Origin of the sequence: Streptomyces melanogenes (assembly GCF_014649795.1) — a bacterium.
Lineage (GTDB): Bacteria > Actinomycetota > Actinomycetes > Streptomycetales > Streptomycetaceae > Streptomyces > Streptomyces noboritoensis.
On the sequence record NZ_BMTS01000008.1, the window covers coordinates 227,771 to 285,170 of the forward strand.

Annotated in this window: 50 protein-coding genes and 2 pseudogenes (2 of these 52 cut by a window edge); 22 read left to right on the top strand and 30 right to left on the bottom strand. The window is 72.1% G+C overall.

Features of this window, described 5'->3' with window-relative positions; translation table 11 throughout:
• From ccrA to pssA, 7 genes are all read left to right on the top strand, one after another.
• On the top strand, positions 1–562 hold the 3' portion of the coding sequence (ccrA, locus tag IE252_RS19460; RefSeq protein WP_190090714.1) for a crotonyl-CoA carboxylase/reductase. It extends 776 nt beyond the left edge of the window; only the last 562 of its 1,338 coding nucleotides appear in the window; its start codon lies off the left edge, out of view; its stop codon occupies positions 560–562.
• A gap of 14 nt (positions 563–576) precedes the next feature.
• Positions 577–2,589: an ethylmalonyl-CoA mutase gene (locus tag IE252_RS19465; protein ID WP_190090715.1), complete on the top strand. Its 2,013-nt coding sequence runs from the start codon at positions 577–579 to the stop codon at positions 2,587–2,589.
• Positions 2,586–3,551, top strand: coding sequence for an HpcH/HpaI aldolase/citrate lyase family protein (locus IE252_RS19470; protein WP_190090716.1), 966 nt, complete (start codon positions 2,586–2,588; stop codon positions 3,549–3,551). Before IE252_RS19465 ends, IE252_RS19470 begins: the two co-directional genes overlap by 4 nt.
• Positions 3,552–3,555: 4 nt before the next feature.
• On the top strand, positions 3,556–4,068 hold the full coding sequence (locus IE252_RS19475; RefSeq protein ID WP_190090717.1) for a MaoC family dehydratase: 513 nt from the start codon (positions 3,556–3,558) through the stop codon (positions 4,066–4,068).
• A 2-nt stretch (positions 4,069–4,070) separates the two neighbouring features.
• Complete coding sequence (locus tag IE252_RS19480) at positions 4,071–5,276, top strand: acyl-CoA dehydrogenase family protein (protein ID WP_188272373.1); 1,206 nt, start codon at positions 4,071–4,073, stop codon at positions 5,274–5,276.
• Positions 5,277–5,461: 185 nt separating this feature from the next.
• A complete protein-coding gene (locus tag IE252_RS19485) occupies positions 5,462–6,118 on the top strand; it encodes a phosphatidylserine decarboxylase (protein WP_067166206.1) in 657 nt (218 codons plus the stop codon).
• Positions 6,105–6,959: a CDP-diacylglycerol--serine O-phosphatidyltransferase gene (gene pssA, locus IE252_RS19490; protein WP_190090718.1), complete on the top strand. Its 855-nt coding sequence runs from the start codon at positions 6,105–6,107 to the stop codon at positions 6,957–6,959. The genes IE252_RS19485 and pssA overlap by 14 nt, the downstream gene beginning before the upstream one ends.
• A gap of 243 nt (positions 6,960–7,202) precedes the next feature.
• Here the strand turns inward: pssA and IE252_RS19495 are convergent, their stop codons facing one another.
• Positions 7,203–8,357 carry a glycerate kinase gene (locus tag IE252_RS19495; RefSeq protein ID WP_190090719.1) on the bottom strand — a complete coding sequence of 385 codons (1,155 nt, stop codon included), beginning with the start codon at positions 8,355–8,357 and terminating at the stop codon, positions 7,203–7,205.
• Between the two features lie 143 nt (positions 8,358–8,500).
• Here IE252_RS19495 and IE252_RS19500 point away from each other — a divergent pair, with 143 nt between their 5' ends.
• The 7 genes and pseudogenes from IE252_RS19500 (at position 8,501) to IE252_RS19530 (ending at position 18,654) form a co-directional block, all read left to right on the top strand.
• A complete protein-coding gene (locus IE252_RS19500; protein ID WP_190090720.1) occupies positions 8,501–10,210 on the top strand; it encodes a BCCT family transporter in 1,710 nt (569 codons plus the stop codon).
• Positions 10,207–10,911 (top strand): annotated as a pseudogene (locus tag IE252_RS19505) (ADP-ribosylglycohydrolase family protein); the annotation flags it as partial. The gene IE252_RS19500 and the pseudogene IE252_RS19505, both read left to right, overlap by 4 nt.
• Positions 10,912–11,100: 189 nt before the next feature.
• A complete protein-coding gene (locus IE252_RS19510) occupies positions 11,101–11,592 on the top strand; it encodes an NUDIX domain-containing protein (RefSeq protein ID WP_190090721.1) in 492 nt (163 codons plus the stop codon).
• Positions 11,593–11,666: 74 nt separating this feature from the next.
• Positions 11,667–12,068 (top strand): CU044_2847 family protein, encoded by a 402-nt coding sequence (locus IE252_RS19515; protein WP_229848583.1) that lies wholly within the window; start codon positions 11,667–11,669, stop codon positions 12,066–12,068.
• A gap of 3 nt (positions 12,069–12,071) precedes the next feature.
• Positions 12,072–14,309, top strand: a complete 2,238-nt coding sequence (locus IE252_RS19520) for a VMAP-C domain-containing protein (protein ID WP_190090722.1) — start codon at positions 12,072–12,074, stop codon at positions 14,307–14,309.
• The gene (locus IE252_RS19525; RefSeq protein WP_190090723.1) at positions 14,306–15,259 is read left to right on the top strand and encodes an AAA family ATPase; all 954 of its coding nucleotides are present in this window, start codon (positions 14,306–14,308) and stop codon (positions 15,257–15,259) included. The genes IE252_RS19520 and IE252_RS19525 overlap by 4 nt, the downstream gene beginning before the upstream one ends.
• Before the next feature lie 2 nt (positions 15,260–15,261).
• Entirely contained in the window at positions 15,262–18,654 is a 3,393-nt protein-coding gene (locus tag IE252_RS19530) for an SAV_2336 N-terminal domain-related protein (RefSeq protein ID WP_190090724.1), read from the top strand.
• 50 nt (positions 18,655–18,704) lie between these two features.
• Here IE252_RS19530 and IE252_RS19535 read toward each other — a convergent pair whose 3' ends face one another.
• The 6 genes from IE252_RS19535 to IE252_RS19560 all read right to left on the bottom strand — a co-directional run bounded on the left by IE252_RS19535 (position 18,705) and on the right by IE252_RS19560 (position 26,025).
• Entirely contained in the window at positions 18,705–19,202 is a 498-nt protein-coding gene (locus IE252_RS19535; protein ID WP_190090725.1) for a methylated-DNA--[protein]-cysteine S-methyltransferase, read from the bottom strand.
• Positions 19,203–19,213: 11 nt separating this feature from the next.
• Positions 19,214–20,683 carry an AlkA N-terminal domain-containing protein gene (locus IE252_RS19540; protein WP_190090843.1) on the bottom strand — a complete coding sequence of 490 codons (1,470 nt, stop codon included), beginning with the start codon at positions 20,681–20,683 and terminating at the stop codon, positions 19,214–19,216.
• A 469-nt stretch (positions 20,684–21,152) separates the two neighbouring features.
• A complete protein-coding gene (locus IE252_RS19545) occupies positions 21,153–21,695 on the bottom strand; it encodes an O-acetyl-ADP-ribose deacetylase (protein WP_190090726.1) in 543 nt (180 codons plus the stop codon).
• The gene (locus IE252_RS19550; protein WP_373298575.1) at positions 21,692–23,107 is read right to left on the bottom strand and encodes a phytoene desaturase family protein; all 1,416 of its coding nucleotides are present in this window, start codon (positions 23,105–23,107) and stop codon (positions 21,692–21,694) included. Before IE252_RS19550 ends, IE252_RS19545 begins: the two co-directional genes overlap by 4 nt.
• A gap of 148 nt (positions 23,108–23,255) precedes the next feature.
• On the bottom strand, positions 23,256–24,080 hold the full coding sequence (locus IE252_RS19555; RefSeq protein ID WP_373298576.1) for an inositol monophosphatase family protein: 825 nt from the start codon (positions 24,078–24,080) through the stop codon (positions 23,256–23,258).
• A gap of 100 nt (positions 24,081–24,180) precedes the next feature.
• Positions 24,181–26,025 carry a gamma-glutamyltransferase family protein gene (locus IE252_RS19560; protein WP_190090729.1) on the bottom strand — a complete coding sequence of 615 codons (1,845 nt, stop codon included), beginning with the start codon at positions 26,023–26,025 and terminating at the stop codon, positions 24,181–24,183.
• An 84-nt stretch (positions 26,026–26,109) separates the two neighbouring features.
• Between IE252_RS19560 and lplAB the strand changes: the two genes are divergently transcribed.
• A complete protein-coding gene (gene lplAB, locus IE252_RS19565) occupies positions 26,110–27,165 on the top strand; it encodes a lipoate-protein ligase LplAB (RefSeq protein ID WP_190090730.1) in 1,056 nt (351 codons plus the stop codon).
• 128 nt (positions 27,166–27,293) lie between these two features.
• Here the strand turns inward: lplAB and IE252_RS19570 are convergent, their stop codons facing one another.
• The 8 genes from IE252_RS19570 to IE252_RS19605 form a co-directional block, all read right to left on the bottom strand.
• Entirely contained in the window at positions 27,294–28,793 is a 1,500-nt protein-coding gene (locus IE252_RS19570; RefSeq protein ID WP_190090731.1) for an NCS1 family nucleobase:cation symporter-1, read from the bottom strand.
• 105 nt (positions 28,794–28,898) lie between these two features.
• Complete coding sequence (locus IE252_RS19575) at positions 28,899–29,897, bottom strand: TIGR03842 family LLM class F420-dependent oxidoreductase (RefSeq protein ID WP_190090732.1); 999 nt, start codon at positions 29,895–29,897, stop codon at positions 28,899–28,901.
• Between the two features lie 16 nt (positions 29,898–29,913).
• A complete protein-coding gene (gene hydA / locus IE252_RS19580; protein ID WP_190090733.1) occupies positions 29,914–31,320 on the bottom strand; it encodes a dihydropyrimidinase in 1,407 nt (468 codons plus the stop codon).
• Between the two features lie 50 nt (positions 31,321–31,370).
• On the bottom strand, positions 31,371–32,651 hold the full coding sequence (locus IE252_RS19585; protein WP_190090734.1) for an aspartate aminotransferase family protein: 1,281 nt from the start codon (positions 32,649–32,651) through the stop codon (positions 31,371–31,373).
• On the bottom strand, positions 32,648–33,490 hold the full coding sequence (locus tag IE252_RS19590; protein ID WP_190090735.1) for a nitrilase-related carbon-nitrogen hydrolase: 843 nt from the start codon (positions 33,488–33,490) through the stop codon (positions 32,648–32,650). The genes IE252_RS19585 and IE252_RS19590 overlap by 4 nt, the downstream gene beginning before the upstream one ends.
• A gap of 119 nt (positions 33,491–33,609) precedes the next feature.
• Positions 33,610–34,131 carry an HAD family hydrolase gene (locus IE252_RS19595; protein ID WP_190090736.1) on the bottom strand — a complete coding sequence of 174 codons (522 nt, stop codon included), beginning with the start codon at positions 34,129–34,131 and terminating at the stop codon, positions 33,610–33,612.
• A gap of 46 nt (positions 34,132–34,177) precedes the next feature.
• The gene (locus IE252_RS19600) at positions 34,178–35,560 is read right to left on the bottom strand and encodes a hypothetical protein (protein WP_190090737.1); all 1,383 of its coding nucleotides are present in this window, start codon (positions 35,558–35,560) and stop codon (positions 34,178–34,180) included.
• Positions 35,561–35,745: 185 nt separating this feature from the next.
• A complete protein-coding gene (locus IE252_RS19605; protein WP_190090738.1) occupies positions 35,746–36,969 on the bottom strand; it encodes an alginate lyase family protein in 1,224 nt (407 codons plus the stop codon).
• A gap of 170 nt (positions 36,970–37,139) precedes the next feature.
• Between IE252_RS19605 and IE252_RS19610 the strand changes: the two genes are divergently transcribed.
• On the top strand, positions 37,140–37,391 hold the full coding sequence (locus tag IE252_RS19610) for a helix-turn-helix domain-containing protein (protein WP_101390849.1): 252 nt from the start codon (positions 37,140–37,142) through the stop codon (positions 37,389–37,391).
• 137 nt (positions 37,392–37,528) lie between these two features.
• On the opposite strand, the gene IE252_RS19615 is transcribed toward IE252_RS19610, so the two are convergent.
• Entirely contained in the window at positions 37,529–37,996 is a 468-nt protein-coding gene (locus IE252_RS19615) for a winged helix-turn-helix transcriptional regulator (RefSeq protein ID WP_190090739.1), read from the bottom strand.
• 127 nt (positions 37,997–38,123) lie between these two features.
• On the opposite strand from IE252_RS19615, the gene IE252_RS19620 reads away from it, so the two are divergent.
• From IE252_RS19620 to IE252_RS19630, 3 genes are all read left to right on the top strand, one after another.
• Positions 38,124–39,293 carry a thiolase family protein gene (locus IE252_RS19620; RefSeq protein ID WP_190090740.1) on the top strand — a complete coding sequence of 390 codons (1,170 nt, stop codon included), beginning with the start codon at positions 38,124–38,126 and terminating at the stop codon, positions 39,291–39,293.
• 71 nt (positions 39,294–39,364) lie between these two features.
• Complete coding sequence (gene map, locus IE252_RS19625; protein ID WP_190090741.1) at positions 39,365–40,132, top strand: type I methionyl aminopeptidase; 768 nt, start codon at positions 39,365–39,367, stop codon at positions 40,130–40,132.
• A gap of 210 nt (positions 40,133–40,342) precedes the next feature.
• Positions 40,343–41,002, top strand: coding sequence for a DUF4360 domain-containing protein (locus IE252_RS19630; RefSeq protein WP_190090742.1), 660 nt, complete (start codon positions 40,343–40,345; stop codon positions 41,000–41,002).
• A 45-nt stretch (positions 41,003–41,047) separates the two neighbouring features.
• Here the strand turns inward: IE252_RS19630 and IE252_RS19635 are convergent, their stop codons facing one another.
• Positions 41,048–41,713 carry a glycoside hydrolase family 75 protein gene (locus IE252_RS19635; RefSeq protein ID WP_190090743.1) on the bottom strand — a complete coding sequence of 222 codons (666 nt, stop codon included), beginning with the start codon at positions 41,711–41,713 and terminating at the stop codon, positions 41,048–41,050.
• A 161-nt stretch (positions 41,714–41,874) separates the two neighbouring features.
• Positions 41,875–43,671, bottom strand: a complete 1,797-nt coding sequence (gene ggt / locus IE252_RS19640; RefSeq protein ID WP_190090744.1) for a gamma-glutamyltransferase — start codon at positions 43,669–43,671, stop codon at positions 41,875–41,877.
• Between the two features lie 116 nt (positions 43,672–43,787).
• On the opposite strand from ggt, the gene IE252_RS19645 reads away from it, so the two are divergent.
• Entirely contained in the window at positions 43,788–44,522 is a 735-nt protein-coding gene (locus tag IE252_RS19645) for a hypothetical protein (protein WP_190090745.1), read from the top strand.
• Here the strand turns inward: IE252_RS19645 and IE252_RS19650 are convergent.
• From IE252_RS19650 to IE252_RS19675, 6 genes are all read right to left on the bottom strand, one after another.
• The gene (locus IE252_RS19650; protein WP_190090746.1) at positions 44,470–45,726 is read right to left on the bottom strand and encodes a cytochrome P450; all 1,257 of its coding nucleotides are present in this window, start codon (positions 45,724–45,726) and stop codon (positions 44,470–44,472) included. The genes IE252_RS19645 and IE252_RS19650 overlap by 53 nt on opposite strands.
• A gap of 51 nt (positions 45,727–45,777) precedes the next feature.
• Positions 45,778–46,269, bottom strand: a complete 492-nt coding sequence (locus IE252_RS19655; RefSeq protein WP_190090747.1) for a hypothetical protein — start codon at positions 46,267–46,269, stop codon at positions 45,778–45,780.
• Positions 46,266–47,765, bottom strand: coding sequence for an ATP-binding protein (locus IE252_RS19660; RefSeq protein WP_229848585.1), 1,500 nt, complete (start codon positions 47,763–47,765; stop codon positions 46,266–46,268). Before IE252_RS19660 ends, IE252_RS19655 begins: the two co-directional genes overlap by 4 nt.
• Positions 47,762–48,445, bottom strand: coding sequence for a response regulator (locus IE252_RS19665; protein WP_190090748.1), 684 nt, complete (start codon positions 48,443–48,445; stop codon positions 47,762–47,764). The genes IE252_RS19660 and IE252_RS19665 overlap by 4 nt, the downstream gene beginning before the upstream one ends.
• Before the next feature lie 89 nt (positions 48,446–48,534).
• Positions 48,535–50,172, bottom strand: a complete 1,638-nt coding sequence (gene murJ, locus IE252_RS19670) for a murein biosynthesis integral membrane protein MurJ (RefSeq protein ID WP_229848586.1) — start codon at positions 50,170–50,172, stop codon at positions 48,535–48,537.
• Positions 50,169–51,326 carry a lipid II:glycine glycyltransferase FemX gene (locus IE252_RS19675; RefSeq protein ID WP_190090749.1) on the bottom strand — a complete coding sequence of 386 codons (1,158 nt, stop codon included), beginning with the start codon at positions 51,324–51,326 and terminating at the stop codon, positions 50,169–50,171. The genes murJ and IE252_RS19675 overlap by 4 nt, the downstream gene beginning before the upstream one ends.
• A gap of 224 nt (positions 51,327–51,550) precedes the next feature.
• Between IE252_RS19675 and IE252_RS19680 the strand changes: the two genes are divergently transcribed.
• Entirely contained in the window at positions 51,551–52,780 is a 1,230-nt protein-coding gene (locus tag IE252_RS19680) for a L,D-transpeptidase (protein ID WP_190090750.1), read from the top strand.
• A 12-nt stretch (positions 52,781–52,792) separates the two neighbouring features.
• Positions 52,793–53,009 (top strand): annotated as a pseudogene (locus tag IE252_RS19685) (acyl esterase); the annotation flags it as partial.
• Between the two features lie 34 nt (positions 53,010–53,043).
• Here the strand turns inward: IE252_RS19685 and IE252_RS19690 are convergent.
• The 6 genes from IE252_RS19690 to IE252_RS19715 all read right to left on the bottom strand — a co-directional run.
• Positions 53,044–53,916, bottom strand: a complete 873-nt coding sequence (locus IE252_RS19690; protein ID WP_190090751.1) for an amino acid ABC transporter permease — start codon at positions 53,914–53,916, stop codon at positions 53,044–53,046.
• Positions 53,913–54,557, bottom strand: coding sequence for an amino acid ABC transporter permease (locus IE252_RS19695; RefSeq protein WP_190090752.1), 645 nt, complete (start codon positions 54,555–54,557; stop codon positions 53,913–53,915). Before IE252_RS19695 ends, IE252_RS19690 begins: the two co-directional genes overlap by 4 nt.
• Before the next feature lie 8 nt (positions 54,558–54,565).
• Positions 54,566–55,471 carry a glutamate ABC transporter substrate-binding protein gene (locus tag IE252_RS19700; RefSeq protein WP_190090753.1) on the bottom strand — a complete coding sequence of 302 codons (906 nt, stop codon included), beginning with the start codon at positions 55,469–55,471 and terminating at the stop codon, positions 54,566–54,568.
• 19 nt (positions 55,472–55,490) lie between these two features.
• Entirely contained in the window at positions 55,491–56,234 is a 744-nt protein-coding gene (locus tag IE252_RS19705; protein WP_190090754.1) for an amino acid ABC transporter ATP-binding protein, read from the bottom strand.
• A 126-nt stretch (positions 56,235–56,360) separates the two neighbouring features.
• Complete coding sequence (locus IE252_RS19710) at positions 56,361–56,795, bottom strand: DUF6278 family protein (protein WP_101390832.1); 435 nt, start codon at positions 56,793–56,795, stop codon at positions 56,361–56,363.
• Positions 56,796–56,854: 59 nt separating this feature from the next.
• Positions 56,855–57,400, bottom strand: partial view of an exodeoxyribonuclease III gene (locus IE252_RS19715; protein WP_101392686.1) — the 3' portion only. 234 nt of this gene lie beyond the right edge of the window; the window shows 546 of its 780 coding nt (coding positions 235–780); its start codon lies off the right edge, out of view — the gene reads right to left on this strand; the stop codon is at positions 56,855–56,857.

Here is a 57,400-nt window from a genome sequence, read left to right on the forward strand (position 1 = left end):
GGAGAAGGCGGACATCTGCCGCGCGATGGGCGCCGAGGCGGTCATCGACCGCAACGCCGAGGGGTACAGGTTCTGGAAGGACGAGCAGACCCAGGACCCGAAGGAGTGGAAGCGCTTCGGCAAGCGCATCCGCGAGCTGACCGGCGGCGAGGACATCGACATCGTCTTCGAGCACCCCGGCCGCGAGACCTTCGGCGCCAGTGTCTACGTCACCCGCAAGGGCGGCACCATCACCACCTGCGCGTCCACCTCGGGCTACATGCACGAGTACGACAACCGCTACCTGTGGATGTCCCTGAAGCGCATCATCGGCTCGCACTTCGCCAACTACCGCGAGGCGTGGGAGGCCAACCGCCTCATCGCCAAGGGCAAGATCCACCCCACCCTCTCCAAGGTCTACAGCCTCGAAGAGACCGGACAGGCCGCCTACGACGTGCACCGCAACCTCCACCAGGGCAAGGTCGGCGTCCTCGCCCTCGCCCCGCGCGAAGGCCTCGGCGTCCGCGACCACGAACTCCGCGCCCAGCACCTCGACGCCATCAACCGCTTCCGCAACATCTGAGCACGGAGCGACATATGACTGAGCGTCACAAGGACCGGCCCTGGCTCATGCGGACGTACGCCGGTCACTCGACCGCCGAGGCGTCCAACGAGCTCTACCGGCGCAACCTCGCCAAGGGTCAGACCGGCCTGTCGGTCGCCTTCGACCTGCCCACGCAGACCGGCTACGACCCGGACCACATCCTCGCCCGCGGCGAGGTGGGCCGGGTCGGGGTCCCGGTGTCCCATCTCGGTGACATGCGGCGGCTGTTCCAGGACATCCCCCTGGAGCAGATGAACACCTCGATGACCATCAACGCCACCGCGATGTGGCTGCTGGCCATGTACCAGGTGGTCGCCGAGGAGCAGGGCGCCGACATCACCCGGCTGCAGGGCACGACGCAGAACGACATCGTCAAGGAGTACCTGTCGCGCGGGACGCACGTCTTCCCGCCCGGTCCGTCGCTGCGGCTGACCACCGACATGATCACGTACACGGTCAACCACATCCCCAAGTGGAACCCGATCAACATCTGCAGCTACCACCTCCAGGAGGCCGGGGCCACCCCGGTCCAGGAGATCTCGTACGCGATGTCCACCGCGATCGCCGTGCTCGACGCGGTGTTCGCGTCCGGGCAGGTGCCCGAGGAGCGCAAGGGCGAGGTGGTCGCGCGGATCTCCTTCTTCGTGAACGCGGGTGTCCGGTTCATCGAGGAGATGTGCAAGATGCGGGCGTTCGGCCGCATCTGGGACAAGGTGACGCGCGAGCGGTACGGCATCGAGGAAGCCAAGCAGCGTCGCTTCCGCTACGGCGTCCAGGTCAACTCGCTGGGTCTGACCGAGGCGCAGCCGGAGAACAACGTCCAGCGGATCGTCCTGGAGATGCTGGCCGTGACGCTGTCGAAGGACGCCCGCGCGCGGGCCGTCCAGCTGCCCGCCTGGAACGAGGCGCTCGGCCTGCCGCGCCCCTGGGACCAGCAGTGGTCGCTGCGCATCCAGCAGGTCCTCGCGCACGAGAGCGACCTGCTCGAGTACGAGGACATCTTCGCCGGGTCGCACGTCATCGAGGCCAAGGTGGACTCGCTGGTCGAGGAGTGCCTGGCCGAGATCGAGCGGATCCAGCAGATGGGCGGCGCGATGGCGGCCGTCGAGTCCGGCTACCTCAAGTCGCAGCTGGTCTCCTCGCACGCCGAGCGCCGGGCCCGTATCGAGGGCGGCGAGGAGAAGATCGTCGGCGTCAACTGCTACGAGTCGACCGAGCCCAACCCGCTCACCTCCGACCTGGACACCGCGATCATGACGGTGGACCCGGCGAACGAGGCGCGGGTGGTGGCCAAGCTGCACGAGTGGCGGGACAACCGGGACGAGACCCGGGCCTCGGAGGCGCTGGCCGCGCTGAAGAAGGCGGCCGCCGGGTCGGAGAACCTGATGGCCGCGACCCTGGAGTGCGTCCGCGCGGGCGTCACCACCGGCGAGTGGTCCTGGGCACTGCGCGACGTCTTCGGCGAGTTCCGGGCGCCGACCGGGGTCTCCTCGGCTCCGGTCGCGGTCCCGGCCGAGGCGGGCACACCGCTGGCGCTGGTCCGCGAGAAGGTGGTCCGCACGGCCGACGAGCTCGGCGCGGGCCGGCTGCGCCTCCTGGTGGGCAAGCCGGGCCTGGACGGGCACTCCAACGGCGCCGAGCAGATCGCCGTACGCGCGCGTGACGCCGGTTTCGAGGTGGTCTACCAGGGGATCCGGCTCACCCCCGAGCAGATCGTCAACGCCGCCCTGGCGGAGGATGTGCACTGCGTGGGCCTCTCGATCCTGTCCGGCTCGCACGCCGAGCTGGTCCCGGACGTGCTGGCGCGGCTGCGCGAGGCCGGCGCTCCCGACATCCCGGTGATCGTCGGGGGGATCATCCCGCCGGCCGACGCCGAGGAGCTGTGCAAGGCGGGTGTGGCCGCCGTATTCACCCCGAAGGACTTCGGTATCACGGAGATCATCGGCCGTATCGTCGACGAGATCCGGAAAGCGAACAAGCTCGACCCTCTGGAGGTCCCCGCATGACCAGCTCTGTCAACCGTCTCCGGCCGCGCCGTTCGTGCCTGGCCGTCCCGGGCTCGAACCCGCGCTTCCTGGAGAAGGCGCAGGGCCTCCCCGCCGACCAGGTCTTCCTGGACCTGGAGGACGCCTGTGCGCCGCTCGCCAAGCCGGAGGCCCGGCACACCATCGTCAAGTTCCTGAACGAGGGCGACTGGACCGGCAAGACCCGGGTCGTCCGGGTCAACGACTGGACGACCGAGTGGACGTACCGCGATGTCGTGACGGTCGTCGAGGGCGCGGGGCACAACCTCGACTGCATCATGCTGCCGAAGGTCCAGACCGCCCAGCAGATCGTGGCGCTCGACCTCCTGCTGACCCAGATCGAGAAGACGATGGGCTTCGAGGTCGGCAAGATCGGCATCGAGGCGCAGATCGAGAACGCCCAGGGCCTGAACAACGTCAACGAGATCGCCACGGCCTCCCAGCGCGTCGAGACGATCATCTTCGGCCCGGCCGACTTCATGGCGTCGATCAACATGAAGTCGCTGGTCGTGGGCGAGCAGCCGCCCGGCTACCCGGCGGACGCCTACCACTACATCCTGATGAAGATCCTGATGGCCGCCCGCGCCAACAACCTCCAGGCGATCGACGGCCCCTACCTCCAGATCAAGAACATCGACGGCTACAGGGCGGTCGCCCAGCGCGCCGCCGCCCTCGGCTTCGACGGCAAGTGGGTGCTGCACCCCGGCCAGGTCGAGGCGTCCAACGAGGTCTTCTCGCCCTCGCAGGAGGACTACGACCACGCCGAGCTCATCCTCGACGCGTACGACTACTTCACCTCCGAGGCCGGCGGCAAGAAGGGCTCGGCGATGCTCGGCGACGAGATGATCGACGAGGCCAGCCGCAAGATGGCGCTGGTCATCTCGGGCAAGGGCCGGGCGGCCGGTATGCAACGCACGTCGAAGTTCGAGATCCCGGAGGCGTAACACCATGCAGTTCGGCCGCACCTACGAAGAGTTCACCGTCGGCGACGTGTACAAGCACTGGCCCGGGAAGACGGTGACGGAGTACGACGACCACCTGTTCTGTCTGCTCACCATGAACCACCACCCGCTCCACATGGACAGCAACTACGCGGAGAAGACGACCGACTTCGGCAAGAACGTCGTCGTGGGCAACTACATCTACTCGCTGCTGCTCGGCATGAGCGTGCCGGACGTGTCCGGCAAGGCGATCGCCAACCTGGAGGTGGAGTCGCTCAAGCACGTGGCGCCGACCTTCCACGGCGACACCATCTACGGCGAGACGACGGTCCTGGACAAGACGCCCTCGAAGTCCAAGAACGACCGCGGGATCGTCTACGTAGAGACCAAGGGGTACAAGCAGGACGGCACCCTGGTGTGCGTGTTCCGCCGCAAGGTGATGGTCCCCACCGAGACGTACATCAAGGAGCGCGGCGGCGAGCAGCCCGGCCGCCCCGAGCTCAAGTCGCAGGAGAAGTAGCCATGGCCCGTCTCGCGCAGACCGCCGGTCTGACCGACGTCCAGCAGGAAATCCTGGCCACCGTCCGGGACTTCGTCGACAAGGAGATCATCCCGGTCGCGACCCAGCTGGAGCACAAGGACGAGTACCCGACGCAGATCGTCGAAGGCCTCAAGGAGCTCGGCCTGTTCGGGCTGATGATCCCCGAGGAGTACGGCGGTCTGGGCGAGTCGCTCCTGACGTACGCGCTCTGCGTCGAGGAGATCGCGCGCGGCTGGATGTCGGTCTCCGGCATCATCAACACGCACTTCATCGTGGCGTACATGCTCAAGCAGCACGGCACCCAGGAGCAGAAGGACACCTTCCTGCCCCGGATGGCGCTGGGCGAGGTGCGCGGCGCGTTCTCGATGTCGGAGCCCGCGCTCGGCTCGGATGTGTCGGCGATCACGTCCAAGGGCGTCCGGGACGGCGACGAGTACGTCCTGAACGGTCAGAAGATGTGGCTGACCAATGGCGGAACGTCATCGCTCGTGGCCGTTCTGTGCCGGAGTGACGAAGGACACCCCGAGGGCACCGCCCCCCACAAGTCGATGACGACCTTCCTGGTGGAGAAGGAGCCCGGCTTCGGCGAGGTCCGGCCCGGTCTGACCATCCCCGGCAAGATCGACAAGATGGGTTACAAGGGCGTCGACACGACCGAACTCATCATGGACGGACTGCGCATTCCGGCCAATCGGGTCCTCGGCGGGGTCACCGGCCGAGGGTTTTACCAAATGATGGACGGAGTCGAGGTCGGCCGCGTCAACGTCGCGGCACGTGGTTGCGGCGTCGCTCAGCGTGCATTTGAGCTGGGTGTCTCGTATGCCCAGCAACGTCACACTTTCGGCAAGGCGATCGCCCAGCACCAGGCGATTCAGTTCAAGCTGGCCGAGATGGCTACCAAGGTCGAGGCTGCTCATGCCATGATGGTCAACGCAGCACGCAAAAAGGACTCCGGGGAACGAAACGACCTTGAAGCAGGGATGGCGAAGTACCTCGCCTCCGAATACTGCAAGGAAGTCGTGGAGGACGCCTTCCGTATCCACGGTGGCTACGGCTTCTCGAAGGAGTACGAGATCGAGCGCCTGTACCGCGAGGCGCCGATGCTGCTCATCGGTGAAGGTACCGCCGAGATCCAAAAAATGATCATTGGGCGTCGGCTTCTCGAAGAGTACCGATTCCAGGGTTGATTGCCGCTTTTAGGTCGGTTCGGCCGCGAAGAACATCACACCCTGTAGGCGATTTCTGAGGGCTTCCGGCCGACCGACTCGGCTTCTGGCTTTCCCAGTTGCGGCTCGCAACCGATAGCATCGCTGGTAAACCAGCCGCCGTCCCCCACTTGCCAGCGCGGCATCATCCGCTACGAAGGTCACACATGCCCCACAGCCAAACCTCTGCATCTCGCGACGGTTTCCTCCAGGGACGTCTTGCTCGCGGAGCATCGCCGTGGCTTCTGCCGACCGTCGCCACCGCAGCCCTCAGCCTCGCCCGCGCGCGCCGCTCCGGCGCCGCCAAGGCCGTGGCCGTGCCCGCCACCGCGCTCGCGGCGGGCATGCTGTGGTTCTTCCGCGACCCCGAGCGCGAGATCGCTACCGGGCGGGTCATCTCCCCCGCCGACGGCGTGGTGCAGAGCATCATGCCGTGGAAGGACGGACGCACCCGCGTCGCGATCTTCATGAGCCCGCTGAACGTCCACGTCAACCGCGCGCCCCTGGCCGGCACGGTGACGTCCGTCGAGCACGTGCCCGGCGGGTTCGTTCCGGCGTTCAACAAGGAGAGCGAGAACAACGAGCGCGTTGTCTGGCACTTCGACACCGAGCTCGGCGACATCGAGATGGTGCAGATCGCGGGTGCGGTGGCGCGGCGGATCGTCCCCTACATCCCCCAGGGCACCAAGGTGGAGCAGGGCGAGCGGATCGGTCTCATCCGGTTCGGCTCCCGCGTCGACATCTATCTTCCGGAGGGGGTCGAGGTCGCTGTCGAGGTCGGGCAGAAGACCACTGCGGGGGTGACTCGAATTGACCGTGATTGATCCGGACACCCAGACCGACTGGGTGCCGGGCGCGGACGCCGACGACGACGCCGAGGAGATGCCCCTCTCCCTGCGGCTGTCCATAGCGGACACCCTCACGCTCGGCAACGCGACCTGCGGGTTCATGGCGGTGTACTTCACCACCACCGGAATCCTCATCCCGCACCTGTCGGGCAGTGCCGAGACCGGCATGGCGCGGCACTCCGCCGCGACCGCCGTGATCCTGATGCTGCTCGCGGCGATCTTCGACCTCTGCGACGGCCTGGTCGCGCGGAAGCTGCGGAGCTCGCCGATGGGGGCCGAGCTGGACAACCTCTCGGACCTGATCAGCTTCGGGCTCGCCCCGGCGTACTTCGTGCTCGTGTACGGCATGGTCGCGGACGACGCCCATCAGCGGGTGGCGGCCGTGGCGGCGATCACGGTGCTGCTCGCCGTGGTGCTGCGGCTGGCGAGATTCTCGTGCGTGACGATGAAGGACGGCATGTTCCAGGGCATGCCGAGCCCCTTCGGCGCGCTCACCGTCGTCTCGATCGTGCTGCTTGAGCTGCCGTTCGTGCCGACGCTGCTCGCCGTCATAGGAGTGGCGTGGCTGATGGTCAGCCGGGTCGAGTACCCGAAGCCGCGGGGGATCCTCGCGGTGGCCATGCTCAGCTGGATCGTGGGCGCGATGGGGCTGCTGGCGGCGTGGGCGTTCGACGCGCCCGGCGGTCAGCTGCTGCTCCAGACGGGCTGTGTGCTGCAGGTCGTCCTGGGCGCGGTGATTCCGCTGTTCGCCACGGCTCGCCGGGTGAACTCGATCCGCGACAACCGACGCGAGGCGAGGGCGGCGCAGTTGCCTTAGCGCTTGCGCGCTGTGCCTGTACGTGAAGGGCCCCGGACCACTTGGTCCGGGGCCCTTCTCGTGCGGTCGCTCGACTGCGGACCGTGGCGGGCTGATCGCGCAGTTCCCCGCGCCCCTTAGATGCCGCTGCGCGGCAATCCCCGGGGCGGCCCGGAGGGGCGCACTTTAAGGGCGCGGGGCTGTGACATTTGCGGCTCCGCCGCGCGGGCGCGACCAGCCGCGCACGGTCCGCAGTCGAAGCTGTCAGGTCAGGAAGTCCTGGGCGATCTGCTCGGCCACCCGTTCCAGCAACGGACCCGCCTCCGCCATGCACCGCGCCGGATCCGGCTCCAGGGCCGTGAGGGCGTACGCGCGGCGGATGCCGGCCGTGCCCAGGGCCTCCGGGGGGAGGGCCAGGCGGCCGCAGACCGCGACGACCTCGATGCCCGCCGCCCGCGCCGCCGCCGCCACGCCCGCCGGAGCCTTCCCGTGCAGGGTCTGCTCGTCGAGCGAGCCCTCGCCGGTGATCACCAGGGTGGCCCGGGCGAGCGCCGGGGCGAAGCCGAGGACGTCCAGCATGACCTCGATGCCGGGCCGGAACGTCGCGCCGAGGGCGACCAGCGCCCCGTACCCGATACCGCCCGCCGCCCCCGCGCCCGGCGCGAGCGCCGCCTCGGCCGCACGGGCGCCCACGGACGCCCCCAGGACCTCGGCGAAGTGGCCGAGCGCCGCGTCCAGGGCCGCCACGTCCTCGGGCGTGGCGCCCTTCTGCGGCCCGTACACCGCGGGCGCCCCCTTGGGCCCCGTCAGCGGGTTGTCCACGTCGCTGGCCAGCACCAGGTCGACCGAGCCGAACCGGGGGTCCAGGCCGGAGAGGTCCGCCGTGGCCAGCGTGGCCAGCGGGCCGCCGCCCGGCGCCACGGGCTCGCCCGCCGCGTCCAGGAAGCGCGCGCCCAGCGCCGAGAGCATGCCCGCGCCGCCGTCCGTGGTGGCACTGCCGCCCACCCCGAACACGATCGTGCGCGCCCCCGCGTCCAGCGCGGCGAGCAGCAGCTCGCCCGAGCCGTACGTGGTGGCGGTCAGCGGGGCGAAGACGCCCTCGGGGAGGTGCTGGAGGCCGGACGCCTCCGCCATCTCGACCACGGCCACCCCGTCCCGTACCGCGAAGGCCGCGGTGACCGGGGTGCCGAGCGGGCCGGTGACCCGGGCCTCGCGGCGGGTGAACCCGGCCGCGACCGCCGCCGCGACCGTGCCGTCGCCGCCGTCGGCGACCGGCAGGGTCTCCACCGCCAGACCGGGCACGATCCGCCGCAGCCCGGCCGTCACCCGCTCCGCGACCTGTACGGCCGTGAGCGAGCCCTTGAACTTGTCCGCCGCCACCAGCACGCGCGCGGCTTCGAAAACTGCTCCGTCCGTCACCTTGCTAATCCCTTGCTATCGAACAGGCAGTCGCGCCGATCCGACCCTATCCGCCGTACGCGGCCCTGCCCATAGGTGTCATGCACGGCGGGACGGCGTGCCACCCCACGAAACCTCCATATCGCGGACCATAGTGGGGCGGCATGAGCACGGATTCGATCGATCGTTCCGGGCCCGGCGCCCCGCCCGGCGAGGCCGACGGCACCGCCCCCGACCTCACCGTCGTCGCGATCGGGGTGGCCGCGGTGGTGGCCGTGGTCGCCTGGGCCGCGCTCGGCAAGCACTCCTTCGACAGCGCCTCCGCCACCGCCCTGGCCTGGGTGCTCGCCAATTTCGCCTGGCTGTTCGTGATCGCCGCGGACACCTTCCTCGTGCTGTGCGTGGTGCTGGCGATCAGCCGGTACGGGCGGATCCGGCTCGGCGCCGACGACTCCGAGCCCGAGTTCACCAACCTCGCGTGGATCGCGATGATGTTCAGCGCGGGCATGGGCATCGGCCTGATGTTCTACGGGGTGGGCGAGCCGCTCACCCACTACCTCACCCCGCCGCCCGCGAGCGGCGCCGCGCCCCGGACCGGCGACGCGGCGCGCACGGCTCTGGAGTACTCGTTCTTCCACTGGACGCTCACCCCCTGGGCGATCTACGGCATGGCGGGGCTGGCCCTGGCGTACGCCGGTTTCCGCAAGGGGCGCGGCAACCGGCTCTCGGCCGCCTTCGTCCCGCTGGTCGGTGCCCGGCGCGCGGACGGCTGGCCCGGCCGGTGCATCGATCTGCTGGCGGTCTTCGCGACCGTCTTCGGCACCGCGACCAGCCTCGGCCTCGGCGCGCTCCAGGTCGCCAAGGGCCTGGAGATCACGGCGGACGTGAACGACTCCACGGCCACCGAGCTGATCATCATCGCCTCGCTCTCGGCGGCCTTCGTCCTGTCCGCGTTCTCGGGGCTGCACAAGGGCGTGAAGTGGCTGTCCACGCTGAACATCGTGCTCGCCGCCGCGCTGATGCTGTTCGTGTTCCTGCTCGGACCGACGGTGTACGTCCTGGACACGATCCCGGCGTCCGTCGGCGGCTATCTGCACCAGCTGCTGCCGATGGCCAGCCGCACCGGTGCCTTCACCGACCGGGCCTGGCTGGGCGCCTGGACGATCTTCTACTGGGCGTGGTGGCTGTCCTGGGCGCCCTTCGTCGGGACCTTCATCGCGCGGATCTCGCGCGGCCGCACCGTCCGCGAGTTCCTGGTCGGGGTGCTGCTGGTGCCGAGCGGGGCGACCGTCCTGTGGTTCTGCGTGATGGGCGGGACCGCGATCCGCCTCGACTCCACCGGCACGGCCGATCTGGCGGCCAAGGTGAAGGACGGCGCCGAGGCCTCGCTCTTCGCGATGCTGGACGCGCTGCCCATCGGCACGGTGACCTCGTACCTCGCGATGGTGCTCGTCATGACGTACTTCATCACCAGCGCCGACTCGGCCTCGCTGGTGATGGGCTCGCTGACCAGCCGGGGCTCGCTGCACCCGCCGACCTGGCTGGTGGTGCTCTGGGGCGTGCTGATGGCGGCGGTCGCGGCGGTGCTGCTCGTCGCGGGCGGCCTCAAGTCGCTCCAGACGGCCACGATCCTGGTGGCGCTGCCGTTCGTCCTGGTGATGCTCGGGCTGTGCTGGGCCCTGCTGAAGGAGCTGCGCGAGGACCCCGGCGCCGGGCCCGCGCGCGGCCACGCGCTGCACGGGGTGCGGGACGCGGTGCGGGCCATGGTGGGCGAGGCGCTCACCGAGCAGCGCCGCCGCACGGGCAAGTACCGTACGGGTGACGGCGGTTCCGGCACCGCGTCGGGTACACCATCGGGTACACCAGAAGGATGACAGAGCTGGCGGACCGGATCCTCGGCGGATGGCTCGGCCGGATCGCGGCAACATGCTCGGCAAGCCGGTGGAGCGCGGGGACCACTGGACGCGGGACCGCATCGACCGCTATCTGCGCCGCGCGGACGCGCTCCCGCTCACCGACTACCTCCCCGACCCCGACCTGCTGCCGCCCGCCGCGCCGGGCGAGTTCGAGCTGCGGCCGGAGTGGCGGCAGTGCGTACGCGGCCGTGTCCACGGCAGTTGCCGGGACGACGACGTGGATTACGCGGTGCTGGGCCTGCACCTCCTGGAGACCCACGGCTTCGCCTTCACCACCGAGCAGGTGGGCGAGCTGTGGCTGCTGCGCCTGCCCTACCTCCAGACGTTCACGGCCGAGCGGGCCGCGTACCGCAATCCGGCGAACGGGCTGAAGCCGCCGCTGACGGCCACGTACGACAACCCGTACCAGGAAGTGGATCGGCGCGCTGATCCGCGCGGACGTCCACGGCTGGACCTCGCCGGGCGACCCCCGCCGGGCCGCCGCCCTGGCCCGCCGCGACGCGGTCCTGTCCCACACCGGCAACGGGGTGTACGGCGCGATGTGGGCGGCGGCGCTGGTCGCGGCGGCGTTCACGGCGTCCGGCCCGCGCGAGGCCCTCGAAGCGTCCCTGCTCCGCATCCCGGACCTGGCCGAGCGCACGGCGCGGCTAGCGGCCGCATGAGGGGCCCGGTGTTCGTCTGCGGGCCGGTGGGGGGCTGGTCGCGCAGTTCCCCGCGCCCCTGAAGGACGGGGCCTACGGCCCCTGCCCCGGAATCCCTCCCGAGCCGAGCCCAACCCCCTAGGGGCGCGGGGAACTGCGCGCCCAGCCACAGACAACCCGCAGACGAACCCCGGGCATACTGCCCCCGTGACCACCCACGACTACGCCACGTACATCGCCGCCCTCCCCCGCGTCCTCGCCGGCGCAGCCGCCCTCATTCGCGACGGCCGGGGACACGTCCTCCTCGTGCGGCCCAACTACCGTGACGGCTGGGCCCTCCCCGGCGGGACCATCGAGTCCGACCAGGGCGAGACTCCCCGTCAGGCGGCCCGGCGCGAGTCGCTGGAGGAGATCGGGCTGGACGTGAGCCCGGGACGGCTGCTCGCGATCGACTGGGTGCCGGGGCCGGACCGGCCGCCGATCGTGGCGTACGTGTACGACGGCGGCGTCCTCGCCGAGGACCGGCTGAAGGAGATCCGCCTCCAGGAGGAGGAGCTGATCGACTGGCGGCTGGTCCCACGCGAGGAGCTCACCGCGTACCTCCCGGGCCAGCTGGGCCACCGCGTGCTCGCCGCGTTCGACGTGCTGACGACAGGGGCGGGCACGGTGGAGCTGGAGAACGGGCGGGCGGTGGGCTGACGACCATCGGATCTACGTCAGCGCATTCCGTCAACCATGCTGCCCCGAACGGGAGTTGCCCGCACAATGTCCCCGTGCCGCAAGACGACTACATGGAACTCATCCTCGACGACGGGGCCCGGGTCAGAGTAGGGCTCACCCCCGTCGGCGAACCGAGACCGACGGCCCGGGTGGCGGACGACGACCTGCCGGGCGGGATCGGCGGGGCGACACCCGTCGGCCGCGGCGGCGAGCGGGTCGCCGCGCTCGCCACGGACACGCTCGCGGCCGTACTGCGACCGCTGGGCCCCTTCCTCCAGCAGGTGCACGACTCCGTACGGGAGATCCCGAACCCGCCCGACTCCCTCGACGTCGGCTTCGGCCTCCAGATCGGCCAGGACCTCAAGCTCGGGATCGTCGGCGCCAACGGCCAGGCCAGCATGACCGTCTCGGCCACCTGGCAACTGCGGCCCGGCGAGACCAACGGCGGCAACTGACCCGTGGGCTGGTTCAAGGCACCCGGCGCCGACCCCTCCGCCGACGCGCGCGGCGCGCTCGTGCGGGTGCTGTCGGCCGACCGGGGACGGACCGCCGGCGCGGGCGTCTATCTCTCCGGCCGCCGACTGCTGACCTGCGCGCACGTCGTCAACGCCGCGCTGGGCCTGCGGATGCTGAGCCCGCGCGACCCGGGCGCGGTCACCCTCGACGTCTCCTTCCCGGCGCTGGCCCCCGGCACTGCGGGCGCCCGGCAGGCGCGCCTGGTGGCCTGGGTGCCGCCGCGCGCCGCCGACCGTCAAGGGCCGGTGGCGGACGGCTCCCTGGAGTGGGGCGGCGACCTGGCCGTACTGGAACTGGACGAGGAACCGCCGCCCCCGGTGGGCCCGGTGCGCTGGCTCGACATGCGGGCCGGACAGCTGGTGCGGGCCTGGTACGGCGGCGGTCAGCCCTTCGCGTACGCGGACGTCCAGGTCGGCTCGTGCGACGGGCGGATCGGCTATCTCGACGGGCAGCTCTCCGGCGCGGCCGTCGACGACGGGTACAGCGGCGGGCCCCTGTGGTCGCCCGCCGACGGGGCCGCCGTGGGGCTGGTGATGGGCCGGATCACCCCGCCGGACGGGGAGTTCGACACCCAGCACACCGTGCGCCGCAGCTGGGGCCTGACCTGGCAGTCGGTCCGGCAGGAGCTGTTGCGGGTCGGGGCGGCCCCGGACCCGGCGCCCCCCGGTGCGCGCGAGCCCGTCGGCGGCGACGAGTCGGTGCGGGACATGATGGTCGGCCCGCTGCACGCCCTGCTGGGCGACCCGACCGTACGGGCGGCGCACTCCACGGCGCTCGGCGCGGCCCTCGGGATGCGGACCAGGGCGGACGGGACGGCGCCGTCGGTGGAGGAGCTGGCGGTGGTGCTGTGCACGGTCGAGCGCGCGCTGCCGACGCTGGCCGAGTCGCTGGCCCCGTCGCTCGGCGACGCGCGCGGCCGCGCCCAGCTGGACCGGCTGCTGGCGCTCGGCCGGCTCACCGACGCGGCCGGGCTGCTCTCCGTCGCCGAGCACCGGGCGCTGCTGGTGAAGTGGGACCACCTCACCCGCCAGGACCCGGGGCTGCTCCCCCGGGCGGCGACGGCGGCGCTGCCGTATGTGGACCTGCCCCGGTCGCTGACGGCCGCCCGGCTCGACCCCGACGACGTGCCCGGCGCGGTGCGCGAGCTGGAGGAGTGGCCGGGCGACGGCTCGCCGGTGCCCGACGAGACGCCCCGGCTGCCCGCCCTGCTGCGGGTCGTCGAGTACGCGGCCGCGGAGACCGGCGGCATCGCCTGCCAGGCGCTCCAGGAGTGGAGCGGCCGGGTCGCGGACCGGCTCGGCATCCACCCCTCGGCGCTGGGCGAGCGCCGGGCGGACGCGGCGCGCTGGTCGGACCGGTCGGCCGGTACCGGGGTCCGCGTCCTGGTGGAGCTCAGCCGCCACCCCAAGGACCCGGCCGACCGCTACCGCTGCGCGGTGTGGCGGATGCGCGCGGATGGCACGGCCGCCCGCACCGCCGCCGGCGCCGAACGGCCTCGCACCGGGCGGGAGATCGCCCGGCTGGTACGGGAGGTGGCCGGGGGCGCGGAGGGCGCGGGGCAGAACGTGGCGCTGGTCGCGGTGTCCGTCGCCCCGGACGCGCTGCACCTGCCGGTGGACGAGTGGGACGGGGCGAGCGCCGACGAGTTCTTCCCCGCGCCGCTGGGCGAGGACTTCCACCTGGTGCTGCGCTGCCCGCAGATCAGACGCCGCTCGCGCACCGGCGCGGGCGACCTGAAGCGCCGCTGGGGCGCCCGGCACCAGAGCGAACCGCTCGTCGCGGACCACCACGTCTCCGACGAGATGGAGCTCATCCGACTGCTCAAGACAACCCACTACGACGCCGCGCGCGTCATAGTGCACGGGCCCCCCGGCGGCCGGACGCGGCTGCTGCACTTCTGTCTGGCGATGGGGGTGCCGATCGTCCTGTGGGACCGCGCGGAGCCGGGGGACGCCGGCCTGCTCGACGGGGCGGGTCCGTACGGCCCCGTCGACGAACTCCCCGAAAGGGTCCGGCACTTCAGGGTCCGCGCCTATATGGACCCCGAGGTGCCCGCACGGCCGGCGCTGGTGTGGGAGGACGCCGAGCTGCCGCTCCCCGACGAGCTGCAGCTCGCCGACCCCTCGCGGGGACCGGAAGCAATCGCCCGCCCCTCGGAAGGAACGGATCAGGCGACATGACGGAGAACGACGGGTGGCGGCTCTTCCGCGGCGACCGCACGGCCCGCCAGGTGGACTTCCCCGAGGCGCCGCCGTGGCGGCAGTTCGCCAACGGGACCCCGGGCACGCGGGTGCGCCACCGCCCGTATCTGATCGGCCGCACCGAGGCCGACGTGGTGAGCGCCGCGCTGCATCTGCGCCGTCCGCTCCTGGTCACCGGGCACCCCGGCACCGGCAAGTCCTCGCTGGCGCACGCCGTGGCGCACGAGCTGTCGCTCGGTCCGGTGCTCCAGTGGCCGGTCAACAGCCGGTCGGTGCTCAAGGACGCGCTGTACGGGTACGACGCCATCGGGCGGCTGCGCGAGACGCATCTGCGCCAGGAGCGCGGCGCACCGGAGCCCGACATCGGCACCTTCGTGCGTCTGGGACCGCTGGGCACCGCGCTCGTCCCGCGCGAGCGGCCGCGGGTGCTCCTGGTGGACGAGCTCGACAAGGGCGATGTCGACCTCCCCAACGACCTGCTGACGGTGTTCGAGGAGGGCGAGTTCGAGATCCCCGAGTTGTCGCGACTGCCGGAGGCGCAGTCCGAGGTGCCGGTGCTCACCCATGACCCCGAGGGCGGTCGGGTCACGGTCACCCGGGGCGTGGTGCGCTGCCGCGAGTTCCCCGTGGTGGTGATCACCAGCAACGGGGAGCGGGACTTCCCGCCCGCGTTCCTGCGCCGCTGCGTCCGCCTGGACCTGCCGGATCCGGACGAGGAGCGGCTGCGGGACATCGTGGCGGCGCATCTGGGCGAGGGGGCCCTGGAGGGCGTCGACGACCTGCTGCACGCGTTCCTGAACCGCCGCGCGCCGGGCGAGCTCGCCACGGACCAGCTGCTCAACGCGGTGTTCCTGCGCAAGGGCGGGGTGAATCTGAACGCCGAGGGCCTGCTCGACGCGGTGCTCCACCGGCTGGGCGGATCGGTCTAGCCGTGCCGCGCGCGGAGCCCTCCGACGCCCTGGCCAAACTCGCCGCCCTGGTGGGCCACGAGCTGTCCACGCACGAGTTGCTGGACACGCTGTGGCTGGCCGCCCGGCTGCCGAGCGGTGCCGCCGCCCCGCTGGCGAGCGCCCTGGCACCGGACCGGGTGCGGCAGCCGGGCTCGCAGGCGTGGGAGGATCCGCGTACGCCGCCCGAAGGCACGGCGGTGCCGCCCGACGAGTCCGGGGACGGCGACCCCAAGGAGGGCACCGGGTCCCAACCACCGCTCCCCACCCAGCTGTTGGGCGCCCTGCACGCGGCGGCGGCCTCCCGCAGCGCCCCCGAGTTCGCCGGTGCGACCTCCTCGCCGCAGCGCCCGCCGCGCGGCACCGGGGCGCTGCCGGTGCGGGTGCCCGAGGAGAAGGCGCTCGGCGACGGGGAGCTGCGGCTGAGCCGGTCCCTGCGGCTGCTGAAGCAGCCGCATACGGGCTCGCACTTCTGGGAGTTCGACGAGGAGGCGACCGCCACCGCGATGGCCGAGAGCGGCCTCCCCGACGTGGTGCTGCGGCCCGCGCGGCAGCGCTGGCTCGATCTCACGCTGCTCATCGACGACGGCCTCTCGATGCTGCTGTGGCGCAGGCTCGCCACCGAACTGCGGTCCGTCTTCGAACGGTTGGGCGCCTTCCGGGACATCCGGGTGCACGGCCTGGACGCCCGCTCACCCGACGCGCCCGGCCTCAAGGTGCGCCCCTTCGACCCCGGCGGCCCGCTGCTCTCGCCCGCGTCCGCCGCCGACCCGTCGGGCCGCACCCTGGTCCTGGTGATCAGCGACGGGGTGGGGGCGTGCTGGCGGGACGGGCGGATGCACGCCGCCCTGGAGCGCTGGGCCCGGCAGGGCCCTACGGCGGTGGTGCACGCGCTGCCCGCCCACATGTGGGACGCCTCCGGCATCCGCTCGGAGCAGTGGTCGGTGACGACGCGGCGGCGCGGGGCTGCCAACCACACCTGGGAGGTGACCGACCCGCTGTTGCCGCCCGGCCTCGGCGACCGCTTCCCCGGGGTGCCCGTCCCCGTACTGGAGCCGTATCCCCCGGCCGTCGCCGCCTGGGCGCGCCTGGTGGCCTCGCCCGGGGCCAGCGCGGAGCTGCCGCTGCTCGCGCCGCCGGGTGTGCGGGGCCTGCGGGGCGAGGCGGCGACCCGGGGCGCGGACCCGGCCGACGCGGTGCTGCGGTTCCGGGACGCGGCGTCCCCGCAGGCGTACCGGCTCGCCGCGCACCTCGCGGCCATCTCGCCGCTGACGGTGCCGGTGATGCGGCTGGTGCAGGCGGCCGTGCCGTGGCGCTCGGACACCGCACACCTGGCCGAGGTGTTCCTCGGCGGGCTGATGCGCCAGGCCGACCCGCCCGGCCCCGGGCTCCCCGCCCAGCACCGCCGCTTCGGCTTCCTCGACGGCGTCCAGGAGATCCTGCTCGACACCGCCTCCCCGATCGACCTGCTGCGCACCACCCGCGCGGTGACCGACCGACTCGCCACGCTGGTGGGCCGCTCCCCCGACTTCCCGGCCTGGCTCGCCCATCCGTCGGGGACGGGCGAACTCCTGCCGGGGACCAGGCCGTTCGCCTGGCTGGAGGACCGGCTGCTGACCCATCTGGGCGCCAAGCCCATGATCTCGGTGCAGCCGCCGTCCGCGGTCGTGGAGCGCGAGGAGGTGGGGCTGCCCTCCGTCCTGGAGGCGGCCCCGTCCTGGCAGCCGCTGCAACTGCTCGACCAGCAGGTTCTCGGCCCGTACACGCTCCAGCTGCGCGACGAGAGCCGCGGCAAGGCCGTCGCGTACATCGGTGAGGACCCGGACGGACGGCAGGTGCTGATCAGGGTCGCCCGCTCGCCCGACTCGCCCACCGCCCGCGAGCTGCTGGCCACCGAGCGGCGGGCGCTGCGGCGCATGGACGGGGTGTACGCCCCCGTCGTGGTGGCGAGCGACCTGAACGAGAGGACGCCGACGCCCTGGATCGCGCTGGGCCTGGACCCGCTCAGCAACGGTCTGCCCGCGCCCACGCTGAGCGCGGTGCTCCAGGCGGCCGGGCCGCTGCGCGACTCGCCCCTGCTGGCCTGGCTGGGCTGGAGCCTGGCCCGGGCCGTGGCCCGCTGCCACGGCAAGGGCCTGGTGCACGGCGCGCTGACGCCGGGCACGGTGCTGGTCACCGAGCGCACGCTGCACATCGTCAGCTGGACGTCGGTCCGGATCGACGGCGCCTCCAGCGCCTCCCTGCTGACCGTGCCCCCCAACTCGCCCTACCGCGCCCCCGAGGTGACGTCCTGGGGCGAGTCCCGGATCGCGGCGGGCGATGTGTACTCGGTCGGGGCGATCCTGCTGCACGCCGTGACGGGGCGGCACTGGCGGCAGTACCAGTTCGACCTCCTGCGGCGCCACCCCGAGTTCCGCCGCCTCGACGAGCACCTGCGCGACCTGCTGCTGCGCTCGGTGGACGAGGAGCCGGAGGCCCGGCCGACGGCGCGGGAGCTGGCCGAGGCGTTCGGCGCGCTGCTGCCGGTGCCGGTGGAGTGGGAGGAGTACCCCGACGACCCGGCCGCGGCGGACGCCGAGGACGTCCCCGAGGAGGAGGACGACCGCGAGCAGTGGATACGGACGATCCGGGCGCCGCTGCGCCGGCCACTGCGGATCGCCGTCCTGGGCGTGAAGGACCGGGCCGGGTGCACCACGATCACCACGGTGCTCGGGGCGGTGCTGGCCGAGCAGCGGCAGGAGCGGGTGCTGGCCGTCGACACCGACCGGCACGCGGGCACCCACATCCACATCGCCCGCCGCGTCTACCGGGCGACGGAGGCCTCTCTGAACGACCTGGCCCGCTCCGGCCACGAGATCGAGCACTTCGACCACCTGCGCCTGTTCCTCTCGCAGCACCGGTCCGGACTCATGGTCCTGGCCAACGACTCGGTGTCCCACCCACCCACGGTCGGCCAGTTCGCGGACTACGAATACCGCAAGGTCGCGGACGTGACGGCGCCGTACTTCGACATCACGCTCGCCGACACCGACAAGTTCCCGCAGGTCGTCCTCGAACTCGCCAACCGGGTGGTGATCGTCTCCCGGGCCGACCCGGCCGGGGTGACCCAGGTGCAGCGGGCCGTGGACCGCCTGGTGTCCATGGGCAGGTCGGACCTGGTGGCGGAGGCCGTGGTCGTCCTCAACCACAGCCGCCCGGCCGCCGGCTGGACACTGGACGCGGCGACGATCCGCAGCCTCAGCTCCCGCTGCCGGGGCATCCTCACAGTCCCCCGCGACGGCCATCTGACGACCGGCAGCACGGTGGAGCTGTCGTGGCTGGCCCCGGAGACGTACAAGGCGTTCCTGCGCCTGGGGGCGCTGCTCGTGGAGGACTGAAGGGCGGGCGGGTCTGGCAGCGACGTCAGAACAACGACACCCGGCGTCCGTCAGAACAGGGCGTCCTCCCCCGCCCCCTTCTCGAAGGCCAGCAGCCGCTGCTTGCGGTCGAGGCCACCGCCGTAGCCGGTCAGGCTGCCCGTGGAGCCGATCACACGGTGGCAGGGGACGATGATGCCCACCGGGTTCTTGCCGTTGGCCAGGCCCACCGCGCGGGAGGCGCCGGGGTTGCCGAGGGCCTGGGCCAGTTCGCCGTACGAGCGGGTCTCGCCGTACGGGATGCGGCGCAGCTGGTCCCAGACCGCGCGCTGGAAGTCGGTGCCGCGCAGGTAGAGTTCCAGGTCGAACTCGGTGCGCTCGCCCGCGAAGTACGCGCCGAGCTGGCGGATCACCTCCGGGAACGGGCCGCCGTCGTCGGGTTCGCCGAAGGTCTCCTGGGGCGGGCGGTGGCGCTGGCCCTCCATGTAGAGGCGGCTGAGCACGCCGTCCTCGGCGACCAGGGTGAGCGGGCCGTACGGACTGTCGGTGACGGTGTGGGTGGTGGTCATCGTGAACGTCCTCACGCGGGGAGGTGGTTGATGGGGTGGTCGTCGGTGGCCCAGAGGTACTGGACGGCGTAGGCCCGCCACGGGCGCCAGGCGGCGGCGCTCGCGGTGAGGGCGGCAGGCGAGGAGGGCAGGCCGAGCGACTGGGCCGCGCGGCGCACGCCCAGGTCGGAGGGGAGGAACGCGTCCGGGTCCCCGAGCGCCCGCATCGCGATCACCTCGACGGTCCAGGGCCCGAAGCCGGGCAGCTCCAGGAGCTGGGCGCGGGCCCGGTCCCAGTCGGTGTCGATGCCCAGGGCGAGGCTGCCGTCGGCCAGTGCGGCGACGAGCGTGGTGAGGGTGGCGCGCCGGCTGCGCGGCAGGGCCAGGGACTCGGGATCGAGCCCGGCCAGCGCGGCCGATGTCGGAAACAGATGGGTCAGCCCGCCCGCCGGGTCCTCCACCGGCTCGCCGTGCGCGGTCACAAGCCGGGCCGCGTGGGTGCGGGCGGCGGCCGTGGAGACCTGCTGGCCGAGCACCGCCCGTACGGCGAACTCCGCCGCGTCGACGGTACGCGGCACCCGGCGTCCGGGGGCCTTGTCGACCAGCGGGGCGAGCAGCGGGTCGGCGCGCAGCCGGTCGTCGACGGCGACCGGGTCGGCGTCGAGGTCGAGCATCCAGCGGCAGCGGCTGATGGCGATGGTGAGGTCGCGCAGATCGCTGAGCGAGAGCAGACAGCCGATGTGGTCGGGTCCGGGGGTGAGTTCGACGATGCCGTGCCCGTACGGGAGGGAGAGCGTGCGGCGGTACGCGCCGCCGCGCCACTCCTCCACGCCGGGAACCGCCGTGGCGGCCAGGTGCCCGAAGAGGTTGTCCGGGTTGAGCGGGGCGCGGTAGGGCAGCCGCAGGGCGATCGTGCCGGGGGCCTGGCGGGCGATGCCGCGCGCGGCGCGGGCGCGCAGGTCGGTGGGGGCGAGCGCGAAGACCTCGCGGACGGTGTCGTTGAAGGTGCGCACGGAGGCGAAGCCCGCCGCGAAGGCGACGTCGGCCATCGGGAGCGCGGTGGTCTCGATGAGGATCCGGGCGGTCTGGGCGCGCTGGGCGCGGGCCAGGGCGAGGGGTCCGGCGCCGAGCTCGGCGCGCAGCTGGCGCTCGATCTGGCGGGTGCTGTACCCGAGCCGCGCGGCGAGCCCGGACACGCCGTCGCGGTCGACGACGCCGTCCCGGATGAGCCGCATGGCGCGGGCCACGGAGTCGGCCCGGGCGTTCCACTCCGGCGACCCCGGGCTGGTGTCCGGCCGACACCGCTTGCACGCCCGGAACCCGGCCTGCTGGCAGGCGGCGGCGCTCGGGTAGAAGGTCATGTTCTCGACCTTCGGCGGCACGACGGGACAGCTGGGCCGGCAGTAGATCCGGGTGGTGAGAACGGCGGTGAAGAACCACCCGTCGAAACGAGCGTCCTTGGACTGGACGGCTCGCACGCAGCGCGCTTTGTCGGTGTGCATGGCCGCGGGGGCCGCGGGGGCCGCGGGGGCCGCGGCGGGGACGGGGTTCATGTGCTCAGCATCGGCTACGGCCGGGGGGTGTCGCTGGCAGGAATGCGACATCAACGTTCCGGGGGATCTTTGTCTGCGGCTGTGTGGGTGGCTGGTCGCGCAGTTCCCCGCGCCCCTTTTCTGCCCGGCCTTCGTCTGCGGGTCGTGAGTGGCTGAGCGCGCAGTTCCCCGCGCCCCTAGAGGGCCTGCGAGGGTGCTGGGGTGCATCACCCCGTGCGCCTGGGCTCCGGGTGCCTACAAGGTGCTGGGCCGCAGCCTCCGTGCGCCTGCGCATCGCAGCCCCCTCAGCCACGCCCCCCTAGGGGCGCGGGGAACTGCGCGACCAGCCACCCACCCACCCGCAGACAAACACCGGGCAGAAAAGGGGCGTGGGGAACTGCGCGGCCGGCCGCCGATCACCGGCAGACGAATCCGCCCCCTACCCCACCGCCTCCTCGAACGCCCGATACGCCGTGTCGTCGAACAGTACGAAGCGGACCTCTTCGACCGAGGTCGGGGGCAAAGACGAGGCCGCCTCCCGTACCGCCCGCACCGCAACCCGCGCCCCGTCGTCCAACGGCCACCCGTAGATCCCCGTGGAGATCGCCGGGAACGCCACCGTCCGGGCGCCCAACTCCCCCGCCACCCGCAGGGATTCCCGGTAGCAGGAGGCCAGCAGGGCCGAGCGGTCCTCGTCCCGCTGCCAGACCGGGCCCACAGTGTGGATCACCCAGCGCGCGGGCAGCCGGCCGGCGGTCGTGGCGACGGCACGCCCCGTCGGCAGGCCCTTGCCGTAGTGGGACGCGCGCAGCCGACGGCAGTCCGCCAGGATCTCCGGCCCGCCCCGGCGATGGATCGCACCGTCGACCCCGCCCCCGCCCAGCAGCGAGGAGTTGGCCGCGTTGACGATCGCGTCCACGGACTGGTCCGTGATGTCACCCTGGACGAGCACGATCGCCGGCCGCGAAGCGGCCTCCGTCATCCCCGGTCCGCCATCCGCAGCGCCCGCCAGACCGCCTTCGCCGCGTTGTGCCCGGACATGCCGTGCACACCAGGGCCCGGCGGGGTGGCCGAGGAGCAGAGGAACACCGACGGGTGCCGGGTCGTGTACGGGAACAGGGACAGCGTGGGCCGCAGCAGCAGCTGCAACCCGCGCGCCGCGCCGCACGCGATATCACCGCCCACATAGTTCGCGTTGTGCGCCGCGAGCTGTGGCGGCCCCGCCGTGGCGCGCGCGAGCACCCGGTCGCGGAAGCCCGGCGCGAACCGCTCGATCTGGCGCTCTATCGCGTCGGTGAGATCGCCGTCCCACCCGTTCGGCACGTGCCCGTACGCCCAGAACACGTGCTTGCCCTCCGGCGCCCGCGAGGGGTCGACGAGGCTGGGCTGGGCGGTGATCAGGAACGGGGTCTCGGGGGCGGTGCCCCCGGACGCCTGGCTCAGCGCGGCGCCGATCTCGCGGCTGGACGGGCCGATCTGCACGGTCCCGGCCCGCCGCGGCTCGGCCGCGGTCCACGGCACCGGGCCGTCCAGCGCGTAATCGATCTTGAAGACGCCCGCGCCGTACCGATACCCCTCGTACGCCCGCCCCAGGCCCGCGATCCGGGCGAGCGCGGTCGGTGAGGTGTCGAAGACGTACGCGCGCGCGGGCGGCAGGTCGTCGAGCCGCTTCACCTCGAAGCCGGTGTGGACCGAGCCGCCCAGGTCGCGCAGGTACGCCGCGAGCGCGTCCGCGATCGACTGCGAGCCGCCGCGCGGCAGCGGCCAGCCGTTCGCGTGCGCGGCGAGCGCGAAGACCAGGCCGACGGCGGAGGTCGCCACCCCGCTCAGCGGGGCGATGACATGGCCGACGAGCCCGGCCATCAGCGCGCGCGCCCGGTCGTCCCGGAAGCGGCGCATCGTCCACGCGTACGGCGGCAGTCCGTCGAGGCCGAAGCGGGCGAGGCCGACCGGGTCGCGGGGCAGGGCGCTCAGCGGCAGCGACATGAAGTCGCGCGCCAGGACGTCCCACTTGTTCACGTACGGCGCCACCAGCCTGCGGTACGTGCCCGCGTCGCGCGGGCCGAACGACGCGGCGGTCTCGGCGACCGAGCGGGCGAGCACGGCCGCGGTGCCGTCGTCGAAGGGGTGCGCCATGGGCAGTTCGGGGTGCAGCCACTCCAGTCCGTACCGGTCGAGCGGCATCCCGCGGAAGGCCGGGGAGCCGATGCCCAGCGGGTGCACGGCGGAGCAGGGGTCGTGGCGGAAGCCGGGGAGGGTCAGCTCCTCGGTCCTGGCGCCGCCCCCGATGGTGTCCATGGCCTCGAAGACCTCAACGGACAGACCGCGCCTCGCCAGTTCGACCGCGGCGGTCAGTCCATTGGGCCCCGCCCCCACGACGACGGCATCGAGCATCGACGGCACCTTCGGACTCCTCACGCCCTTGTGGCCAAGACACCCAGCATATTCCGGGCCACGGACAATCAGGCCCGGGGTGGGTGCGGTTGCGCCACGAGGCGGGCCTGCGGCCGCACCCCCTCCCCGCAGCGGCCCGCGCGTCCGCTCACTCCCCCGCCAGCAGCCTCCGCACCCGCTCCGCGGTCGCCGCGTCCCGGGCGGCCGTGAACGGCAGTGCGTTGCCGCCGGTTATCCGGAACGGCTCGCCCGTCAGCGTCGTGTGGACCCCGCCCGCCTCGGTCACCAGGAGCAGGCCCGCCGCGTGGTCCCACGCCAGCTCCCAGGAGAACGCGGTCGCGTCCAGCTCGCCGCGCGCGACCGCCAGGTACTCGAGCCCGGCAGAGCCGCACGGGCGCGGGCTGACGCCGTCGGTGCGCAGCCCGAGCAGCGCGCGCTTCTGGTCGTCCGTCGTGTAGTCCGGGTGGGAGGTGGCGACCTCGATCACCGCGCCGGGCGCGGGCGCCCCGGACCGGATCGGCGCGCCGTTGCACGTCGCGCCCCGGCCGCGGATCGCGACCGCCATGACGTCGAGCGCCGCCCCGTACGTCCACGAGGCCAGCACTTCGCCTCGGTGCGCGAGCGCCACCAGGGTGCAGAAGCCCTCTTCGCCGCGCACGAACTGGCGGGTCCCGTCGACCGGGTCGACGATCCACACCGGCGCGTCGCCGCCCAGCGCGTCGTACACCGACGGGTCGGCCGCGACGGCCTCCTCGCCGACGACGGCCGAGCCGGGCAGCAGCTCGGTCAGGGCCTGGGTCAGGAACTCCTCGGCGCGCCGGTCGGCGACCGTCACCAGGTCGTGCGGGCCGCTCTTCTCCAGGACCTCGTGCGCGGCGAGCTGGCGGAAGCGCGGCATGATCTCGACGGCCGCCGCCTTGCGGACCGCCTCTTCGACGTCGGACGACCGGTCTTCCAGAAACTCTGCGAGCAACCCTTCGATCATGCGTCCAGCAAAACATGCCCCACTGACAATCGGCGAACGTGGTCCCAATTCCGGGCGTCATCGAGGTGACGTCGGCGGACGGCCCGGGTCAGCGCCCCACCGCGTACCCCTGCATCCCGCGCGGATTCGCGGCGGCGGACAGGATCCCGGTCTCCGGATCGCGGGCGACCGCGCACAGCCGTCCCTCCGACCAGGCGCCGCCGACCGTGACCCGGTGCCCGCGCCGCCGCAGCCCCGCCACGACCTCCCCGTCGGTCCGCGCCTCGACCGTGACGCTGCCGGGGTGGGTCGCCCGTGGGTAGAACGAGCTCGGGAAGGAGTCGTTGTGCCAGTTCGGGGCGTCGATCGCGCCCTGGAGGCCGAGTCCGCCGCGCTCGCCCGCGCCGAGTGCGACGGCGAGGAAGAAGTGCAGCTGCCACTGGTCCTGCTGGTCCCCGCCGGGCGTGCCGAACGCCAGCGCCGGTACGCCGTCGCGCAGCGCCAGGGTGGGCGACAGCGTCGTACGGGGGCGGCGCCCCGGGGTCAGCGTGTTCGGCAGCCCCTCCTCCAGCCAGGCCATCTGGAGCCGGGTGCCGAGCGGGAAGCCGAGCTCGGGGACGACCGGGTTGGACTGGAGCCAGCCGCCGCTCGGGGTCGCGGCGACCATGTTGCCCCAGCGGTCGACCACGTCCAGGTGACAGGTGTCGCCCCGGGTGGCACCGCTCGGGGCGACGGTCGGCTCCCCGGTGCCCGCAACCCGTACGTCGGCGTCCGCGCCACGCGCGCGTAGCGCCTCTCGGGCGATCCGGGGCGGACGCCCGCCGGGGCTGCCGGGCCGCAGCTCGTACGAGGCCTCGGCGCCCACGAGCGCGCGCCGGGCCGCGTTGTAGTCGTCCGAGAGCAGCTCGGTGAGCGGCACCTCGGCCGCGTCCCCGTACCAGGCCTCCCGGTCGGCCATGGCGAGCTTGCACCCCTCGACCAGGAGGTGGACGTACTCGGCGGATCCGTACGGCGGCAACTCGTCCGGAAGCAGCGCCAGTTGCTGCAGGAGCGCCGGGCCCTGGCTCCAGCCGCCCGCCTTGCAGACGGTCCAGCCGTTCCAGTCGTACGTCACCGGGTCCTCGTACGTCGCGGACCACCCGGCGAGGTCGGCCGCCGTCAGGGTGCCGCTGTGGCGCTCGCCGCTGGTGTCCAGGGTGGGGCGGCGCGCCTGCGCGACCAGCGCCTCGGCGACGAACCCCTCGCGCCAGATCCGTCGGGCCGCCTCGATCTGCCGCTCCCGGCCGTCACCGGTCGCGGACGCGCGCGTGGACGCCGACTCCTCGATGAGGCGGCGCCAGGTGCGCGCCAGGGCCGGGGTGCGCAGCAGCCGCCCCGGGCGCGGGGCGCGGCCGCCCGGCAAATACACCTCGGCCGAGGAGTGCCACTCGCTCTCGAAGAGCGTGCGCATCCCCTCCACGGTCTCCCCGATCCGCTCGACGGGCGGATGCCCGTCCTCGGCGTATCCGACGGCGTACTTCAGTACGTCGGCGAGCGGCTTGGTGCCGTGGTCGCGCAGCAGGAGCAGCCAGGCGTCGAAGGCGCCGGGCACGGCGGCCGCGAGCGGGCCGGTGCCGGGCACGAGGTCCAGGCCGAGCGAGCGGTAGTGGGCGGCCGTCGCCCCGGCGGGCGCGGGCCCCTGGCCGCACAGCACCCGCACCGCGCCCCCGGCCGGGGCGAGCAGGATCGGCACCTCGCCGGCCGGGCCGTTCAGATGCGGCTCGACGACATGGAGGACGAAGCCCGCCGCGACGGCGGCGTCGAAGGCGTTCCCGCCGTCCTCCAGGACGGCCATCGCGCACTGCGAGGCGAGCCAGTGGGTGGTGGAGACCATCCCGAAGGTGCCCTGGAGGGTGGGCCGGGTGGTGAACGACGTCTGCGGCACATGGAAGGCACGGGCTATGTGATCGTCCATCCCGGCAGGCTAACGACGCCCGCCGTGGAATGTCAGACCCCCCGTCTACGGTTGATTCTGCTCGGAACGGATGGAGGAGCAGCGGTGCACGGTGAGTACAAGGTCCCCGGCGGCAAGCTCGTGGTGGTGGATCTGGACGTCGAGGACGGCGTGCTGAGCGGTGTGCGGGTGGCGGGCGACTTCTTCCTCGAACCGGACGAGGCGATCCTGGCGATCAACAGCGCGCTGGAGGGCGCCCCGGCCGACACGGACGCCGCCGGGCTCGCGGCCCGTATCGACGCGGCGCTGCCGCCGGGCACGACGATGTACGGACTGACGTCGGAGGGCGTCGGCGTCGCGGTCCGCCGCGCGCTCGCGCACGCGACGGACTGGACGGACTACGACTGGCAGCTGATCCACGACGGCCCCCAGTCCCCCGCCCTGCACATGGCGCTGGACGAGGTGATCACCGCCGAGGTCGCGGCCGGGCGCCGGCCGCCCACCCTCCGGGTGTGGGAGTGGGGCGCCCCGGCGGTGGTGATCGGCAGCTTCCAGTCGCTGCGCAACGAGGTCGACCCGGAGGGCGCCGAGCGCCACGGGATCACGGTGGTGCGCCGGGTGTCCGGCGGGGGCGCCATGTTCATCGAGCCGGGCAACACCATCACGTACTCGCTCTCGGTCCCCGACGCCCTGGTGCAGGGCCTGTCCTTCGCGGACAGCTACGCCTACCTGGACGACTGGGTGCTGGGCGCGCTCGCCGACATGGGCGTGAAGGCCTGGTACCAGCCGCTGAACGACATCGCCACGGACGCGGGCAAGATCGCGGGCGCCGCGCAGAAGCGGGTGGTCGCGGACGAGGGCGCGGTGCTGCACCACGTGACGATGGCGTACGACATCGACGCCGACAAGATGCTGGAAGTCCTCCGCATCGGCCGCGAGAAGCTCTCCGACAAGGGCACCAAGAGCGCGAAGAAGCGCGTGGACCCGCTCCGCCGCCAGACGGGCCTGCCCCGGGAGGCAGTCATCGAGCGGATGATCGCCTCGTTCCGGGGGCGGTACGGGTTGGCCGAGGGCCGGGTCACGGACGAGGAGATGTCCCGCGCGCGGGAGTTGGCGGAGACGAAGTTCTCGAACGAGGAGTGGACGGCGCGAGTGCCGTGACGCTTCGCTGTGAAGTGGGGTGAGGGGTGGTGACTTGTCTGCGGGTCGTGGTGGGCTGGTCGCGCCCACGCGGCGGAGCCGCACAATGACACAGCCCCGCGCCCCTAGGCGCACTGCGACAAAGCCGCTCAGCCAGCACCCGCCCCGTATTCTCGCCTCCCCGGTCCCATCAGCCCCGTATAGACCACCACCGCCGCCCCCAACCCCACGGCCCACCCGTAGTCCGCCAGCGGCTTCAGCAGCGGGAGCAGGCCGTCCGTCGGGAACGGGCCCAGCTTCTTACCCTTGTCGTCGACCGTCGAGTACGAGCCGCCCACCGCCAGCACGCCGCCGATCGCGAACGCGGTCACCGCGCGCCAGTTCCAGCCTGCCCGGTACCAGTAACGGCCGCCCGGGCGGTACAGGTCGGGCACGTCGAGGACCGTGCGGCGGATGATCCAGTAGTCGGCGATCAGGATGCCCGCGACCGTGCCGAGCAGGCCGCCGACCACGCCCAGCCAGGTGAAGATGTACAGCTCGGGCGTCGACGTCAGCTTCCACGGGAAGATGACGACACCGACCACGCCAGTAATCAGCGCGCCCCTGCGGAACGTGATGAAGCGGGGCGCCAGGTTGGCGAGGTCGTACGCCGGGGAGACCACGTTCGCCGCGATGTTGACGGAGATCGTCGCGATCAGGACCGTGAGCAGCGCGAACAGCAGCCCGAAGACGTTGTCGGTCCGGGCCACCAGCTCCACCGGATCCCAGATCGGCACCCCGTACACCGCCTGAGAACCGGACGTGACGAGCACCGACAGCAGGGCGAAGGCCGTCATGGTGGTCGGCAGGCCGAGGGTCTGGCCCCACACCTGGGCGCGCTGGCCCTTGCCGAAGCGGGTGAAGTCGGGGATGTTCAGGGACAGCGTCGCCCAGAAGCCGATCATGCCCATCAGCGACGGGAAGAAGACCGGCCAGAAGTCGGGCCCCCAGCCGTGCTTGGAGGGCTGGTCGAGCAGCGGGCCGAGGCCGCCCGCCTTGTGGGCGATCCAGATCAGCAGCACCACGGCCCCGACCAGGACGAACGGCGCCGCCCAGTTCTCGAACCGGCGCAGGGTCTCCATCCCCCGGTAGATGATGGCCAGTTCCAGGGCCCAGAAGAGGACGAAGCACAGCCACAGCGTCCAGGGCTCGCCGCCGATCTCGGAGGCGTCGGCCCAGCCGCCGAAGACCTTGCCGAGCAGCACGAAGACGCCCTGGCCGCCGATCCAGGTCTGGATGCCGAACCAGCAGCAGGCGACCGCCGCGCGGATCAGCGCGGGCAGATTGGCGCCGCGCAGCCCGAAGGAGGCCCGGGCGAGCACCGGGAAGGGGATGCCGTACTTGGGTCCGGCGTGCCCGGTGAGCAGCATCGGGACCAGCACGATCACATTGGCGACCGCGATGGTGAACACGGCCTGCTTCCAGTCCATGCCCAGGGCGACCAGACCGGAGGCGAGCGTCCAGGAGGGGATGTTGTGCGCCATGCCGACCCAGAGAGCGGCGAAGTTGTACGTGGTCCAACGGCGTTCCCCGGGCGGCACCGGCCGGAGGTCGTCGTTGGCGAAGCGGCTGTCCGGCGGGGCGTCCGTGGGTATGGCGGTGTCGGTCATGGGCGGGCCATCCGTTCGGGGGACGAGGAGGGGGCGAACGGGCCGTGGGGGGGGCGGGTTACGGGGACGGGGACGCCCGGTGCGGGCCGGGCGCCCCCGGATTCCTCAGCTGAGCGCCGGGATCACCCGCTCCCCGTACGCGTCGATGACCTCTTCCCGCGCGTCGTGCATCGCGTACACCGCGAACTGGTCGACGCCCAGGTCGCGCAGCGCCTTCAGCTTCTCGATGTGCGCCTCGACGGGGCCGAGGAGGCAGAAGCGGTCGACGATCTCGTCGGGGACGAAGGCGGTGTCCGGGTTGTCGGTGCGGCCGTGGTGGCTGTAGTCGTAGCCCTGGCGCGCCTTGATGTAGTCGGTGAGCGCCTCCGGCACCAGGCCCGAGTGCTCGCCGTAGCGGGCCACCAGGTCGGCGACGTGGTTGCCGACCATGCCGCCGAACCAGCGGCACTGCTCGCGGGCGTGGCCGAGGTCGTCGCCGACGTAGGCGGGCGCGGCGACGCAGATGGTCACGGAGGCGGGGTCGCGCCCGGCCTCCACGGCGGCCGTGCGGACCGCCTTGACCATCCACTCCGTCAGGAACGGGTCCGCGAGCTGGAGGATGAACCCGTCGGCCTTCTGCCCGGCGAGGGCCAGCGCCTTCGGTCCGTACGCCGCCATCCAGACGGGCAGCTTGCCGTCCCTGACCCAGGGCAGTTTCAGACGCTGTCCGTCGACCTCGGCCTCGCGGCCCTCCGCGAGGTCGCGGATGACGCCGATGGCCTCGCCGAGGCGGGCCAGGGTGTTGGGTTTGCGACCGGCGACGCGCATCGCGGAGTCGCCGCGGCCGATGCCGCACACCGTGCGGTTGCCGTACATGTCGTTGAGGGTGGCGAAGGTGGAGGCGGTGACCTCCCAGGTCCTGGTGCCCGGGTTGGTCACCATCGGGCCGACGTGCATCTGCCGCGTGTGCTCCAGGATGCGGCTGTAGATGACGAACGGCTCCTGCCAGAGGACCGCCGAGTCGAAGGTCCAGCCGTAGCGGAAGCCGTTGCGTTCCGCGCGGCGCATGAGGCCGACGACGGTCGAGGCGGGCGGGTCGGTCTGCAGGACGAGTCCGAAGTCCATGTGGTGCTGCTCCTGGTTACTGGCCGAGGTACTGGGAGGTGGCCCGCGGGGTGTAGACGCCGTGTCCGGCGCGTCCGGTGAACTGCCGCTCGTGCAGGACGAGTTCTCCGCGCGAGAGGACCGTCTCGACGCGTCCGGTGATCCGCCTGCCCTCGTACGCCGAGTAGTCCACGTTCATGTGGTGGGTCTCGGCGGAGATGGTCTGCTCGGCGTGCGGGTCGTAGATGACGACGTCGGCGTCGGCGCCCGGTGCGATGGTGCCCTTCTTCGGGTACAGCCCGAACATCCGCGCGGGGCTGGCGCAGGCGATCTCGATCCAGCGGCGCCGGGTGAGGTGGCCGTCGAGCACCGCCTGGTGGAGCAGGTCCATCCGGTTCTCCACGCCCGGCAGCCCGTTGGGGATCTTGGAGAAGTCGCCCCGGCCGAGCTCCTTCTGCCCCACGAAGCAGAACGGGCAGTGGTCGGTGGAGACCACCTGGAGGTCGTTGGTGCGCAGCCCCCGCCAGAGCGCGGCCTGGTGCTCCTTGGGCCGCAGCGGCGTCGAGCAGACGTACTTGGCGCCCTCGAAATCCGGCTCGGCCAGGTTGTCGGTGGAGAGGAAGAGGTACTGCGGACAGGTCTCGCCGAACACCGGAAGCCCCATGTCCCGGGCGGCGGCCAGCTCGGCGACCGCCTCCTGGGCCGACACGTGGACGACGTAGAGCGGCGCCCCGGCGACCCGGGCCAGCTGGATCGCCCGGTGGGTGGCCTCGGCTTCGAGCAGGGCGCGGCGCACCTCGCCGTGGTAGCGCGGGTCGGTGCGGCCGGCGGCGAGCGCCTGCTCGACGAGGACGTCGATCGCGATGCCGTTCTCGGCGTGCATCATGATCAGCCCGCCGTTGGAGGCCGAGCGCTGCATCGCCCGCAGGATCTGGCCGTCGTCGCTGTAGAAGACGCCGGGATACGCCATGAACAGCTTGAAGGAGGTGATGCCCTCCTCGACCAGCAGGTCCATCTCCTTGAGCGTGTGCTCGTTCACATCGGAGAGGATCATGTGGAAGGCGTAGTCGATCGCGCACTTGCCGTCCGCCTTGGCGTACCAGGCGTCCAGGCCCTCGCGCAGCGCGTGGCCCGGCGACTGCACGGCGAAGTCCACGATGGTGGTGGTGCCGCCCCAGGCGGCGGCCCGGGTCCCGGTCTCGAAGGTGTCGGAGGCGAAGGTCCCGCCGAAGGGGAGCTCCATGTGGGTGTGGGCGTCGACTCCGCCCGGGATGACGTACTTGTCGGACGCGTCGATCGTACGGTCGGCGCTCCAGCTCTGCGCCGCGCTCGACCCGTGTGCGGCGAGCGCCGCGATGCGGCCGTCCTCGATCAGTACGTCGGCGTGGATCTCGTCGGCGGCGGTGATCACCAGACCGCCGGTGATCAGGGTGCGGGTACTCATGGGTGGTGCTCCCTTTCGTACGCGTACAGGTCGTACACGTTCAGGCCGAACTAGACGCTCCGCAGCGCCCGTTCCAGGATCGTCGCGCCCTCCTCCGCCTCCGCCACCGTCAGGGACAGCGGTGGGGCGATCCGTAGCACGCTGGTGTTGTGGCCGCCGCCCTTGCCGATGAGCAGGCCGCCCTCGCGTGCCGCTTCGAGCACGGCGGCCGCCGCCTCCGGGTGGGCCTCGTCGGTGCCCGGCTTGACCAGTTCGATGCCCGCCATCAGGCCCCGGCCGCGCACCTCGCGTACGAGCGGGAGCTGGGCCGCGACGGCCCGCAGCCGCTCGATGAGCAGACCGCCGACGCGGCGCGCGTTGCCCTGGAGGTCGTGTTCGAGGAGGTACGAGAGGTTGGCGAGGCCGGCGGCCATGGTGACCGGGGAGCCGCCGAACGTCGAAATGGAGTTGGCGTCCAGGCAGTTCATGACGCGGGCGCTCGCCACCACACCGCCGATCGACATGCCGTTGCCGATGCCCTTGGCGAAGGTGAGGATGTCCGGCGGACCGTTCTCGGCGTGCGCCTGCCAGCCCCAGAAGTGCTCGCCCGTGCGGCCCCAGCCGGTCTGCACCTCGTCGCTGATCCACAGGATGCCGTGCCGGTCGAGGACTTCGCGGAAGGCGGCGTAGAGCCCGTCGGGCGGCGAGGTGAAGCCGCCGACGCCCTGGATGGGCTCGGCGATGAGCGCGGCCACCTCGCGGGTGTGCCCGAGCAGGTCTTCGAGGTCCGCCACGCACGCGTTGATGAACTGACGGTCACTCAACTCCGCGTAGGGGCCCCGGGAGCGGACGCCCCCGTGCACGTACAGCGTCTGCAGCGGCGACAGGCTCGTCGGCGACCAGGCCTGGTTGCCGGTGATGCCGACCGCGCTGAACGAGCGGCCGTGGTAGCTGTTGCGCATCGCCAGGATCTGGTTGGAGCCCCTGTACGCGGTGGCGAGCAGCAGCGCCGTGTCGTTGGCCTCGGTGCCGGAGGTGGTGAAGAAGACCCGGGCGTCCGGGATGCCGGAGAGGTGGGCGATCCGCTCGGCGAGCTCCACCATCGGGCGGTTGAGGTAGAGCGTCGAGGAGTGGATGATCCGGCCGGCCTGGTCGGAGACGGCCTTGGTGACCTCGGGCAGGGCGTGGGCGGTCATCGTGGTGAGGATGCCGCCGAAGAAGTCGAGGTAGCGCTTGCCCTCGGCGTCCCAGACGTGCCGGCCCTCGCCGTGGGTGATCTCGATCGGGTGCCGGTAGTAGAGCGCCAGCCACTCGGGCAGGACCGCGCGGTGGCGGTCGAAGAGGGCGGTCACGGCTTCACCAGCCCTTCGTAGGCGTCGGGCCGCCGGTCGCGGTAGAACGCCCACTGCTGGCGCACCTCGTCGATGAGGCCGAAGTCGAGGTCCCGGACGAGGAGTTCCTCCTCCTTGTCGCTGGCGGTCTCGCCGACGAACTGGCCGCGCGGGTCCACGAAGTAGCTGGTGCCGTAGAAGTCGTTGTCGCCGTACTCCTCGCGGCCGACCCGGTTGATGGCGGCCACGAAGTACTCGTTGGCCACCGCCGAGGCGGGCTGTTCCAGCTGCCAGAGATAGGCCGAAAGTCCACGCGAGGTGGCGGAGGGGTTGTAGACGAGCTGGGCGCCGTTGAGGCCCAACTGTCGCCAGCCTTCGGGGAAGTGGCGGTCGTAGCAGATGTAGACGCCGACCCGGCCCACGGCGGTGTCGAAGACCGGCCATCCCAGGTTGCCCGGTTTGAAGTAGTACTTCTCCCAGAAGCCCTTCACCTGGGGGATGTGGTGCTTGCGGTACTTGCCGAGGTAGCTGCCGTCGGCGTCGATCACGGCGGCGGTGTTGTAGTAGAAACCGGAGCCCTCGATCTCGAAGACCGGGACGACGATCACCATCCCGGTCTCGCGGGCGAGCTCCTGCATCCGCCGCACGGTCGGCCCGTCCGGCACCGCCTCCGCCCACCGGTAGTGCTCGGGCTCCTGCACCTGGCAGAAGTACGGGGCGTTGAAGACCTCCTGGAACCCAATGATCTTCGCACCCTGCCGGGCCGCCTCGCGGGCGTGTTCCTCGTGTTTGGCGATCATGGATTCGGTATCGCCGGTCCAGGTGGCCTGGACCAGTGCGGCACGGACGACATTGGCCATGAGCTGCTCCTTAAACGGGCCGTCAGCCAGGCATCCACACGCGTAGACCGCGTGTGGATGAGACCGTAAAGCCCGTCACGCACCGTGGCAAGACCATCGCCGTTACGCCACGAAGTCGATCACGTTTCCCTCGGTACGGGGCCGGGCAGCCGGGCCCAGTTGCCCCGCCGGGCGTGCCTCAGCAGCACCGGGTCCGCGCCGACGACCACCGGGTGGCCCACCTCGGCGAGCAGCGGGAGGTCGGCCGCCTCGTCCGCGTACGCGTAGCAGTCGGTGGCAAGCAGGGCGTGCTCGCGCAGCAGGGCGCGGGCCGCGTACCCCTTGCCCTGGCCGCGCATCGGGGCCTTCGGCCGGGCGCAGAGCACGGCGTCGGCGCCGAGTTCATGGGCGAGGGGCGCGACGGCCCCGGCGGACGCCTGTGTCACCAGGACCACCAGGTGGCCCCGGGCGGCGTGGTCGTGCAGCGCCGCCAGGACCGGCGCGTGCCAGAGGCGGCCGAGCGGCGGCCCGGGGCCGTCGCGGTGCGGTTCGGGCAGCTCGGGCACGGCCAGGAGCGTGCCCTCGACGTCGAAGAACGCGGCGGCGGTGGGCGTACGCGGCCGGGGTGTTCGCGGCTGGGCGGTGCGGGAGTCCATGTCCATCGGTACGGACCCTGCCCAGCCGCGCCCTCACCTCAATCCGAAAATTTCAACGTTCTGTTGCAATTCTGGCCACCCGGAAGGCGTGCACGACGTCTCGCCGCCGCCCTTCGGAGACCGCCCCGGCGGCGGCGAGCAACTGCGGCCCGAGCCGCGCCGGGGCGTGCGCGGCCAGATGCGCCGCGTCCTCCGGCGTGCGGACCCGGACGAAGGCGCTCAGCAGCGCGGCCGCCTCGCGCTCGCGCCCGGCGTCACCCAGCGCGAGCACCGCGTCCGCGATCTGCTCGGCGGGCCGGCTCACGCCCTGGCGCAGCAGCCGGTGGCAGTCGGCGCCCTGCCCGGCGGCGGCGAGCGCGTCGGCCGCGGCGGCCAGCCGGTCGGGCGGCAGCGAGGCCGCCTCCCACAGCAGGGTGGCCCAGTCGGCGCCCAGGCCCGCGCGGTGAAGCTCGCCCGCGAACAGCGGCAGCAGGGCGGCGGGCCCGGCGGCCGCCTCGCACAGCACGGCGTGCGCCTCGCCGGTACGGCCCCGGGCGCGCAGCCGCACCAGCCGGACGACGGCCTCGCGCACGCTCCGGCGCTGGTCGCGGTCGTCCGCCCGCTCCTGCCGCTGCTCGCCCTTTCCCCGGGCGTGCTCGGGTTGCCTGCGGGTGTGCCAACCGCTGCCGAACCGGGCCCCGGTGGGCGCGGCGGCGGCGACCGGCGGCAGTAAGGGCCCGCCGTCCTCCGCCTCCGCCGCGTCGGCCTCGATCCCGGCGAACCGGGCCCCGCGCGCGATGCGGCGCGCGGCGGGGCGGGGCGCGGGGACGCGGGGCGCCGGGTCGGCGGCCGGGCCGCCCGACCCTCCGGGCGGCCCGGGTTCACCGGACGCGCCGGGCCGGGCGGGACCGCCCCGCACGCTCGGGCCGTCCTCCCCCTCGGCCGGGTCCCTGGGCCGCGCCACCGCCCGCTCGCTGAACCAGCCCCTCGGGACCTCCGGGCCCAACGCGGCGATGCGGGCGCGCAGTTCGGCGCAGCGCGCGGTCGCCCGGGCCAGGTCGTCCTGGATCCAGGCGAGTTCGGCCGGGGCGGCGCCGGGCAGCCGGTCGGCCGCGTACGCCTGCTCGCGGAGCATCAGGGCGAGCCTGTCGCGCAGCGCCTCGCGGCCGCCCGGGCGGGCGTCGTACGCGGCGGCGGCCGCGGTGTGCAGCGCCCGCGCCCGTACCGTCTCGCGGGCCACCGCCTCCGGGCCGTGCGTCGGCGCGAGGTCCTGGAGCAGCGATTCGACCACGTCCCAGGGCGGGATCTCGCTGCCGTCGAGACAGGCCGCCATGCCGTCGGGGTCGCGCCGCAGGAAGACCCCGTACCAGCCGTCGTACCGATCGAGCAGGGCCGTCATCCGACCCAGGTATTGCATGAACACCCCGATGTCCACCGGGAGTTGATTCACCGTCATGGCGCGATCCCCCAACCGCTCGACTGAACCCCCACGGTCCGTGGGCATTCGATACCCGCCGTATTGCGCCCGTGTTACGCCGAGGTCTTCGCCGCGATACCGGCGTGTGGCCACGCGTCGAACGGGGTGGTGATGGAAGAAGTCGCGCGCCCCCGACCGGCGCCCCCCCGTGCGCCCCGCGCCCGTCACACCGCCGAGCCCCGCCCGGGGTTGTCCGCGTGCGTCAGCGTCTCCCAGGCCACGAACAGGTCGTCGGTGCCCGCCGGGCGCTGCCGCTCGGCGAGCTTCTCGGTCTCGGGGAGCTTCAGGTGCATCCGGTTGCGCAGATGGTTGAGGGCGACCTCCACGTCCGGGCCCATCGTGCGCTCCACCTTGCCGCCGCACAGCCACGGCGGGGCCGCCTCGCCCAGCTGGTAGCGGGCGTGGAACTCCAGGGCGGCCCGCAGCCGCTCGGCCGTCGGCCCGTACAGGTCGACGCCCTGCTGCCAGGCGGTCTCCGCGATGTGCCCGGAGGCGGCCAGCGAGTAGCCGATGTGCATGAAGTTGCGGCAGGTCTCCTGGCCGAGCCCGTCGGCGTAGGTGCGCTGCCCGAACCAGTACGTGGCCAGCTTCTCCGGGGTGTTCATGGTGCCGCCGGGCGGCGGTTTGGGCAGCTTCCCGTCGGAGCCGAGGTAGAAGTACGCGGGCACCCGCGCCCGGTAGCGGGCCAGGGACTCGGTGAACAGCTCACGGTCCTCCACGAACACCGCGATGCCGATGGCCGCGTCGGTCATCGCCAGTTCCCAGTTGCCGTTGTAGTCGGGGACCTTGGCGGTCACCGCGGGCAGATAGGCCTTGCGCAGCATCCACTTGAAGCGCTGGACGTCCGCGGCGCCCCACTTCGGGTAGCCCGCGTGCACGATGTCGGCGGCGCGCGCCCAGGAGGAGCCCGCCCAGGCGGTCTGCAGGCCCGCGTTGCCCTCGGTGTGCTCCTTCATCACCTTCGACCAGCCGTCCATGATCTCGACGGCCTTGCGGGCGTGCGCCTCGTCACCGCCGACGGACCAGAGCAGCGCCTGGGTGTACGCGGCGATCGCGTCCTCGCGCTCGGCCAGACAGGAGGGCGGCCCGGCGTTCGGCGGACACGGCACGACCTCGGCGGGGTGCGGGGTGTAGGCGAGCGAGCCGTACCGGCTGGTGCGCATCTTCTCGTACGCCGAGCGCCAGGGCTCCCGTCCGGCCCGGACCCTCTTCCGTACGGCGTCCAGCTGACTCCCGCCGATCACCACGCCGGGGTGATGGAAGGCGGTGACGGTGTCGTGGTCGGCGGTGGCGGAGACGCGGGACGCGGGGGCGCAGGCGGCGAGGACGGCGGCGAGCACGAGGGCGGTGGCGAGGCGGGGCCACGTGGGGGTGGGCGGCTTGGGCACGGTTCCACGGTGGCGGGGGCGGCCTCCGGCCGCAGGATCTGTTGCGCCGACCGGCTGTACGCCCCGTTAGGGGCGCGGGGCTGTGACATTTGCGGCTCCGCCGCGTGGGCGCGACCAGCCCACCACGGTCCGCAGACGAACGAAGGGGTTACGGGACTAGACTCGCCCTCATGGTCCGCACCCCTCTCACCCCCGAAGAGCGCGAGCGCGGCGAACGGCTCGGCCGGTTGCTGCGGGCCGCGCGGGACGGGCGCAGCATGAGCGAGGTCGCCGCGGCCGCCGGGCTCTCCGCGGAGACCCTGCGCAAGATCGAGACCGGCCGCGCGCCGACCCCGGCGTTCTTCACCGTGGCCGCGCTGGCGTCCGTACTCGGCCTCTCGCTGGACGAGGTCGCGGGGCACTGCACGCCGCTGGCGGCGTAAGCACTTCGCCGGTGGCGGTTCGTCTGCGGACCGTGCGTGGCTGGTCGCGCCCACGCGGCGGAGCCGCAAATGTCACAGCCCCGCGCCCCTGGGGCGACTCGGCAAAGCGGGGTTGCACAACATCAGCCACCGGCACTTCAGCCCGCCTCCGACCCCTCCGCCGTCCACCCCGGCACCTGAAACCGCGGCGCGACATCCCGCCGGTGCACTTCCTCCCCGCAGGACCGGCACATGATCGCCGGGTCCAGATCCGCCCCGCACGAGTGCCGCCACACCGTCGGCGGCACATCCGCCAGGTGGCGGTCGCCCCAGCGCATCAGCATCAGGAGCACCGGGCGCAGCTCCTGTCCCGCCTCGGTGGCCCGGTACTCGTACCGCGCGGGGCGCTCGTTGTAGAGCACCTTCTCCAGGACGCCCGCGTCGACGAGCCGGCGCAGCCGGGCGGTGAGGATGTCGCGGGGGGCGCCCACGTTGCGGGCGATCGCGTCGAAGCGGTGCACACCGAAGAAGACCTCGCGCAGGACGAGCAGCGCGTACTTCTCCCCCACGACCGCCAGCGCGTCGGCGATCGAGCAGGGCCGGGAGTTCTTCTGCGACGTCGTCATGGCTCCACGGTAAGCCAGGAACGGCAGTGCATTGGATTTTCCAACCCATCGGGTTACAGTGGGTCCACTTTTCCAACCTACTCGCCGGTAGCGCGGGTGGGACCCGAGCGGAACCGAGGAGCACGCGATGCGTGACGCCGTGATCGTGGAAGCCGTCCGTACCCCGATAGGAAAGGGAAAGCCGGGCGGGGCGCTCTCCCAGACGCACCCCGTCGAACTGCTCGCCCACACCCTGCGCGCCCTCGTCGAGCGCAGCGGTGTCGACCCGGCGCTGGTCGACGACGTGATCGGCGGCACCGTCGACCAGGTCGGCGAGCAGGCCATGAACACCACGCGGTACGCCTGGCTCTCCGCCGGGTTCCCCGACACCGTCCCCGCGACGACCGTGGACCGCCAGTGCGGCTCCTCGCAGCAGGCCGTGCACTTCGCCGCCCAGGGCGTGATCTCGGGGGCGTACGACCTGGTCGTGGCCTGCGGGGTGGAGTCGATGAGCCGGGTGCCGATGTGGTCCAACGTGCCGGCCGGCAAGGACCCGTTCGGCCCGGGCGTGGCCGCCCGCTTCCCGGAGGGCCTCGTCCCGCAGGGCATCAGCGCCGAGCTGATCGCGGCGAAGTGGTCGATCGGGCGCGAGCGGATGGACGAGTTCGCCACCGCCTCGCACCAGAAGGCCGCCGCGGCCTGGAACGCCGGGCTCTTCGACGACGAGACCGCGCCGATCGCCGGGCTGACGCGGGACGAGTCCGTACGCCCCACCACGACCCCGGAGATCCTCGCCGGGCTGAAGCCGTCCTTCGTCGACCCGAACTTCGCCGAGCGGTTCCCGCAGATCGACTGGTCGGTGACGGCGGGCAACAGCAGCCCCACCAACGACGGCGCCTCCGCCGTCCTGATCACCTCCAGCGAGACGGCGGCGAGGCTCGGGCTTCGCCCGCTCGCCCGGCTGCACAGTTTCGCGGTGACCGGCTCCGACCCGATCCTGATGCTCACCGGAGTCATCCCGGCGACAGAAAAGGTGCTGCGCAAGGCGGGACTCGGCCTCGCTGACATCGACCTCTTCGAGGTCAACGAGGCCTTCGCGAGCGTGGTGCTCGCCTGGCAGCAGGAGACCGGCGCCGACCCGGCGAAGGTCAACGTGCAGGGCGGCGCGATCGCGCTCGGCCACCCGCTGGGCGCCAGCGGCACCCGGCTGATGACCACGCTGGTGCACTCCATGCGGCAGCGCGGGGCGCGGTACGCCCTCCAGACGATGTGCGAGGCGGGAGGGCTCGCCAACGCCACCGTCCTGGAAGCCCTCTGACACCTCCTCAGCCCGCGTCACCCGTACGGCCGTCTGCGTGAGCGCTCCACCCGACCGGTATAGTAATTGGAATGGTAGAGATCAAGACGGATGCACAGATGGACGCGATGCGGGAGGCCGGGCGGGTGGTCGCGCGGGCGCTCGCCGCGGCGCGGGACGCGGCGGGCGTGGGCGTGAGCCTGCTGGACCTCGACACGGCGGCCCACGAGGTGCTGCGCGCGGCGGGCGCCTCCTCGCCGTTCCTCGGCTACCACCCGGACTTCGCCCCGGTGCCGTTCCCGGCCGTCGCCTGCGTCTCCGTCAACGACGCCATCGTGCACGGCGTCCCGGACGGCTACCGGCTGCGCGACGGCGACCTGGTCAGCGTCGACTTCGGCGCGGTCCTGGACGGCTGGGCCGGGGACTCGGCGATCAGCTTCACGGTCGGCCGGGCGCGCGGCGAGGACGTCCGGCTGATATCGACGGCGTACGAGGCACTGGAGGCGGGCATCGCGGCCGCGACCGTGGGCAACCGCATCGGCGACATCGCGCACGCGATCGGCAAGGTGTGCCGGGGCGCCGGTTACGGCATCCCCGAGGACTTCGGCGGCCACGGCATCGGCCGCGAGATGCACGAGGACCCGGGGGTGCCCAACGAGGGCCGCCCGGGCCGGGGCATGGTGCTGCGGCACGGCATGGTCCTGGCGATCGAGCCGATGCTGATCGCGGACGGCACCGACGGGTACTACCCCGCCCCGGACGGCTGGACATTGCGCACGGTGACCGGGGTCCGCGCGGCGCACACCGAGCACACGGTCGCCATCACGGACTCCGGGCCGAGGATCCTGACGCTCGTGTGAACCGCGTCCTTCGTCGACGTTCCGTCACGACGGCGTGAGGCGCGGCTTTTTGGCCCGAACCGGGTACCCGGTTCGGGCCAGAAGACACCCTCGGAAACGGCCGCACGCTGGCTGGTCCGTACCTGTCCCGGAACGTGACGTTCTGCTGTCATGGTCCCGCCAACCCCCCACAGGAGAACCCGGGCTGGCGACATGACCGAAGGGAGCGTCATGTTCAACGCACTGGCCATCGGCGGCGCGTCCGCCGTTCTGCTGGCCGCCCCGCTCAGCTCCTCCGCCCACACCCCCGGCGGGTGGGGCACCCCGCCGCCCGACAAGATCGTGATCGACCTCGTGACCGTCAACGGCTCGGGGTGTCCGGCCGGGACGGCGGCCGTCGCGGTCTCCCCCGACAACACCGCGTTCACCGTCACGTACAGCACCTACATGGCACAGGTCGGCAAGGGCTCCTCGCCGACCGACATCAGAAAGAACTGCCAGCTGGCGCTGAACGTCCACGTCCCGCAGGGCTTCACCTACGCGATCGCCTCGGCCGACTACCGCGGCTTCGCCCACCTGGAGAAGGGCGCCACCGCGCAGGAGCGGGCGAACTACTACTTCCAGGGCATGCCCCAGACGGCCTCCGCCACGCACCCGTTCAAGGGGCCGTTCTCCGACGACTGGCAGACCAACGACACCACGGACGTCTCCGCCCTCGTCTACAAGCCCTGCGGTGAGGAGCGCTATCTGAACATCAACACCGAGCTGCGGGCCGGGGCCGGCACCTCCGACACGACCAACACCACCAGCTTCATCAGCATGGACTCGACCGACGCCTCCATCAACACCATCTACCACTTCTCGTGGAAGGAGTGCCCACCGCCCAAGTAGCGCGCACGCGGGCCGCCCGGCACAGCGCGGGCGGCCCGCACCCCGTCAGTTGTCGGCGACGAACTGCCTGGCCAGCGCCTCGCCGAGCGAGACCGCCGCATTGTGGCTCTCGATCGGCTTCACCTGCGAGTTCTTGAAGAGGATGTACGTGACGCCGGAGTCGGCGCCGCCGGTGGCCGGGTCGGGGTCCATCCCCAGCGCCTTGGCGGTGGCGTAGGACGCCTCGCCGATGACCTTCGAGGGGCCGGTGTCGCCGACCACCGCGTACTCCACCCTGCCCTTGTAGATCACGGCGGCCACACCGCCGCCCTTGATCCCGGACGAGCCGTGGTCCCAGATCGAGCTGGAGCCGGGCACCACGACGTACGGGAGCTTCTCGGCGCTCAGCGGCCGGCCATCGGACTGATGGAAGGCGGTGTCGCCGTGGAACGAGCGGTCGGTGCCGCGGTTGCAGGCGGTGGTCGGCCGGCCGTCGCAGTCGATGTCCAGGTCCGCCTTCCAGAACACGGCCCCGTTCATGTCGCACACCGCGACGGTGGCGGCGCTCTCGCTGTCGGTCCTGTACCTGCCTTGCGAGATCTGGTCGCAGGTCTTCACCCTGGCCAGCAGTTCGGCGGCGAGGGTCACGCTCCGGGTGGTCGCCGGGAGAGCGGCGGTGGCGAGCAGGACGGCACCGGAAGCGGCGGCGAGGGCGAGCGTTCGCGTACGCACGTGGGGACCCTTCTCTCAGGAAATTTTCTAGCCAACCGGGACAATCTGACCCGTTTGCCTGAGTACGTCGACCCGGCTGCGCCAAATGGACGCGGCCCCGTCCACGAGAGGACAAGGGCCGCGCCCGCTTCACCCGCCCGCGGACGAGTTCTGACGAAGTGTCACCCAGCTGGGCGCACCACCATCGCCGAACCGCCACCGCGCCGGACCTTCTCGGCCGCCGCCACCCAGCGGCCGTCGGCAAGCCGCTCCACCCCGGTCGCCGCGCCGATCACCGGGTTGAGCGTGAACTTCTGTCCCAGCGCCTCCAGTTGGGCCTTCAAAGGGCTGTTGTAGAGCCCGGGCTCCAGTTCGGTCGCCGCCGCGTTGCGCTGGCTGGCGCGCGGGGCCGCGATCGCGTCGACCAGCGGCAGCCCCCGGTCGAGGTGCCCGACGAGCGACTGGAGCACCGTGGTGATGATGGTCGCGCCGCCCGGCGATCCGAGCGCGAGCACCGGCCTGCCGTGACCGTCCAGGACGATCGTCGGCGACATGGAGGAGCGCGGCCGCTTGCCCGGACCCGGCAGGTTCGGGTCGTGGACGGCCGGGTTGGCCGGGGCGAACGAGAAGTCCGTCAGCTCGTTGTTGAGCAGGAAGCCCCGGCCGGGCACGGTGATACCGCTGCCGCCGGTCTGCTCGATGGTGAGCGTGTACGAGACGATGTCGCCCCACTTGTCGGCCACCGTCAGATGCGTGGTGTTCTCGCCCTCGTACGTGGTGGGCGAGGCCTGCCCGGAAGTCGCGCAGGGCGCCGGGTGGCGGGGGTCGCCGGGCGCCAGCGGGCTGGTCAGGGCCTTGGTGTCGCTGATGAGACAGGCCCGCGAGTCCGCGAACCGCTGCGAGAGCAGCCCCTTGGTCGGGACGTCCTCGAAGGCCGGGTCGCCCACCCAGCGGCCCCGGTCCGCGAAGGCCACCCGGGTCGCCTCGATGTAGCGGTGCAGGTACTGGGCCTCGGACGCCTTCGACAGGTCGGTGCGCTCCAGGATGTTCAGCGCCTCGCCGACCGTGGTGCCGCCCGAGGACGAGGGCGCCATGCCGTAGACCTTCAGGCCCCGGTAGTCCACCTTCGTCGGCGCCTGGTGCTTGACCGCGTACGCGCGCAGGTCCTTCTCGGTGAGGTCGCCGGGGCGGGCGACCCGGGCCGAGCCGGACGCGACGGGGGGCTTGCGGACGGTCCGTACGATGTCCCGTCCCAGGTCGCCGCGGTAGACGGCGTCCACGCCCGTGCGCCCCAACTCCTCGTAGGTGCGGGCGAGATCGGGGTTCTTGAGCTTCGAGCCGACCACCGGGAGCTGTCCGCCGGGCAGGAAGAGCTTCGCGGTGTCCGGGAAGTCGGCGAACCGCGCCTGGTTGTCGGCGGTCTGCTGGCGGAAGGTGTCGTCGACGGTGAAGCCGTCGCGCGCGATCTTCTCGGCGGGCTTGAGGAGGCGGCTCAGCGGCTTGGATCCCCAGGCGCCGAGAGCCGCGTCCCAGGTGGCCGGGGTGCCGGGGGTGCCGACGCTGAGCCCGCTGGTCACCGCGTCCGGGAACGGCAGCGGTTTGCCGTTCTCCAGGAACAGGGACGAGGTCGCGGAGTGGGGCGCGGTCTCGCGGCCGTCGATGGTGTGCACGGTACGGGACTTGGCGTCGTAGTAGACGAAGTACCCGCCGCCGCCGATGCCCGACGAGTACGGCTCGGTGACGCCGAGGGCGGCGGCCGTGGCGACGGCGGCGTCCACCGCGTTGCCGCCGTGCTTGAGGACCTCGATGCCGGCGGCGGTGGCGTCCGCGTCGACGCTGGCGACGGCGCCCCCGTAGCCGATCGCCTCGGGCGTCTTGGCGGGCGGGGGCGCGGTTCTCGGCGGGGCGGCCGCGACCGAGGTCGCCACGGCCGCGGCGACGGCCAGTAACGAGAGACTGCGGACGGCGGAGCGACGCATGCGTACCTCCTGGGTGCGAATGTCCGCGCAGCGTAGCGCCGCGCCCTCGGTCGCGTCAGGACCGTCCTCGAAGGCGACACGAACACGACATCGAACTCCCGCTAACATGCCCGCCCATGAACGACGACGTGCGCAACATCGTGCTGGGAGTGGTCGCCGCGGGCATCAGCGCCGCCCTGGGCTGGCTCACCCGCACCTATCTCTGGAACCGCAGGCTCCGCCGCAAGCAGGCGTTCTTCGGGCTGCCGACCCACTCCGAGTGCCTGCTCGTCGTCAACCGGGACGCGGGGGCGGAGGGCGCGGTGCACCGGTTCGACGTGTTCGCGCTCCTGGAGCTCGCCTCGCTCATCAAGGACTGCGGGGCCCACGCCCGGATCGTCCAGCACGACCTGACCCAGCAGGGCTTCGGGGAGCGCACCGAGTTCTGTCTGGGCGGCCCGTACTCGAACCGCCGGATGGCGGCGCACCTCTCCGCGCTGCTGCCCGGTGTGGCGATGAACGTGGACACCGAGCCCGGCCCGGACCGGGGCGCGCTCACCATCGGCGGGGAGAAGTACCGGGTGGAGGGCGGGGTCACCGAGTACGTGATCCTCGCCCGGGTCACCGCGGGCCAGGGGCAGCGGCCGGTGTTCCTGTTCTGCGGCCAGCGCGCGATAACCAACCAGGCGGCCACCCGCTATCTCGCCCGCAACCACCAGAAGCTGGCCCGCAAGCACGGCAACGGCACGTTCTGCCTGCTCCTGAAGGTCGTCAACTCCCTGGCGTACGGCCCGGACGTGGTGGAGGTCGTCGCCGACGTCACCCGCGCGGCCCTGACCCCGGCCCCGGCAGCCGGAGCGGCAGCGATTTGATTCCGTTGATGAAGTTGGAGACCAGCCTGCGGGGCGGCCCGGCGAGCTCGTAGCCGGGCAGCAGCCGCAGCGCCTCCTCGTGCAGCACCCGTAGCTGGAGCCGGGCGAAGTGGGCGCCGAGGCAGACGTGCGGGCCGTCCCCGAACGAGACGTGCGGGTTGGGCGCACGCGTGAGGTCGAGCTGGTGGGGGCGGGTGAAGACGCGCTCGTCGTGGTTGGCGGAGGCGTGGAAGACCACCACCTTGTCGCCCGCGCGCACCCGCTGCCCGGCGAGCACGGTGTCCCGGGCGGCGGTGCGGCGGAAGGTGAGCACCGGCGGGTGCCACCGCAGCAGCTCGTCCACGGCCGTGTCCAGCGACGCCTCGCCCGCGCCCAGCGCCCGCCGCTGGTCCGGGTGCTCGGCAAGCGCCAGGAAGCCGCCGGGCGCGGCGCTGCGGACGGTGTCGTTGCCCGCCACGGTCAGCAGGAAGAAGAACATCTCCAGCTCGGCGTCGGCCAGTTCGGAGTGCGCCAGCGAGGTCATGATGTCGTCGGCGGGCGCGCGCCGCTTGTACGCGGCCAGCTCCTGGGCGTACGCGAACATCTCGCGCAGCATCGCGGGCGAGCGCGGGTTGACCGGCCGCCCGTCGGGGCCGAGCACCGGCGGCTCGTCCGGGTCCTGGTAGCCGATGACCCGCTCGGTCCATTCCAGGAGCAGCCCCCGGTCGCCGCCCGGCACGCCGAGCAGGTCCGCGAGGTTGAGCAGCGCGTAGTCGTCGGTGACCTCGGTGACCAGGTCGAACACCCCGCCCTCGGCGCCGTCGCGGGCCGCGCCCAGCAGGGTGCGCGCCCGGGTTCGTACCGCCGCCTCGAACCGGTCGGTGCGGCCGGGTGTGAAGGCGCGGCTGACCAGGCGGCGCAGTCGGCCGTGCTGCGGAGGGTCCTGGTTGAGCATCATGCGGCGGATGAACGGCAGGTCGTCGGGGTCGGGGTCGCGGATCTGGGTGGCGCCCAGCGTGGAGGAGTAAGCGACCGGGTCCTTCAGCACCCGGACGACGTCGGCGTGCCGGGTGACCGCCCAGAAGCCGGGCCCGGCGGGCCAGCCCAGCACCTCGTACTCCTCCTGCCAGGCCACCGGGTGCCGCTCGCGCAGCTCCCGGTAGTCGTCGTGGGGCGGCCCGGCGGCGTACCGGCGAGGGTCGAAGACGTCCGGCAGATCACTCATCGCACCAAGGTGACGGCAACCGGACGCCCGCGACAAGAGTGCCCGGCCGGGTCAGAACGGGCAGCGCTCCAGGGTGAGCGTGGTGTCGTTGCCCTTCAGGACCACGGTGACCGCGCCGCTGTCCTCCCTCGCGTGCGCCGCGGTGCAGGACAGCTGCTGGCGGGCCACGGCGGAGAAGTCGCGGACGGGGCGGTACACCGTGATCCGTACGGTGGTGCCGTCCAGCTCCATCCCCATCGCGCCGAAGTAGCTGGGCAACTCCGAGGTCAGCCCCGCGGCCCGGTCGGCGTCCCGGGGCCCGTCGAACAGCATCATGACCGCCCGGCCCGCGGTCGCCTTCCCTTCGGTGTCCCGGATGACGGGCAGCACTCCGTCGGGGCCCTTGAGGTAGACGGCCACGCCGCCGTGGGCGGCGTCCGGCACCGTCTGCACGAGCGCCGGGTCGCCCACCTCCACGACCCCGGAGGGCCGCACCCCGCACGCGGCGGGCAGCAGCACGGCGGGCAGCAGCAGCGCGAGCACGCCGGTCCTCGGCCGCCTCATGACACCGGCTCCGCCGACAGCGGCTCCCCCGGCAGCGGCTCCGCGACCGGCGGGCGCAGCGGCAGCACCACGGTGAACACGGCGCCCCCGTCGGGGTGGTTGGCGGCCCGGACCGTGCCGCCGTGCAGCCGGACGTTCTCCAGGGTGATGGCCAGGCCGAGACCGCTGCCCACCGAGCGGGTCCGGGCGGCGTCGGCCTTGAAGAAGCGGTCGAAGATGTGCGGCAGCACGTCCGGGGCGAGTCCGGGGCCGCTGTCGTGCACCTCGGTCACCACCCGGGGGCCCTCGGGGAGCTCCTCGGTGCGCAGCGTCACCCGGACCGGCGCGGCGCCGTGCCGCAGCGCGTTGCCGACGAGGTTGGCGACGACGATGTCGAAGCGCCGGGGGTCGAGCATCGCCCGTATCCCGTCGGGGAGTCCGACGACGACTTCCTCCTCCCACCGTCTGCGCTGGAGCGTCTTGGCGATGGTCTCGGCCACGTCCACCTCGTCGAGGTTGAGCGCGGCGGCCTTGGCGTCGAAGCGGGAGATCTCCATCAGGTCGTCCACCAGCGTGGCGAGCTTGCCGGTCTCGGCGGAGACTAGCCGTACGGCGGCGGCCGTGTCGGGGTCGAGCCGGTCGGCGTCCTCGTCGAGCACCTCCGTGACGGCGAGCATCCCGGCGAGCGGGGTGCGCAGCTCGTGCGAGACGTCGGCGGCGAACCGGCGGGCCCTGGCCTCGGCCTTCTGGAGCTCCTCGACGGACCGCTCCAGCTCCCGGGCCGACTCGTTGAACGTCCAGGCCAGATCGGCCAGTTCGTCCGAGCCCTTCACCTCGATACGGGTGTCCAGGCGCCCCTTGCCCATACTGCTGGCGGCCCGGCGCAGATCGCGCACCGGCCGCAGCACGCTGCGCGCGGCGAGCAGCGCCGGCACCAGCGCGATGGCGAGCGCGGGCAGCGCGCCGTCGCGGGCGGCGTTGACCATCGCCTGGACGGTGTCCTCCTCGGCGTTGAGCGGCATCACCGCGTACACCATGATCCCGCTGGGCTGTGTCGGCTGCATCCCTTCCTTGCCGAGCCGCACCGGCATGCCCATGGTCAGCCAGGGCTTACCGTCCTTCACCACCCGCTGGAAGGTGCCGTGCGGATTGGCGCCGGCGCGGCGGCGCAGGTCCTCGGAGAGGAGGGCGGAGGTGGGCTGGCTGACGTTGGAGGCGCGCAGCGTGCCGTACTCGGCGTACACGTACCAGGGGTGCGGCTTGCCCTGGCGGCCCACGGTGAGGCTCAGCTGGCGCAGGGAGTCGCGGGTCATCGGCAGCTCGACCTTCTGGGCGCCGATCTGTTCGCGCAGCTGGTCGACCGCGGTGTCCTGGGCCTGCTGGAGGATCGCCGAGCGGGCCTCCTGGTAGATGAGGGTGGCGGTGGTGCCCGCGGCGATCACCGCGACCAGCAGGAAGGCGGCCACCAGCCGGGCCCGCAGGCCGATGCGCCCGAGCCGTTTGAGCGCGCGTATCACCGCAGCGGTCCGAAGCGGTAGCCGAAGCCGCGGACGGTCTGGATGTAGCGGGGGCTGCCCGACACGTCCTCGATCTTGTTCCGCAGCCGCCGCACGCAGGCGTCCACCAGGCGCGCGTCACCGTGGTAGCTGTGCTCCCACACCGACTCCAGGAGCTGCTGGCGGCTGAAGACCTGCTCCGGGGAGGCCGCCAGGTGCAGCAGCAGCTTCAGCTCGGAGGGGGCAAGCTGCAGCCGCTCGCCCGACTTGGCGGCGGTGAGCCCGGCCCGGTCGAGGGCGAGTTCGCCGTGGAATTCGAGGCCGGGGCGCCCGCCGGGGTCGGCGAGGCGGCGCAGCACGGCCCGGATGCGGGCCTCGATGACCTCGGTGCGGGCGGGCTTGACGATGTAGTCGTCGGCGCCCGCCTCCAGGCCCACCACCACGTCGAAGTCGTCGCCGCGGGCGGTGAGCATGATGATCGGCAGCTGGCTGGTCTCGCGGATGCGGGTGCAGACCTGGACGCCGTTGATGCCGGGCAGCATCAGGTCGAGCAGGACCAGTTCGGGCTGGAAGGTCTTGAGCGCCGCGAGCCCCGCCTCGCCGGTCTCGGCCGCGCGCACCTCGTGGCCGCGCCGGCGCAGACCGAGCTCGACCCCTTCCCGTACGGAGGGGTCGTCCTCTATGAGCAGCACGCGTGGCATGAGCGTCAGTATCCCAGGAGTCTCAGGGGTCTCGAATGTCGCGGTGGTCTCACTTGCCGCGGAGGCCTCGGCCGGGCGGCCGGGGCCGGTCAGCGGCCCCGGCCGCCCCGCAGCTTGCCGATCATGTCGTTGATCCCGTCGAGCCGCAGCGGCCGCGCCAGCAGCGCCACCGTCACCAGCAGCACGGCGGATCCGGCCCCGGTCGCCGCGATGTCGCCGAGGCCGTCGGCCGCGCGGGCCGCCGCGTACCCGAGCAGCGCGGCGGGCACGCAGCCCAGCAGCAGCCGGCCGTGGGCGGCGAGCGAGGGCGAGCGCAGCAGCCCGCCGCCGCCGAGCCTGCGGTCCAGGGTGTAGGCGGTGACCGCCCACCCGGCGAACAGGGCGAGCGAGTACGCCCCGGCCATCCCGGTGACCGCCCAGCGCGCGGGCAGCAGCACATAGGCGAGGGCGGACAGGCCCGCGTTGCACCCGGCGATCACCAGGTTGAGCACGAACGGGGTGCGGGTGTCGCTCAGCGCGTAGAACCCACGCGAGAGCACGTACTGCCCGGAGAAGGCGATCAGCCCGGGCGCGAACGCCATCATCATCCCCGCCATCACCGACACGTCGGCCGGGGACGTCTTTCCGTACCCGAAGACCGCGCCCATCAGCCAGGGCGCGAGCGCGAGCAGCGCGCAGGCGGCCGGGACGATCATCGCGGCGCTGGTGCGCAGCCCGTAGGAGAGGTCGCGCCGCACCCCCGCCGGGTCGTCGTCGGCGGCCGCGCGGCTCATCCGGGGCATCAGCGCGGTGAGTATCGAGACGGTGGCGATGCCGTGCGGCACCACCCAGAGCATGTACGCGTTGGTGTACGCGGTGTAGCCCGCGCCGCCGGCCACGCCCTGGTCGTGGGCGTGCTGCCCGGCGGTGGTGGAGAGCCGGGTCACCACCCAGTACGCGGCCTGGTTGGTCAGGACGAGCAGCACCAGCCAGCCCGCCGAGCGCAGCGGGCGGGTGATACCGCTGCCGCGCCAGTCGAACCGCGGCCGCCAGCGGAACCGGGCCGCGCTCAGCGCCGGGAACAGGGCGAGCGCCTGCACCACGATCCCGGCGGTGGTGCCCCAGCCCAGGATCCGGGTGTCGGTGGCGCTCAGGGTGGAGCCGGAGGTCCCGGCGGTCGCCAGGTAGAGGCCGAACACCGCGATCACGACGAGGTTGTTGAGGACCGGCGTCCACATCATCGCGCCGAACCGGCCGCGCGCGTTGAGCACTTGTCCCAGCAGCGTGAACAGGCCGTAGAAGAGGATCTGCGGCAGGCAGTAGCGGGCGAAGGCGACCGTGAGGTCGCGCTGGGCGCCGGTGTAGTCGGTGTAGAAGTCGATGATCCGCGGTGCGGCGAGCACCGAGAGGGCCGTCATCGCCACCAGGGCCGCGGTGCACGCGGTGAGCAGCCGGTCGGTGTAGGCCTTGCCGCCGTCGGCGTGCTCCTTGGCGGCGCGGACCAGCTCGGGCACGAAGACCGCGTTGAGGGTGCCGCCTATGAGCAGGGTGTAGAGGATGTTGGGGATGGTGTTGGCGACCGTGAAGCCGTCGCCGACGAGCCCGGTGCCGAGCGCAGCGACCACCACGGCGGAGCGCACGAACCCGGTCGCCCGCGAGACGACCGACCCGGCCGCCATCACCGCGCCGCTGCGCGCCACGGACGCCTTGGCCGCGTGCCGGGGTCCGGTGTGGACCGGGGCCGTCACCGGCGTGCCAGATAGGCCTGGAACGCGCGGTACAGCGCGTGGTTGGCGGTACCGCTCATCGGTGTCTCCCACTCCCCCAAGGTCTCGACCACCTGTCCGCCGGTGCCGAGCTTCCAGCGCAGCAGGCCGAACGGGCGATCTTGTGGATCAAGGGTGGAGGGTACCCCGCGCATGTCGTACACATCGGCGCCGAGGGCGTGGGCGTCGAGCATCATCTGCCACTGGAGGGCGTTGCTGGGCCGCACCTCGCGGCGGTGGTCGGCGGAGGCGCCGGTCTGGTACCAGACCCGCCGGCCGGCCGTGATCATGGTGTGGGCGGCGAGCACCTCGCCGCCGTGGACCGCGAGGTAGAGGCGCATCCGGCCCGGCTGCTCGGCGTTGAGCACCGCGTACTGGCGCTCGTAGTACGCCAGCGACCGGCCGAGCCGGAAGCCGTCGCGCTCCTCGGTGACGCGCAGCAGCCGGTAGAACTCGGGCAGGTCGGCCGCGCCCCCGGTGACCACCTCCACGCCCGCCTTCTTGGCGGTGCGCACGTTGCGGCGCCACTCCTGGTTGAGCCCGGACCACAGCTCGTCGGGGCCGCGCCCGGCCAGCTTGACCTGGAAGACGTGGCGCGGCTGGGCGTCGGCGTCGCCGTCGTCGCCCCCGCAGCGCCGCCAGCCGCGCGCCCGCAGCCGCTCGGCGACGGCCGAGCCGAGCGGGTCCACCTCGGTGGCGAGCACGTCGCCGACCCTGCGGCCGGGCCCGGTCGCGGACTTCAGCAGCGCTGCGTCCCAGCGCCGGTAGGCGGGCGAGGGCCCGATGCGTACGGCGAAGGCGCCCGCCCGGCGCAGATGGCGCAGCAGCGGCCCCAGCCAGCGGTCGATGTCGGGGTCGGTCCAGTCCGCGACCGGGCCCTCGGGCAGGTAGGCGAAGTATTTCCGGGTGCCCGGGAATTGCCGGTAGAGCACCAGGGCCGCGCCCTTCAATTCACCCGTGTCAAGGTGCCAGCCGACCCTTTCCGCGGACCATTGGTCCTTCACCTCGGCCCACGAGGGGTGCTGCAGGAAACTCACGTCGGTACGGCCCGCCAGAAAGGACCGGTACTCGGCGACGGAGAGACCGCGCACCCGCAGGTCCTGATCCTGGTCGCCGCTCACGAGCAGTGCGGACACGTGGGTGACCCCCCCAAGTACGCCCCGCCTTCGGTGCCGCGGGGATGCACAGGATGCTCACAGCGGACCATGACCGGGTCGCGCGACGTATGTGACCGGACGGTGACAGTTCCTCTGCGGTGCTCGTCACAATCGAAATCCCGAGATTCCCCGCGCTTTCCGCAACCTAGAGTCGAGTTACCGACTCTCTCCTATGGAGAAGCATTGCTACGGAGGTTTTCCAGTTGAGCCGCATACGCCGCCACACCCCGCTCCGCCGCCGCCCGGTCCGTAACGCCGCGATCGTCGGCACCGCTGTCCTCGCCGCGGCCCTCACCGCCTGTTCCGGCGGCTCGGGCGGGTCCGGCGACGGCAAGGGGGGCGCCGCCGATCTGGCGGGCGCGGGCAAGAAGGCCGAGATATCGGTGAACCTGACGGGCCAGCAGGCGAAGGCGGGCGAGCCGGTGAAGGTCACCCTGGCCGCCGGCAAGCTCCAGGAGGTCACGGTCACCGACGCCAAGGGCGGGAAGCTGGCGGGGAAGACCGGCGCCGACGGCAGGACCTGGACCTCGGACCGGGTGGCCGCGCCCGGCACGACGTACGCGGTCGAGGCGAAGGACGACAAGGGCTCCACCGCCAAGGCCGGTTTCACGACCGCCGCCGCCGACAAGGTGAACAAGCTGTCGCTCTCGCCGGGCAAGGACACCACGGTCGGCGTCGCCCAGCCGCTGTCGATCGTCTTCGACCACCCGGTGAAGAACAAGGCGGCCGTCGAGAAGCAGCTCAAGGTGACCACCTCGGACAACACCCTGGGGTCCTGGGGCTGGATGGAGGACTACTCCGGCAAGTCCCGCGTCGACTGGCGGCCCAAGGACTACTGGAAGTCCGGCACGAAGGTCACCCTCGAAGCGGACCTCAACGGCGTCGACTCGGGCAGCGGCTGGTTCGTCAAGGACTACAAGACCGGCTTCACCGTCGGCAGGAACCAGGTCGTCAAGGTCGACCTCGACAACCACCGCCTGAAGCTCTACCGCGACGGCGCCGTGGTCAAGGACATCCCGGTGTCGGGCGGCACGCCCGGCGGCGACAAGCGGTCCTGGCGCGGCAAGGCCGTCCTGATGGCGAAGGAGGGCACGATCAACATGAACTCCGAGACGGTCGGCCTCGGCGACGCCTACAACAAGATGGTCGACTACTCGATGCGCCTGACCTGGTCCGGGATGTACGCGCACGCCGCGCCCTGGAACGCCCAGTACTTCGGCAACACCAACCACAGCTCCGGCTGCATCGGCATGAGCGACTCCAACGCCAAGGAGCTGTACGGCACGGTGCAGGTCGGCGACCCGTTCGAGATCGTCGGCGACGACACCAAGGGCCCCCAGGCGGTCAACAACGGCTACGGCGAGTGGAACCTCAGCTGGGAGCAGTGGCAGAAGAAGAGCGCCCTGACCGGCGGCTCCACCTCGGGCGCCTAGAGACCCGGCAACACCGTCACTCCCACCAAGGAGAGCGGCGCCCTCGTCGCGTATCTGTACGACGAGGGCCCGCTCGGCCTCGGCAAGCCGGTCGCAACGCCCCCTACACCTTGTGGTGGACACCGTCGACCCGCTCTACATCGAGCACAACCCGACCGGCGCGCAGCTGACCTTCTCCTCGCCCGCGTCAGACCCGTCGTATCTGACGGTCCCTCTCCGCGAAGAGTGATCACCGGCTGCTGCCGGGTGGGCTTGCCCCCTGGCTACTGCACTCCCGGCAGCAGCGTCCCTGGTTCGGCCGGGGCGACTTCCACGGCCTCCGTCTTGGGATTGCGCTTCTGTCTCCTGGCCATCCAGGTGGCGAACCAGGAGAGCAGCATGCACATCCCGATGTAGATCGGCGAGATCACCATCACCACGGGGATGAACGGCAAATCGTAGTCGAGATTCGAAGCGATGAGCTTCCCCGCGTGCAGGAACTCCTCATAGGTGATCAGATAGCCGAGCGAGGTGTCCTTCAGCGCGACCACCAGCTGGCTGATGATGGTCGGCAGCATCGCCCGGATCCCCTGCGGGACCAGCACGTACGTCATGACCTGCGTCTTGCGCATCCCGAGTGAGAATGCCGCCTCCTTCTGGCCGCGTTCCACGGAGTTGACGCCGGAGCGGAAGACCTCGGCGAGCACCGAGCCGTTGTAGAGCGTCAGTCCGGCCACCAGCGCCGGCAACGGCTGCACCTTCAGCGCCACGAAGATGAAGAAGATCATGACCAGGACGGGCATGGCGCGGAAGAACTCGACCAGCAGCGTGGCGAGCCAGCGCACCGGCCGGTGGTCGGAGAGCCGCCCGGTCGCGAGCACCGCGCCGAGCGCCAGCGAGAACAGGGCCGCGAACCCGAACGCCTTGAGCGTGTTGCCGAGCCCGCGCAGCAGCAGCCGCTGGATCCCCTCGTACTCGAAGGGACGCCACTTGGTGGCGGTGAACTGGTCGGTGTCGAACAGGAGGTAGACGATCCAGCCGACCAGGGCGAGGAGCAGGACCGTCGAGACGAGCCCGTAGAGCAGGTGCCGCTGCTGGGTCCTGGGACCGGGGATGTCGTAGAGGGCGGTGGCTTCTCTGGACAGCTGTGCGGTCATCGGGCGACTCCCCAGTACTTCTCCATGAGGTTGAAGACGGCGCTGATGGTGAGCGTGATGATCAGATAGCCGACGGCGATCCAGATGAACGTCCAGATGATGTCGTAGCCGAGCTCGCTGAGCGTCTTGTACGTGCCGAGCAGCTCGGTGACGCTGAACGCGCCCGCGATGGCGGAGTTCTTGGCGAGCGCGATCAGCGTGGAGCCGACCGGCGGGATGACCGAGCGGAAGGCCTGAGGCAGGACCACGGCCGACAGGGTCTGGCTGAAGGTCATCCCCAGGCTCCGGGCCGCCTCGCCCTGGCCGGTGGGCACGGTGTTGATGCCCGAGCGCAGCGCCTCGCAGATGAACGCCGAGGTGTAGCAGCCGAGCGCGATCACCGCGAACAGCTTGAAGGGGAGCACCAGGCCGAAGCGCGGCAGCCCCAGCAGCACGGCGAAGAACAGCAGCGTGAGCGGGGTGTTGCGCAGCACGTTCACCCAGACGGTGCCGAGCGCCCGGAACGAGCCGACCGGCGAGACCCGGAAGGCCGCCATCAGGAAGCCCAGCGCGAGCGCCACGGCCGAGGCGTAGACGGTGAGCTCGACCGTGCCGAGGAAGCCCTTGCCGTACAGCGAGAAGTTCTTGGTCAGTACGTCCATGCGGGGCCTCAGCTCGCCGGGTAGCGGTCGATGGGCGGGGCGGGCGCGGCCTTGCGTCCCGACAGGCCGAGCGTCGCGTCGTACGCCTTCTGCCAGTCGCCGTTCTTCTCGTGGGTCTCGATGGCGTTGTCGAGGGCGAACCGCAGGGCGTTGTCGCCGCGCGGCACGCCGACGCCGTACGGCTCCTTGGAGAAGGGCTTGCCGACCACCTTCAGCTCGTCGGGCACCTTGGCCGCGTACCCGCTGAGGATGGTGTCGTCGGTGGTGACGGCGGCGACCTGGAAGGTGAGCAGGTTGTCCACACAGACGGAGTACGTGTCGTACGCGACGAGATCGGCCTTCGGGTAGTCCTTCTGGATGCGCTGGTACGGGGTGGAGCCCGCGGCCGAGCAGACGCGCTTGCTGTTGAGGTCCTGCGGCCCCTCGATGTCCTTCTCGTCGGTGCGCACCAGCAGGCCCTGGCCGGCCAGGTAGTACGGCCCGGCGAAGCCGACCAGCTTCTTGCGGTTGTCGTTGATGGTGTAGGTGCCGACGTAGTAGTCGACCTGGCCGTTCTGCAGCGCGGTCTCGCGGTTGGCGGAGGCGATCGTCTTGAAGGAGATCGTCTTCGGGTCGAAGCCGAGCGAGGCGGACATCATCTTGGCGATCTCGATGTCGAAGCCCGAGTAGACGCCGGTGGCCGGGTCCTTCTCGCCCATGTACGGCTGGTCCTCCTTGGCGCCGACGACCAGGTGCCCGCGGTTCTTCGCCCGCCGCCACACCGGGGAGTCGGGCAGCGAGAAGCCCGTCATGACCTGGTAGTGGGGCAGCAGTTCGGCCTTGGGGCCCTTGACCGGCGGGCTGCCCGACTTGCCGCATCCGGCGGCGGCCAGGACCAGCGCAAGCGCGGCCAGCGCGCGTCGCGTACGCGTCATGGTTGCGTCCACTCCCCGTTCAGTGCTTGAGGATCTTGGAGAGGAAGTCCTTGGCTCGGTCGCTGTGCGGGTTGGTGAAGAAGTCGTCGGGGGTGCGGTCCTCGACGATCTTTCCGTCGGCCATGAAGACGACGCGGTTGGCGGCCGAGCGGGCGAAGCCCATCTCGTGGGTGACGACGACCATGGTCATGCCGTCGCGCGCCAGCTGCTGCATGACTTCCAGGACCTCGTTGATCATCTCGGGGTCGAGCGCGGAGGTGGGCTCGTCGAAGAGCATGACCTTGGGGCTCATGGCGAGCGCGCGGGCGATGGCGACGCGCTGCTGCTGGCCGCCGGAGAGCTGCGCGGGCAGCTTGTCGGCCTGGGAGGCGAGGCCGACCCGGTCGAGGAGTTCGCGCGAGCGCTGGTCGGCCTCCTCCTTCTTGCGGCCCCGGACCTTGATCTGGGCGAGCGAGACGTTGGCGAGGACGGTCCGGTGGGCGAAGAGGTTGAAGGACTGGAAGACCATGCCGACTTCGGCGCGCAGCGCCGCCAGCCCCTTGCCCTCCTCGGGCAGCGGCTGCCCGTCGATGGAGATCGACCCCGACTCGATCGCCTCCAGGCGGTTCATCGTCCGGCAGAGCGTCGACTTGCCCGACCCGGACGGGCCGATGACGACCACCACCTCCCCGCGTCCGACGGTGAGGTTGATGTCCTGGAGGACGTGCAACTTCCCGTAGTACTTGTTGACGTCACGCAGCTCGATCAACGGATCGACGGCCATACGCTGTCCTGCCCACTCATCGCTGTGTCGAGGTCAGCGCAAACTATCCAGCCCGGAAAGGGACTTCACCTCGACACGCACGAACAGGACATAAACCGTATTTTGGGTTAGGGGACGGTCGGCCCGTCAGATCTCCGCGGCCTCCGCGTAGATCTGCGACAGCTCGGGCGTTCCGCTCGCCGCCCACTCGGTCCCGGCGCCCACCACGTCGATCTCGCGCCCCGAGGCGAGCCGCACCACCGGCTCCCCGCTCGGCCACACCTGCCAGGAGGCGCCCTCGACGGTGCGCACCAGCACGGTCCCCAGGTACAGCCCCGCGTCGTTGCCGAGGCCCGGCAGCTCCTCCGGGTCGTCGCGCCAGTGCGGCGGCAGCTGGTCGAGCGCCGCCAACGACGCGGGGCTGTCGTCGAGTTCGAGCCCGGCCTGCTGCGCCCTGACGCGCAGCAGCTCGCACTCCGCGAGGAGCTCGCCCACGCCCTCCGGATCGGTCTGCACCGCCTCGGCGAGCGCCGCCGTCCGCTGCGAGCCGTGCCGCTTGCGCCAGTTGTCCAGGATGTTCATGGCGTCAAGCGTCCCATTCGCACAGACCTGCGCACCACAGGGCACGCGGAGTGCGATTCTCAGATCTCCAGGTCTACGACCACCGGGGCGTGGTCCGACGCGCCCTTGCCCTTGCGCTCCTCGCGGTCCACATAGCTGTCCTTGACGGCCTTGGCGAAGGGCGCGTTGCCGTACACCAGGTCGATGCGCATGCCGCGGTTCTTGGGGAAGGACAGCTGGCGGTAGTCCCAGTACGTGTACGGCCGGTCGTACTTCAGGGGGCGGGGCACCACGTCGGACAGGCCCGCCTCGCGCAGCGCGGCGAGCGCGGCCCGCTCGGGCTCGGTGACATGGGTCTGGCCCTCGAAGAACGCCACGTCGAAGACGTCCTCGTCGGTCGGGGCGACGTTGAAGTCGCCGAGCACCGCGAACGGCCGCTCCCCCGCCGCGTCCTGGGCGACGGCCGCCTTCAGGGCCTCGAACCAGGCCAGCTTGTACGCGTAGTGGCCGTGGCCGACCTCCCGGCCGTTCGGCACGTACACCGACCACAGGCGCACTCCGCCGCAGGTCGCCGAGACGGCGCGGGGCTCCAGGGTGTCCTCGAAGCCGGGGTCGCCGGGCAGGCC

Coding starts and splice junctions, on each gene's coding strand:
- IE252_RS19550 (WP_373298575.1), bottom strand. CDS start 23,107: ATGCTCGATGCCGTCGTCGTGGGGGCGGGGCCCAATGGACTGACCGCC.
- IE252_RS19610 (WP_101390849.1), top strand. CDS start 37,140: ATGGTCCGCACCCCTCTCACCCCCGAAGAGCGCGAGCGCGGCGAACGG.
- IE252_RS19705 (WP_190090754.1), bottom strand. CDS start 56,234: ATGGCCGTCGATCCGTTGATCGAGCTGCGTGACGTCAACAAGTACTAC.
- IE252_RS19700 (WP_190090753.1), bottom strand. CDS start 55,471: ATGACGCGTACGCGACGCGCGCTGGCCGCGCTTGCGCTGGTCCTGGCC.
- IE252_RS19695 (WP_190090752.1), bottom strand. CDS start 54,557: ATGGACGTACTGACCAAGAACTTCTCGCTGTACGGCAAGGGCTTCCTC.
- IE252_RS19590 (WP_190090735.1), bottom strand. CDS start 33,490: ATGGCCAATGTCGTCCGTGCCGCACTGGTCCAGGCCACCTGGACCGGC.
- IE252_RS19595 (WP_190090736.1), bottom strand. CDS start 34,131: ATGGACATGGACTCCCGCACCGCCCAGCCGCGAACACCCCGGCCGCGT.
- IE252_RS19470 (WP_190090716.1), top strand. CDS start 2,586: ATGACCAGCTCTGTCAACCGTCTCCGGCCGCGCCGTTCGTGCCTGGCC.
- IE252_RS19570 (WP_190090731.1), bottom strand. CDS start 28,793: ATGACCGACACCGCCATACCCACGGACGCCCCGCCGGACAGCCGCTTC.
- IE252_RS19500 (WP_190090720.1), top strand. CDS start 8,501: ATGAGCACGGATTCGATCGATCGTTCCGGGCCCGGCGCCCCGCCCGGC.
- IE252_RS19600 (WP_190090737.1), bottom strand. CDS start 35,560: ATGACGGTGAATCAACTCCCGGTGGACATCGGGGTGTTCATGCAATAC.
- IE252_RS19645 (WP_190090745.1), top strand. CDS start 43,788: ATGAACGACGACGTGCGCAACATCGTGCTGGGAGTGGTCGCCGCGGGC.
- IE252_RS19620 (WP_190090740.1), top strand. CDS start 38,124: ATGCGTGACGCCGTGATCGTGGAAGCCGTCCGTACCCCGATAGGAAAG.
- IE252_RS19630 (WP_190090742.1), top strand. CDS start 40,343: ATGTTCAACGCACTGGCCATCGGCGGCGCGTCCGCCGTTCTGCTGGCC.
- IE252_RS19665 (WP_190090748.1), bottom strand. CDS start 48,445: ATGCCACGCGTGCTGCTCATAGAGGACGACCCCTCCGTACGGGAAGGG.
- IE252_RS19535 (WP_190090725.1), bottom strand. CDS start 19,202: ATGACCACCACCCACACCGTCACCGACAGTCCGTACGGCCCGCTCACC.
- IE252_RS19560 (WP_190090729.1), bottom strand. CDS start 26,025: ATGGACGATCACATAGCCCGTGCCTTCCATGTGCCGCAGACGTCGTTC.
- IE252_RS19540 (WP_190090843.1), bottom strand. CDS start 20,683: ATGCACACCGACAAAGCGCGCTGCGTGCGAGCCGTCCAGTCCAAGGAC.
- IE252_RS19465 (WP_190090715.1), top strand. CDS start 577: ATGACTGAGCGTCACAAGGACCGGCCCTGGCTCATGCGGACGTACGCC.
- IE252_RS19710 (WP_101390832.1), bottom strand. CDS start 56,795: ATGAACATCCTGGACAACTGGCGCAAGCGGCACGGCTCGCAGCGGACG.
- IE252_RS19475 (WP_190090717.1), top strand. CDS start 3,556: ATGCAGTTCGGCCGCACCTACGAAGAGTTCACCGTCGGCGACGTGTAC.
- IE252_RS19650 (WP_190090746.1), bottom strand. CDS start 45,726: ATGAGTGATCTGCCGGACGTCTTCGACCCTCGCCGGTACGCCGCCGGG.
- hydA (WP_190090733.1), bottom strand. CDS start 31,320: ATGAGTACCCGCACCCTGATCACCGGCGGTCTGGTGATCACCGCCGCC.
- IE252_RS19525 (WP_190090723.1), top strand. CDS start 14,306: ATGACGGAGAACGACGGGTGGCGGCTCTTCCGCGGCGACCGCACGGCC.
- map (WP_190090741.1), top strand. CDS start 39,365: ATGGTAGAGATCAAGACGGATGCACAGATGGACGCGATGCGGGAGGCC.
- IE252_RS19480 (WP_188272373.1), top strand. CDS start 4,071: ATGGCCCGTCTCGCGCAGACCGCCGGTCTGACCGACGTCCAGCAGGAA.
- ggt (WP_190090744.1), bottom strand. CDS start 43,671: ATGCGTCGCTCCGCCGTCCGCAGTCTCTCGTTACTGGCCGTCGCCGCG.
- IE252_RS19485 (WP_067166206.1), top strand. CDS start 5,462: ATGCCCCACAGCCAAACCTCTGCATCTCGCGACGGTTTCCTCCAGGGA.
- IE252_RS19575 (WP_190090732.1), bottom strand. CDS start 29,897: ATGGACTTCGGACTCGTCCTGCAGACCGACCCGCCCGCCTCGACCGTC.
- IE252_RS19545 (WP_190090726.1), bottom strand. CDS start 21,695: ATGACGGAGGCCGCTTCGCGGCCGGCGATCGTGCTCGTCCAGGGTGAC.
- IE252_RS19690 (WP_190090751.1), bottom strand. CDS start 53,916: ATGACCGCACAGCTGTCCAGAGAAGCCACCGCCCTCTACGACATCCCC.
- IE252_RS19615 (WP_190090739.1), bottom strand. CDS start 37,996: ATGACGACGTCGCAGAAGAACTCCCGGCCCTGCTCGATCGCCGACGCG.
- IE252_RS19655 (WP_190090747.1), bottom strand. CDS start 46,269: ATGAGGCGGCCGAGGACCGGCGTGCTCGCGCTGCTGCTGCCCGCCGTG.